This is a genomic window from Paenibacillus kyungheensis (assembly GCF_028606985.1).
GTDB lineage: Bacteria > Bacillota > Bacilli > Paenibacillales > Paenibacillaceae > Saccharibacillus > Saccharibacillus kyungheensis.
Map to the genome: position 1 here is coordinate 2277127 of NZ_CP117416.1, position 57671 is coordinate 2334797.

56 protein-coding genes and 2 riboswitches (2 of these 58 only partly in view) are annotated in these 57671 nt (G+C 38.5%); of the genes, 38 read left to right on the plus strand and 18 right to left on the minus strand.

Annotation, left to right across the window (positions count from 1 at the left end):
- On the plus strand, window positions 1-242 hold the final stretch of the coding sequence (locus PQ456_RS10055) for a hypothetical protein (protein WP_337957879.1). It extends 583 nt beyond the left edge of the window; 242 of the gene's 825 nt are visible here — the last part of the coding sequence; the start codon falls outside the window, past its left edge; it ends in the stop codon at window positions 240-242.
- Window positions 243-403: 161 nt separating this feature from the next.
- Window positions 404-2170, plus strand: coding sequence for a glycoside hydrolase family 43 protein (locus tag PQ456_RS10060; RefSeq protein WP_273615993.1), 1767 nt, complete (start codon window positions 404-406; stop codon window positions 2168-2170).
- A gap of 173 nt (window positions 2171-2343) precedes the next feature.
- Here the strand turns inward: PQ456_RS10060 and PQ456_RS10065 are convergent, their stop codons facing one another.
- The gene (locus PQ456_RS10065) at window positions 2344-3180 is read right to left on the minus strand and encodes a sugar phosphate isomerase/epimerase family protein (protein WP_273615994.1); all 837 of its coding nucleotides are present in this window, start codon (window positions 3178-3180) and stop codon (window positions 2344-2346) included.
- Between the two features lie 266 nt (window positions 3181-3446).
- On the opposite strand from PQ456_RS10065, the gene PQ456_RS10070 reads away from it, so the two are divergent.
- The 13 genes from PQ456_RS10070 (at window position 3447) to PQ456_RS10130 (ending at window position 16429) form a co-directional block, all read left to right on the plus strand.
- On the plus strand, window positions 3447-4121 hold the full coding sequence (locus PQ456_RS10070) for a phospholipase D-like domain-containing protein (RefSeq protein WP_273615995.1): 675 nt from the start codon (window positions 3447-3449) through the stop codon (window positions 4119-4121).
- Between the two features lie 214 nt (window positions 4122-4335).
- On the plus strand, window positions 4336-5565 hold the full coding sequence (locus PQ456_RS10075) for a glycoside hydrolase family 43 protein (RefSeq protein WP_273615996.1): 1230 nt from the start codon (window positions 4336-4338) through the stop codon (window positions 5563-5565).
- 112 nt (window positions 5566-5677) lie between these two features.
- Complete coding sequence (locus tag PQ456_RS10080; RefSeq protein WP_273615997.1) at window positions 5678-6178, plus strand: CBS domain-containing protein; 501 nt, start codon at window positions 5678-5680, stop codon at window positions 6176-6178.
- Window positions 6179-6340: 162 nt separating this feature from the next.
- Window positions 6341-6892: a GNAT family N-acetyltransferase gene (locus PQ456_RS10085; protein ID WP_273615998.1), complete on the plus strand. Its 552-nt coding sequence runs from the start codon at window positions 6341-6343 to the stop codon at window positions 6890-6892.
- A gap of 30 nt (window positions 6893-6922) precedes the next feature.
- Window positions 6923-7423 carry a GNAT family N-acetyltransferase gene (locus PQ456_RS10090; RefSeq protein ID WP_273615999.1) on the plus strand — a complete coding sequence of 167 codons (501 nt, stop codon included), beginning with the start codon at window positions 6923-6925 and terminating at the stop codon, window positions 7421-7423.
- Between the two features lie 18 nt (window positions 7424-7441).
- The gene (locus tag PQ456_RS10095) at window positions 7442-7978 is read left to right on the plus strand and encodes a GNAT family N-acetyltransferase (protein ID WP_273616000.1); all 537 of its coding nucleotides are present in this window, start codon (window positions 7442-7444) and stop codon (window positions 7976-7978) included.
- A 139-nt stretch (window positions 7979-8117) separates the two neighbouring features.
- A complete protein-coding gene (locus PQ456_RS10100) occupies window positions 8118-9932 on the plus strand; it encodes an AraC family transcriptional regulator (RefSeq protein WP_273616001.1) in 1815 nt (604 codons plus the stop codon).
- Window positions 9933-10032: 100 nt separating this feature from the next.
- Window positions 10033-11019 carry an ABC transporter substrate-binding protein gene (locus PQ456_RS10105; protein WP_273616002.1) on the plus strand — a complete coding sequence of 329 codons (987 nt, stop codon included), beginning with the start codon at window positions 10033-10035 and terminating at the stop codon, window positions 11017-11019.
- 207 nt (window positions 11020-11226) lie between these two features.
- Window positions 11227-11931, plus strand: coding sequence for a response regulator transcription factor (locus tag PQ456_RS10110; protein ID WP_273616003.1), 705 nt, complete (start codon window positions 11227-11229; stop codon window positions 11929-11931).
- A gap of 15 nt (window positions 11932-11946) precedes the next feature.
- A complete protein-coding gene (locus tag PQ456_RS10115) occupies window positions 11947-13407 on the plus strand; it encodes a sensor histidine kinase (protein WP_273616004.1) in 1461 nt (486 codons plus the stop codon).
- Between the two features lie 40 nt (window positions 13408-13447).
- The gene (locus PQ456_RS10120) at window positions 13448-14452 is read left to right on the plus strand and encodes a PepSY domain-containing protein (RefSeq protein WP_273616005.1); all 1005 of its coding nucleotides are present in this window, start codon (window positions 13448-13450) and stop codon (window positions 14450-14452) included.
- 138 nt (window positions 14453-14590) lie between these two features.
- A complete protein-coding gene (locus tag PQ456_RS10125; protein WP_273616006.1) occupies window positions 14591-15193 on the plus strand; it encodes a PepSY domain-containing protein in 603 nt (200 codons plus the stop codon).
- A gap of 318 nt (window positions 15194-15511) precedes the next feature.
- Window positions 15512-16429 carry a DUF7638 domain-containing protein gene (locus tag PQ456_RS10130; RefSeq protein ID WP_273616007.1) on the plus strand — a complete coding sequence of 306 codons (918 nt, stop codon included), beginning with the start codon at window positions 15512-15514 and terminating at the stop codon, window positions 16427-16429.
- Window positions 16430-16545: 116 nt separating this feature from the next.
- Here the strand turns inward: PQ456_RS10130 and PQ456_RS10135 are convergent, their stop codons facing one another.
- Window positions 16546-16725, minus strand: coding sequence for a hypothetical protein (locus PQ456_RS10135; protein WP_273616008.1), 180 nt, complete (start codon window positions 16723-16725; stop codon window positions 16546-16548).
- 363 nt (window positions 16726-17088) lie between these two features.
- Window positions 17089-18126, minus strand: coding sequence for a LacI family DNA-binding transcriptional regulator (locus PQ456_RS10140; protein WP_273616009.1), 1038 nt, complete (start codon window positions 18124-18126; stop codon window positions 17089-17091).
- A gap of 454 nt (window positions 18127-18580) precedes the next feature.
- Here PQ456_RS10140 and PQ456_RS10145 point away from each other — a divergent pair, with 454 nt between their 5' ends.
- The 5 genes from PQ456_RS10145 to PQ456_RS10165 all read left to right on the plus strand — a co-directional run bounded on the left by PQ456_RS10145 (window position 18581) and on the right by PQ456_RS10165 (window position 23555).
- On the plus strand, window positions 18581-19870 hold the full coding sequence (locus tag PQ456_RS10145) for a sugar ABC transporter substrate-binding protein (RefSeq protein WP_273616010.1): 1290 nt from the start codon (window positions 18581-18583) through the stop codon (window positions 19868-19870).
- 2 nt (window positions 19871-19872) lie between these two features.
- Complete coding sequence (locus PQ456_RS10150; protein WP_273616011.1) at window positions 19873-21222, plus strand: carbohydrate ABC transporter permease; 1350 nt, start codon at window positions 19873-19875, stop codon at window positions 21220-21222.
- Window positions 21219-22061, plus strand: coding sequence for a sugar ABC transporter permease (locus PQ456_RS10155; RefSeq protein WP_069328176.1), 843 nt, complete (start codon window positions 21219-21221; stop codon window positions 22059-22061). Before PQ456_RS10150 ends, PQ456_RS10155 begins: the two co-directional genes overlap by 4 nt.
- 221 nt (window positions 22062-22282) lie before the next feature.
- Window positions 22283-22900 carry an excalibur calcium-binding domain-containing protein gene (locus PQ456_RS10160; RefSeq protein ID WP_273616012.1) on the plus strand — a complete coding sequence of 206 codons (618 nt, stop codon included), beginning with the start codon at window positions 22283-22285 and terminating at the stop codon, window positions 22898-22900.
- 103 nt (window positions 22901-23003) lie between these two features.
- On the plus strand, window positions 23004-23555 hold the full coding sequence (locus tag PQ456_RS10165) for a hypothetical protein (protein ID WP_273616013.1): 552 nt from the start codon (window positions 23004-23006) through the stop codon (window positions 23553-23555).
- 79 nt (window positions 23556-23634) lie between these two features.
- On the opposite strand, the gene PQ456_RS10170 is transcribed toward PQ456_RS10165, so the two are convergent.
- Window positions 23635-23850, minus strand: a complete 216-nt coding sequence (locus PQ456_RS10170) for a helix-turn-helix domain-containing protein (RefSeq protein WP_273616014.1) — start codon at window positions 23848-23850, stop codon at window positions 23635-23637.
- A 131-nt stretch (window positions 23851-23981) separates the two neighbouring features.
- The gene (locus PQ456_RS10175) at window positions 23982-24191 is read right to left on the minus strand and encodes a helix-turn-helix domain-containing protein (protein ID WP_273616015.1); all 210 of its coding nucleotides are present in this window, start codon (window positions 24189-24191) and stop codon (window positions 23982-23984) included.
- A gap of 168 nt (window positions 24192-24359) precedes the next feature.
- On the opposite strand from PQ456_RS10175, the gene PQ456_RS10180 reads away from it, so the two are divergent.
- Window positions 24360-24662 (plus strand): hypothetical protein, encoded by a 303-nt coding sequence (locus PQ456_RS10180; protein WP_273616016.1) that lies wholly within the window; start codon window positions 24360-24362, stop codon window positions 24660-24662.
- Between the two features lie 101 nt (window positions 24663-24763).
- Here the strand turns inward: PQ456_RS10180 and PQ456_RS10185 are convergent, their stop codons facing one another.
- On the minus strand, window positions 24764-25678 hold the full coding sequence (locus tag PQ456_RS10185; protein ID WP_273616017.1) for an arginase family protein: 915 nt from the start codon (window positions 25676-25678) through the stop codon (window positions 24764-24766).
- Between the two features lie 106 nt (window positions 25679-25784).
- Between PQ456_RS10185 and PQ456_RS10190 the strand changes: the two genes are divergently transcribed.
- From PQ456_RS10190 to PQ456_RS10200, 3 genes are all read left to right on the plus strand, one after another.
- A complete protein-coding gene (locus tag PQ456_RS10190; RefSeq protein WP_273616018.1) occupies window positions 25785-26126 on the plus strand; it encodes a winged helix-turn-helix transcriptional regulator in 342 nt (113 codons plus the stop codon).
- Between the two features lie 166 nt (window positions 26127-26292).
- Window positions 26293-26478, plus strand: a complete 186-nt coding sequence (locus tag PQ456_RS10195; protein WP_273616019.1) for a hypothetical protein — start codon at window positions 26293-26295, stop codon at window positions 26476-26478.
- On the plus strand, window positions 26465-27097 hold the full coding sequence (locus PQ456_RS10200; RefSeq protein WP_273616020.1) for a Fic/DOC family protein: 633 nt from the start codon (window positions 26465-26467) through the stop codon (window positions 27095-27097). The genes PQ456_RS10195 and PQ456_RS10200 overlap by 14 nt, the downstream gene beginning before the upstream one ends.
- Window positions 27098-27175: 78 nt before the next feature.
- Here the strand turns inward: PQ456_RS10200 and clpP are convergent, their stop codons facing one another.
- Window positions 27176-27757 carry an ATP-dependent Clp endopeptidase proteolytic subunit ClpP gene (clpP, locus tag PQ456_RS10205; RefSeq protein ID WP_273616021.1) on the minus strand — a complete coding sequence of 194 codons (582 nt, stop codon included), beginning with the start codon at window positions 27755-27757 and terminating at the stop codon, window positions 27176-27178.
- A 15-nt stretch (window positions 27758-27772) separates the two neighbouring features.
- Window positions 27773-28585, minus strand: coding sequence for an RNA polymerase sigma factor (locus PQ456_RS10210; protein WP_273616022.1), 813 nt, complete (start codon window positions 28583-28585; stop codon window positions 27773-27775).
- Window positions 28586-28842: 257 nt separating this feature from the next.
- Between PQ456_RS10210 and PQ456_RS10215 the strand changes: the two genes are divergently transcribed.
- Window positions 28843-29325 carry a P-loop NTPase family protein gene (locus PQ456_RS10215; protein WP_273616023.1) on the plus strand — a complete coding sequence of 161 codons (483 nt, stop codon included), beginning with the start codon at window positions 28843-28845 and terminating at the stop codon, window positions 29323-29325.
- A 53-nt stretch (window positions 29326-29378) separates the two neighbouring features.
- On the opposite strand, the gene fabF is transcribed toward PQ456_RS10215, so the two are convergent.
- The gene (fabF, locus tag PQ456_RS10220; protein ID WP_273616024.1) at window positions 29379-30614 is read right to left on the minus strand and encodes a beta-ketoacyl-ACP synthase II; all 1236 of its coding nucleotides are present in this window, start codon (window positions 30612-30614) and stop codon (window positions 29379-29381) included.
- 246 nt (window positions 30615-30860) lie between these two features.
- Here fabF and PQ456_RS10225 point away from each other — a divergent pair, with 246 nt between their 5' ends.
- The 4 genes from PQ456_RS10225 (at window position 30861) to PQ456_RS10240 (ending at window position 33355) form a co-directional block, all read left to right on the plus strand.
- A complete protein-coding gene (locus tag PQ456_RS10225; protein ID WP_273616025.1) occupies window positions 30861-31721 on the plus strand; it encodes a helix-turn-helix transcriptional regulator in 861 nt (286 codons plus the stop codon).
- A 92-nt stretch (window positions 31722-31813) separates the two neighbouring features.
- Window positions 31814-32077 (plus strand): hypothetical protein, encoded by a 264-nt coding sequence (locus PQ456_RS10230; protein WP_273616026.1) that lies wholly within the window; start codon window positions 31814-31816, stop codon window positions 32075-32077.
- Window positions 32078-32147: 70 nt separating this feature from the next.
- Window positions 32148-32405 (plus strand): hypothetical protein, encoded by a 258-nt coding sequence (locus PQ456_RS10235; RefSeq protein ID WP_273616027.1) that lies wholly within the window; start codon window positions 32148-32150, stop codon window positions 32403-32405.
- 38 nt (window positions 32406-32443) lie between these two features.
- The gene (locus PQ456_RS10240; protein ID WP_273616028.1) at window positions 32444-33355 is read left to right on the plus strand and encodes a YwqG family protein; all 912 of its coding nucleotides are present in this window, start codon (window positions 32444-32446) and stop codon (window positions 33353-33355) included.
- Window positions 33356-33535: 180 nt separating this feature from the next.
- Here PQ456_RS10240 and PQ456_RS10245 read toward each other — a convergent pair whose 3' ends face one another.
- The gene (locus PQ456_RS10245) at window positions 33536-34132 is read right to left on the minus strand and encodes a histidine phosphatase family protein (protein ID WP_273616029.1); all 597 of its coding nucleotides are present in this window, start codon (window positions 34130-34132) and stop codon (window positions 33536-33538) included.
- A 233-nt stretch (window positions 34133-34365) separates the two neighbouring features.
- Between PQ456_RS10245 and PQ456_RS10250 the strand changes: the two genes are divergently transcribed.
- The 8 genes from PQ456_RS10250 to PQ456_RS10280 all read left to right on the plus strand — a co-directional run bounded on the left by PQ456_RS10250 (window position 34366) and on the right by PQ456_RS10280 (window position 45796).
- Window positions 34366-34569, plus strand: coding sequence for a DUF4177 domain-containing protein (locus PQ456_RS10250; RefSeq protein ID WP_273616030.1), 204 nt, complete (start codon window positions 34366-34368; stop codon window positions 34567-34569).
- Window positions 34570-34780: 211 nt separating this feature from the next.
- The gene (locus PQ456_RS10255; RefSeq protein ID WP_273616031.1) at window positions 34781-36331 is read left to right on the plus strand and encodes an SMI1/KNR4 family protein; all 1551 of its coding nucleotides are present in this window, start codon (window positions 34781-34783) and stop codon (window positions 36329-36331) included.
- 181 nt (window positions 36332-36512) lie between these two features.
- Window positions 36513-37874, plus strand: coding sequence for a carboxypeptidase regulatory-like domain-containing protein (locus PQ456_RS10260; protein WP_273616032.1), 1362 nt, complete (start codon window positions 36513-36515; stop codon window positions 37872-37874).
- Window positions 37875-38177: 303 nt separating this feature from the next.
- A riboswitch (cyclic di-AMP (ydaO/yuaA leader) is annotated at window positions 38178-38382 on the plus strand.
- Between the two features lie 62 nt (window positions 38383-38444).
- Window positions 38445-38626, plus strand: a riboswitch (cyclic di-AMP (ydaO/yuaA leader).
- 248 nt (window positions 38627-38874) lie between these two features.
- Entirely contained in the window at window positions 38875-38955 is an 81-nt protein-coding gene (gene kdpF / locus PQ456_RS22960; RefSeq protein WP_083243537.1) for a K(+)-transporting ATPase subunit F, read from the plus strand.
- Between the two features lie 19 nt (window positions 38956-38974).
- A complete protein-coding gene (gene kdpA, locus PQ456_RS10265; RefSeq protein ID WP_273616033.1) occupies window positions 38975-40645 on the plus strand; it encodes a potassium-transporting ATPase subunit KdpA in 1671 nt (556 codons plus the stop codon).
- Window positions 40646-40773: 128 nt separating this feature from the next.
- Window positions 40774-42801 (plus strand): potassium-transporting ATPase subunit KdpB, encoded by a 2028-nt coding sequence (gene kdpB, locus PQ456_RS10270; RefSeq protein WP_273616034.1) that lies wholly within the window; start codon window positions 40774-40776, stop codon window positions 42799-42801.
- An 80-nt stretch (window positions 42802-42881) separates the two neighbouring features.
- Entirely contained in the window at window positions 42882-43457 is a 576-nt protein-coding gene (kdpC, locus tag PQ456_RS10275; RefSeq protein ID WP_273616035.1) for a potassium-transporting ATPase subunit KdpC, read from the plus strand.
- Window positions 43454-45796, plus strand: coding sequence for a histidine kinase (locus PQ456_RS10280; RefSeq protein ID WP_273616036.1), 2343 nt, complete (start codon window positions 43454-43456; stop codon window positions 45794-45796). Before kdpC ends, PQ456_RS10280 begins: the two co-directional genes overlap by 4 nt.
- A 61-nt stretch (window positions 45797-45857) precedes the next feature.
- Here the strand turns inward: PQ456_RS10280 and PQ456_RS10285 are convergent, their stop codons facing one another.
- From PQ456_RS10285 to PQ456_RS10315, 7 genes are all read right to left on the minus strand, one after another.
- Window positions 45858-46772 (minus strand): DUF4097 family beta strand repeat-containing protein, encoded by a 915-nt coding sequence (locus PQ456_RS10285; RefSeq protein ID WP_273616037.1) that lies wholly within the window; start codon window positions 46770-46772, stop codon window positions 45858-45860.
- A 260-nt stretch (window positions 46773-47032) separates the two neighbouring features.
- Window positions 47033-48208: a family 10 glycosylhydrolase gene (locus PQ456_RS10290; protein WP_273616038.1), complete on the minus strand. Its 1176-nt coding sequence runs from the start codon at window positions 48206-48208 to the stop codon at window positions 47033-47035.
- A gap of 495 nt (window positions 48209-48703) precedes the next feature.
- On the minus strand, window positions 48704-49027 hold the full coding sequence (locus PQ456_RS10295; protein ID WP_273616039.1) for a DUF3219 family protein: 324 nt from the start codon (window positions 49025-49027) through the stop codon (window positions 48704-48706).
- A gap of 31 nt (window positions 49028-49058) precedes the next feature.
- The gene (locus tag PQ456_RS10300) at window positions 49059-49607 is read right to left on the minus strand and encodes a phage tail protein (RefSeq protein WP_273616040.1); all 549 of its coding nucleotides are present in this window, start codon (window positions 49605-49607) and stop codon (window positions 49059-49061) included.
- Between the two features lie 71 nt (window positions 49608-49678).
- Window positions 49679-50197, minus strand: a complete 519-nt coding sequence (locus tag PQ456_RS10305; RefSeq protein ID WP_273616041.1) for a phage tail protein — start codon at window positions 50195-50197, stop codon at window positions 49679-49681.
- Window positions 50198-50222: 25 nt separating this feature from the next.
- Complete coding sequence (locus tag PQ456_RS10310) at window positions 50223-50741, minus strand: phage tail protein (protein ID WP_273616042.1); 519 nt, start codon at window positions 50739-50741, stop codon at window positions 50223-50225.
- Window positions 50742-50764: 23 nt separating this feature from the next.
- Window positions 50765-51250, minus strand: a complete 486-nt coding sequence (locus PQ456_RS10315; protein WP_273616043.1) for a GNAT family N-acetyltransferase — start codon at window positions 51248-51250, stop codon at window positions 50765-50767.
- Window positions 51251-51502: 252 nt separating this feature from the next.
- Between PQ456_RS10315 and PQ456_RS10320 the strand changes: the two genes are divergently transcribed.
- Complete coding sequence (locus PQ456_RS10320; protein ID WP_273616044.1) at window positions 51503-56419, plus strand: beta strand repeat-containing protein; 4917 nt, start codon at window positions 51503-51505, stop codon at window positions 56417-56419.
- Between the two features lie 212 nt (window positions 56420-56631).
- On the opposite strand, the gene thrS is transcribed toward PQ456_RS10320, so the two are convergent.
- On the minus strand, window positions 56632-57671 hold the 3' portion of the coding sequence (gene thrS / locus PQ456_RS10325; protein WP_273616045.1) for a threonine--tRNA ligase. 877 nt of this gene lie beyond the right edge of the window; 1040 of the gene's 1917 nt are visible here — the last part of the coding sequence; its start codon lies beyond the right edge, outside the window; it ends in the stop codon at window positions 56632-56634.

Sequence of the window (57671 nt, forward strand, 5' to 3'; positions counted from 1 at the left end):
AATTAAAAGAATATACACCTACTGATAAAGACTTGCATTTTGCTAAACGGTTTATTGAATGGAATAATATCCATTGGGGTATTCAGCGAATTGATGCCTGCCGAAATGAACAAGGAGAACTCTTGCTAGTCGAATTAGAGGACTTAAATCCTTATCTGTCTTTGCTAGAGCTGTCTGAAGAAAAGCGGAATAATTTTGTAGAAGTGATGAAAGATTCTTTGCAAAAGGCTTTAAAAGGATAAAGACAAGAAGTAGTTCAATGAACTGCTTCTTTATTTTGTAATTAAAAATATATCTTTTAACTTATATTGTAAGCGTATACTTTTAATTCAATACGGAATCAGGTTATGATAGAAGGAGAAATGAACACGTTAACAAAATAGATTATAGGAGGAAGTTAAAGATGAGCTTACGTCCCAATGAATCATTTTACAACAATCCTATTATTCATGAAGATTATTCTGATCCTGATGCTATAGCAGTAGGTGATGATTTTTACATGGTTGCTTCTAGTTTTGCGCATGTTCCGGGATTACCGTTACTTCATTCTACCGATCTGGTGCATTGGAAATTGCTTCATTATATTTTGCCAGAGCTCCAATTTCTTGAAGGATCTTCTGATTATGATCTACCCAGACATGGAGAAGGCGTATGGGCACCAAGTCTTCGTTATCACAATGGGCGCTTTTGGGTATTTTTTAGCACGCCAGATGAAGGGATATTTATGTGTTCTGCCAAAGAGCCAACTGGTCCATGGACAGCACCGCATTTATTGAAAAAAGTAAAAGGGTGGATCGATCCATGTCCATTTTGGGATGAAGATGGTCAAGCGTATCTTGTTCATGCTTTTGCTCATAGTCGTACAGGGATTCGGAGTAAGTTACAAGCATTCCGTATGAGTGCAGATGGTCGTGAACTTCAAGGGGAAGGGCAGATCATTTATGATGGCGGATTAGTGCATCCAGTTATGGAAGGGCCTAAATGGTACAAACGGGAAGGCATATATTACATATTTGCTCCTGCGGGCGGTGTCAGTCATGGTTGGCAAGTCGTGTTGCGTTCGGAGCATATTTTTGGGCCTTATGAAGATCGAATCGTACTTCAGCAAGGCAATAGTCATATCAATGGCCCTCATCAAGGAAGCTGGGTAGAAACGACAGCGGGAGAATCGTGGTTTTTACATTTTCAAGATAAATACGCTTATGGACGGATTACACATCTTCAACCGATGGAGTGGAGCGATGGGTGGCCGATTATCGGGCAATATCAACAAGGTGATACAGCAGGCGAGCCGGTGGAGACATGGCGTATGCCTGTTGTTCCTCCGTCGACAGCATCTGAAGATTCCTTGAGTTCCCGTTATTCATTGTATGATGAACAGATTCAACTTATCAGTAGAGCGACTATGGCATTTGGATTACAGTGGCAATGGCAAGCTAATATTCAAGCAGACTGGTATGCTACCGATTATGAACATCAAGAAATACGATTATATGCTTGTTCATTTCCTTCTCAGTTAGCAAATATGACTGATCAAGTGTTATTGTATGAAGCACCTCAATTGTTATTGCAAAAACTACCTTCGACAGATTTTACAGCAACGACTTGTCTACATGTCTATCCTCAATCTGTTACCGAACGATTCGGAATGATGTTATTTGGACGAACATATACGTATTTAGCGATAGAGAAGAATGCAGAGCAACAATATCGATTATCGTTGATCCGAGGTTATACCCATCAAGATGAAGATGGACAAGAGCTAGAGCATCCTGTAGAACAAGAAGTGTGGCATACTATACTTGATGATCTGGAAGCCATTTCTTCACAACCCTATATGCCTAATCCTATCTATATGCGTGTATCGGTATGGTTAGAAAATGAATCAGCCCATCATTTGTCACCGATCAGTGATGCGAGGGAAGATCAGATTCCAGTCTCGATTCTGCATGCTGCTCAATCTCAGTTTAGCTATAGTCTGGACGGTACGAATTTTGTAGATATTCCATATGTAGCATCAGTTCATCCAGGGCATTGGGTTGGTGCCAAAGTAGGGATATTTGCAGTTGATCTTAACAAAGTCAGTGAAATAGTCCAATCAACAGATCAAGATCAAGGTACGATAGGATATGCGGAGTATAGCCTTTTTGTGATAGAGCAACAGAGTTAATATAACAGATTAGTGCACGTATTATAATTTGATTGTTGCACGTTCATTATAGCCATACATCAGACTTCTTAGGATAAGCATAAGAAGTCTGACGTATGGCTTATTTGTGGTCTACCTTATTTGTATATATCATCGTCTGCTATTGGTATGAAGCATTAACAATCAATATCTAATCAAAGAGTAGAGATATTGCGAAATACATGATCAAATCCACGTTGGGAACGCTCCCATAATAAACTTGTCGAATCTGATGGAGATTCTGGGGTTAGAATTTCTTGCGTGACCACGCCTGTATAGCCGATATCTTGCAAAGCTTGTAGAAAAGCAGGCAGATCAATCACACCTTCAGCAGGATATAATCGATCATTATCGAGAACTTGATCAAGTGGTACGTCTTTGGCATCATTAATATGCACATGGACAATCTGCTCTGCGCGTAATTGACGAATATCATCTGCTGTAAATTCAGTGGTATAGCAATGATAAGCATCGACCAGCAAGCCAACATTACTACGATCGATCCCATCAATCATTGTCAGTGTATCTGCAACCGTATGAATAAAGGGATGCTTCCACGCAGTACGCAAATGATGCGGGCCTACAAATTCCAGTCCCAGTCTTATACCGTAAGCATCTAAGATCGAGGCAATCTGGCGCAGACGTACAATACTTTGTGCCATGTAGGTAGCAGGCAATTCATCTGTTGCAGGTAAAATATATGTACAACAAGATTTACATCCAAGGAAAGAAGCATGATAAGCGGTGACAGCAAGTGATGTTAATTGTTCACGAAAAATAGCATCAGTCTGACGCCACTCTACAGGTAGACCGATAGAGCCTACGATAACATGGTGATCTTCCAGCAATCGACGTGTTCCTTCCAGACCATGATCAGCAATCAGTATATCTGTATTGATATCTACAGCGCCGAATCCATACTTACGAGCAGAACGTACTAATTCCTCTGTTGAAATAGAACCTAATCCAGCCTGACTTATTCCTTTAATCATTGTATGATCATCTCCAAATTGTACAGGATGGTTATACTATTCGTGTTGTAGAGAGTGAACTCCTGTATGATATCCAGATTATAGGATATATTCTGGTGCAATTTTGATTACAAAGATCATTCGTTTATAATAAAATGTATTGATTTGTTGGCAAATTGCAGTAAAAGCAGTCTCCTTGGTGCCAATCATAACAATACGCTCACAAATACAATGATAGGGATGAGCATAGAACGAATTTGTTTTACAAAGAAAGGATTTTGCAAATTATGACTATATTACGTCGCAAATTCTGTCTGATAGGTATTCTTTTGACGAGTACAATGTGGATAGTAAGCGCATGTTCCAATACGTCAAAAACGATCTCTCCTGAAGTCTATTCTGTTCCAATACATGAGAACTCCGGTTATGTCTCTTCTACAAATATGGAATCTTCTCCATCGGCTTCTACAGATGCCAAAGCAAAAGCAGGCACAACGATTGATTATGTATTTACTTCGGAAGGGCAGAAGCCCGATCAGTTGATTATAAATCTGATCAATCAATCACAAGCTACGTTGGATGTAGCGATTTATAATTTGTCACGTGAATCGATTATTCAAGCATTAGTGGAAGCGCAAAAGCGTGGTGTACAAGTGCATATTTTGACAGACAAAACAAAAGTAGAAAAAAAATCTCAGATCAAAGCGTTACAAGCCTTAGTGGATGCAGGAGCAGTGATCAAAATCAATACATTTGAAGGCAAAATGCATGAAAAAATGCTAATTGCTGATCGTAAAATAGCAACAGTAGGATCATTTAATTATACAGATGAATCGAGCGAAGAAAATGATGAAGTATTAGTAGCTATCCATGATACTAATCTAGCAGAGCAATGGGTTACCATTTTCAATAATATGTGGAATGATGATAAACGATATCAGATATGGACAGCGGATAAGTAAGATTTATCAATCGGGAACTGATTGTTAATTTATTTTAAATAGATCTATGTATGATAGTGAGTATCACCATACTATTGAAAATTTTAATATTCCTTTTATTGTATATTTGACTTAAAAAATGGTTTTTACTACAATAAGAAAATATACTTCCTGTGTGGGGAGTATATTTTTATTCATTTTTGTAAGCGTATACAAAATAAAAGGAGGTAACGTTATGAATCTATGGTCTACAAGGAAAAAATGGGTACCCCTTGTCTGCGGGTCAGTATTATTGTCTTCACTCATCATGCCTGTACAGATGTCCTCGGCGGCAACTTCTAGTACTCCATCAGAAATGAATATAGCTGCCAATACGTCATTTACGCCCGGTGCAGTCTGGAATGATACCAGCGGTGTACCTATTCAGGCACATGGTGGAGGCGTACTGTATAACCAGCAAGATCAGACTTACTACTGGTATGGAGAAGATAAAACAAATGGATATTTACCTGCTCGCGGTGTTCATGTGTATGCTTCCAAAGACCTTTACAATTGGGAGGATAAAGGGCTAGCTTTGACAGCCATTGAATCGGAAGATGATTTTACAAATGATCCATTGATTTCTAAGCTATATGCTGGACGTAAAGATACTGCTAACATACTTAACGATATTGGAACAAACCGAATTATAGAACGCCCTAAAGTAATTTATAATGAGAAAACTGGTAAATATGTAATGTGGATGCATACTGACGGGCCAAGTGCTACATCGACAGCGAACTATGCCAAAGCTCAAGCGGGGTATGCATTATCTGATTCACCTACAGGGCCTTTTGTCTATGGAGAAGGGCATCGTATGGATCGAGCTCCCAAAGATGCAGAATATAACGGACAACCGGATCAACCCGGTATGGCAAGAGATATGACTCTTTTTAAAGATGATGATGGAACAGCATATCTCGTCTATTCCAGTGAAGAGAATTTGACGATATATATTTCCAAATTAAATGATTCCTATACTGATATCACCGGCTGGCATAAAGAAGGCAACGTAGAGCGTGATCAAGAGTATCAAGCTGTATATGGTGAAGACTATGTACGTGTATTTCCGGGAGCACAACGTGAAGCACCTGCTATGTTCAAGCATAATGGCAAATATTATATGGTGACATCAGGAGCAACAGGATGGGACCCGAATGTGGCTAAGTATACAGTAGCAGATCATATTTTTGGCCCATGGGCACCTTTGAAAAATTTTGCACCTGCGAGTCAGACTACATTTGATTCTCAAAGTACACACATTCTTCCGGTAGAAGGAGCACCCAGTACATTTATTTATATGGGAGATCGCTGGAAAAAAGATAATCTCAAAGACTCACGTTATATCTGGTTACCGATAGAGATTGCTGATGATGGATCTATCGTACTCAACTGGCGTGATCAGTGGACATTAAACGATAAATAACGGTGTATAGTTAGCTATGATTTACATCTATTTCACATGATTCGTTATCGCCTTTAATCTTAGAAGAGTAGGATAAACATAAGCTCTTATTACAGAAAGAAGGCGATCAATCATGATTAGTCAGATGCTGAAGCCCTTACTGAGACAAGTTAAGAAATATGAAGTCACTCCTATGCAGACAGTTACTATGCCTGAACCGCCTCATGAACCTGAAGAGACATTGACCCTGACCGATCTTCTTCGTAGTGCTCCTCATGTTACAACCAAGCAGACATGTGAACAGACATTGAAAGTTATGTTCAGTTATCCAGAAGCTGAAAGTATTGTTGTATGCGATAAGCTACATCGTCCGGTAGGGTTGGTGATGTGCGGTCGTTTTTTCTTTCGAGTTAATGGACGTGCAGGAATGGACGGATTCTATATGCAGCGTGTAGTCAAATTAATGACTCAAAAACCTCTTATCGTGGATGTGAGAGCTACTGTAAGTGATGTGCAACAGCAAGCAGAACAACGTGCTGAATATTTCCGCAATGATAGTATTATTGTTACGGAGCAAGAACGTGTATTAGGTATTATTACAGCGACTGATCTACGCCACGGATATCGAAGTTAACAAAGAGCAGTTCTTATTATTTCATTCTTATTATAATGTTAATGAAAGCTGTCCTAAAGGGCGGTTTTTTTGTATATTATTATTCAAGATTTGGTAATCACGCTTGAAGCACATATATGGTAAAATACATATAACCTATTTCAATCAAAGGAGCAGATACATATGAAAATTGAAGATATTTTTGGAGAACTGCCTGTATTGGAAACGGAAAGAATGATTTTGCGTCCGATTACGATGGATGATGTAGAAGACATGTATGCTTATGCTTCCGATCCAGAAGTCACTCGCTATGTCACATGGCACGCTCATCAATCGATAGAAGAAACGAAACAATTTATTTCATTTTTGCTAGGGAAATATGCAGAAGGTGCTGTTTCTCAATGGGGTATTGAACATAAAGAATCCGGTCGCTTAATCGGGACAATGGGATTTATTAATTGGAACACCAAGCATTTCAAAGCAGAAGTAGGGTATGCGCTTTCCAGAGAATTTTGGAATCGCGGGTACACTTCGGAAGCGATGGAAGCCATTCTTGACTTTGGCTGGAATCAGATGAAGTTGGTACGCATTGAAGCACGTTGTATGCCTGATAATATCAATTCTGCTCGTGTGATGGAGAAGGTTGGTATGAAGTATGAAGGCTTAATGCGCAAAAACTTATATGTCAAAGGTAGATTTCACGATGCCAAAATCTATGCTATTGTTGCTGATTAATACGCTTACCTGATCAAAGGAGTTTGTTCTATGACTATTTCTACTACAGTAGAATTAACATTATATCGTCCTGAATATCTTGCAGACCTGACTCAATTTCATTTGCCAGAAGAACAACTTCAATTTACAGCTTTACCTGTCGATTCATTAGAAGAAGCGCTGACTGATCCTCAGCGTTATCCGATAGTGATTATGGCTGAACGTAAAGTGGTTGGTTTTTTTGTGTTGCATACAGGACAGGGCATTTTGGATTACGATGATTATACAGATACTCCACTTGCAGAAGTGATGCTGATTCGAGCACTATTGATCGATTCTCGATATCAAGGTAAAGGGTATGCCAGACAAGCGATGGAGTTATTACCAGCATGGGTTAGATACCATTTTCCATTTATCCATGAGTTATTACTAGCAGTCAATGAACGTAATCTCGCTGCGCAACATACTTATACGGTTGCAGGTTTTAAAGATTTGGGTCATCGTCCTATAGGATTAGCAGGCTCTCAACGAATAATGCATTATTTTTTGTAAATGGAGGCGTACGTTAATATGAGTGTCGTTCGATTTGAACCGATCGAAGAACAGCATTTGCCTGAAGTGCTGTCGATTTATAATCATTATGTAGAACATACAACAGTCTCTTTTCACACAGAGACGTTATCACTAGAACAGATGCGCGCACAGATTATGAATGTACCTGCTCATTACAAATCATATGTGATTATAGATGAATCGTCTTCAGATACCGAATCGGCGTCTTCTTTATCTAGCTCCGGTATTGCTGGATACATACTGATGACTCAACACAAAAATAAGCAAGCATATGATGTGACCGCAGAAGTTACTGTATATCTCAAGCCCGGACAGACAGGACGAGGATTAGGTGGCAAATCTCTTTCTTTTCTCGAACAAGCCGGTATCGACAGTGGATTTCATGTACTGATTGCGACAGTTTGTACCGAAAATGTAAACAGCATCGCTTTATTTGAACGTTATGGTTATGAGAAATGTGCACATTTTCGTGAAGTCGGTTATAAATTCGGTCGTCGTCTCGATATTGCAAGTTACCAGAAAATTATCGGTTGATTATAGTGGGAAAGAACAATAAAAGCATTAATTACATTTGAATAGTATAGTGATAATGAAAGTACCTGCTAGATTGAGGTACTTTTATTATACCCTGTAGTCCTTAACTTATAGTCCTAAAATGAAAGGAATGTAGATGATGTTTTTGAAAAAGCAAAACGTACACAAACAGGGGCAACAGTATACTTATTATCGTATTGTAGAATCTTATCGAGACGAACAAGGCAAAAATAAACATCGTACTGTTAAATACATAGGCAGATTGTCAGATGAAGAAGTGGTTACGATCACCCGTCAATTAAAAGAAAATGCATATCCATTTGTAGAAGGAAATAGACTATCCCATCAGGAGAACAAGCAACAGACTCATATGTTATCGAGCCAAGTATGGGTTCCTTTATCATTGACGATTATGACTTATTTACCAGCACATCTTAAAGAATGGATGGTAGCTGAACACGATACTCTTATTATTGTAAAAGAAGGACAAGCAGAAGCACAGATTCAAGGTAGTCGCTTACCGATCCATGCCAATCAAGTTTTATTTTGCCCTGCTGGAAGTGGTGTCTTTCTGTATAATGTGTCTTCTCAACCGCTGCAAGTGTTCAAATTAATATTTACATCTCATGATCCCAGTTCTTCTAGCTGGTCTACTATGCATCTACCTTCTATTATTGCGACACATTCGCCTTTGGAAATTCAGCGATTATGCAAAGAATGGTTAGAGCTGACCGAGTATTCAAAAGAAATGACTGTAGAAAAACAGATCTATAGTCAGTTATTATTTTACCAATTGCTACATCTGATATGGAACGATCAGTCAGTCGCTACTGAAGCCAGTCATCTGACACTGATCGAACAAGCTGTTCATTATGTAAAAACGCATTATCGTGAAGAGATTCGTCGTGATGTTATCGCTGCTCAATTAGGAATTACACCTGAACATTTTTCAAGAATATTTCGTAAGTATAAAGGTTGTTCTTTTACCGAGTATGTATACCGCTTACGTATGAATATAGCTAAAAAAGATTTGCAGTATTCTAGTGCAAGTATCAGTGAAATTGCCAAGCGTAATGGATACCCGGATGAGCATTATTTTAGTCGGCGGTTCAAACGATTATTTGCTTTATCACCCAAGCAGTATCAATCTGCTAAAAAGCAGTATGCTGCATGGAATTATCCTTTTACAGCCATGTTATTGCATCTGAATATCGTTCCTCAAGCAGGTTACCTTGAATCATGGAAATGGGACATTTATCATCGTAAACTTGATCTCAGTACTATGAATATTCTGCATACTGATCTAGATCAATCGATCCAGCTTATGAATATGTTACAGCCTGATCTTGTATTTGCTTATCAAGACAATGCAGGTAAAGAAATGCTTGAGGAATATGTACCTTTACAAACGATTCGAATTGACGATTATGATTGGAAGCAACAATGGCTATGGTTAGCTGAACAAGTAGGAAAAGTAGAGCAAGCAGAGCAGTGGTTGTATGATTGGAATGATCAAGTAGAGCAAGCGAAAACATATTTAGCAAGCCATATTCCATCTGATCAGACTGTAGGTATTTACAAAATTGTCTCTGAAAAAATATATGTATATGGGGATCAGCGAAGTATGGGCGGGCCCCTTATTTATCGAGAGTTAGGTCATCAGCCACCTTCAATCGTACAAGAACGTATTATCGATCAGCATATCATTTGTCAGCATATTGAAAGTTCGGAACTGAATGAGTATGCAGCCGATCATATGATTGTGATTCATTATCCGATAGAAGGGGAAACGGCTGCGCTGATCGAACCTGTCATACAATCAGCAGCATGGTCTCAATTACCAGCTGTACAGAACAAGCAAGTGTATATGATGGATCGTAATATTTTTTATGGATTTGATCCTTGTTCACTGGAAGCTCAATTACAGTTATGGTTACAACAGTTCCCATCATGATCGTCATAACAAATGATCATGTTTGTGCATAGACGCGATAAATTAAACTTGATATGATTCCAACTGATAATGATTATCAATTAAATATCAGGGGGAAATTATGAATTATTGGATAAAGATAAGAAAAAGTATGATGTCGTATACGATATTACTGCTAACCGTAGTATTGCTTGCAGCTTGTAGTAACAATAATAAGGTGTCATCTGTAGATGCTACCAACACAGCAACATCAGCTTCTACAAGAACGGTAGAGACTGCAAAAGGGCCTGTTACGATTCCAACCCATCCACAACGAGTCGTATCCACATATTATCATGGTACATTAATTGCACTTGGTATTACTCCAGTAGGTGCTAACAAAGAATGGTGGATGGGCAGTCCATTTTTGAAAGAGCAAGAAAAAGGCATAGCAGATATCGGTACACCTACATCTTTAGAAAAAGTAGTTGAGCTAAATCCGGATTTAATCATTATTAATGATTTTGATGTGGAGAAGTATGATGAATATTCCAAAATTGCGCCAACGATCTATATTCCTTATACGGCATATCACAATCCTCAAGAAGAGATTCAATTATTAGGCAAATTATTAGATAGACAACAACAAGCACAAGCATGGTTAGATCGTTATCATCAGACAGCGATGGAAGCCCGCGAACAAATCAAAGATATTGTGAAACCCGGACAAACAGCGACATTATTAAATGTACGTGGCAAGAAATTGGCTGTGTTGGGCGAAAATTATGGACGCGGTGGATATGCTATTTATGACGCGTTGCAATTAAAACCTTTAGATATCGTAAAAAAAGAAGTGATTGATAGTGATGCTCAAATTAAAGATATTTCATTAGAAGCATTACCTGAATATGCGAACTCTGATTATATTTTTATCTGTTTTAACAATGAGACCGAACAAGCTGATATCAGTTCAGTACTGGATAACTCACTCTGGAAAAACTTACCCGCAGTGAAAAAAGGTCATGTCTATACATTGCCGTATGATGTATTCTCTTATTATGATCCTGAATCTATTATCGGGCAGATTGGATTAATCAAAGATATGCTCATAGATAACAAAAAATCTTAAACTCTTCATTTTATGATTGTTATTTTCACAATAACATTACAAGATACTTGATATAGCTATAGAGAATGATTTCTCTTGCTGTATTAAGTATCTTTTTTATTGGGTTATTAGTTAGCGCAACAACTGAATTTCGTGAACATAGCATGGTCTGTTATGATAAAGGATAAGTGAAAACAGAGTAGATACAGCAACAAGGAGGAACAGAGATTGAAAGAACATATTTTAATCGTAGAAGATGAACATAAAATTTCTCGACTGCTACAGATTGAGCTTGAAGCAGAAGGGTACGATATTTCACAAGCTTATAATGGCGCGCAAGCATGGGATTTGTATCAAGAAAGTACGTATGATCTGATCTTATTAGATGTGATGCTTCCTGAAATGAATGGAATCGAAATCCTTAGACGTATTCGTGATATGGGTGGATTGACACCGGTTATTTTATTAACTGCCAAAAGTTCTGTTGAAGATAAAGTATCCGGCTTAGACTTGGGAGCTAACGATTATATTACCAAGCCTTTTCAGATTGAAGAATTATTAGCTCGTGTGCGAGCGGCTCTACGTCAGCGTCCACAGCCTTCGGCTACAACAGATCACAATGAAGATGGTACATGGTTAACAGTAGCTGACCTTAAGCTGAATGAAGGAACAAGAGAAGTGATCCGGGGCGAACAACAGATAGAACTCACTCCGCGTGAATTTGATTTACTAGCTTATCTGCTCAAAAATAAACGTCAAGTGCTTAACCGCGATCAGATTGTGACTGCTGTGTGGGGGTATGATTATTATGGAGATACCAATGTAGTCGATGTCTATATTCGTTATGTCCGCAAAAAAGTAGATCAAGATCCTGAGCGGGAACTTATTCATACAGTACGTGGAGTCGGGTATGTGATTAAGGATAACAGTTAGAAGAAAGGATAACGGATGAAGCTAAGAAGTAAAATACATTTGTATTCTTCGGTCTTATTTGCGTTGTTATTTATTTTGACCAATCTGCTCGTCTATATCGTATTTAGTCGTCTATCGATTAATGAACAATTGGTAAGAGTCGAATCGCAAACAAATAAAACAGCAGATAATATTAGACAAATTGCAGGCTCAATGACTACGGCTGAATTACTTCGAGCCTATGTGCCTGTAGATGGTATGATTCGGATCGTCACTGAAAAAGGAAATAACTCATTAGTAGTGACTTCTTCTTCAGAACAAGAACTAAGTAAACGTACGGTCACATATAGCAAAGAATTACAAGCCGAAAAGATTACGTATCAAGCCAATGGATATGTATTTGTATCGATTCCTGTTATCTGGACAGATGGTTCTGTAGTCAATGTGCAGGTAACCGAAAGCTTGCATCAGACTGAAAATTATTTACAAGTATTACGGATTGTATTGATTACTGTTACAGGAATAGCAATGATTCCGGTCATTTTATCCGGTCATATATTGGGGCGAATTATTATGCGTCCGATCGGAGCAATGACTTCAACCATGAGTGAGATTAAGCGAAGTGGACGATTCAAGCGATTAGCATTAGATCCTAAGTCGAAAGACGAATTGTTAGAAATGGGTCAAACATTTAACGCGATGATCGATTTACTGGAGACGAATTATGATAAACAAAAGCAATTTGTATCTAATGCTTCTCATGAACTCAAAACACCACTCACGATTATCGAAAGTTATGCCAGTCTATTAAAACGCAGAGGAATGGATCGCCCGGAACTGTTCTATGAATCTGTCGATGCTATTCATTCAGAAGCAGTACGGATGAAAGAAATGACCGAGCAATTACTATTATTGGCCAAGCATAAAGAACAATGGAACTTATCAATAGAACCTATTAATCTAACAGAAGAAGTCGATGAATTAGTCAAACGATTCCACAATGCGTATCAACGTCAGATCGATGTAAAGGTTGCACCTGAATTGCTATCTAAGCCTTCTTTATTGGTCATTCAAAATGATGCAGGCAAACTGAGACAATTGTTATTTATTTTGCTAGACAATGCGCGTAAATATAGTGAAGATCATATTGTGATTGAACTTGGGGAAGATTCTCCTGCTTCAGATGATTCCGGTACTGTGACGATACAGCGCCGATGTATTCGAATTATCGATCAAGGCATAGGGATTCCAGAAGCAGAGCTATCCAAAGTGTTTGACCGCTTTTACCGGGTCGATGAAGCACGTAGTCGTACCGATGTAGGTGGTTCAGGGTTAGGTCTGACATTAGCGTTAGAGATAGCAGATGCAATTGGAGCGACAATACGTCTAGAAAGTGTAGAAAAGAAAGGCACAACAGCGATCGTTTCGTTACCGACTATTTTTGTGCCGGCAACTACAGTATTCTCAGCAAATTCTAATAAAGATTCTGTACAATGACAATGCAATTAGAAATTATATTGGGGGAAGTGATCCTTAGATGCGACGCAGAGAGATGCATAGAACAGTAGCACCGTCATCTACGAATACTTTATCTGCTGTAATTAAAGATAAACGATGGTGGATAGCTGGAGCAGTCGTTATTTTATTAATTCTGATGTTTGTTATGACATTATGGTGGAAGTCTATCGCACAAGCAAGTCCAGCGCTAACATCCACACAAGCCAAAAATGTAGTGCTCAAGCAATATCCGGGTAAAGTCACAGAAACTGCATTAAATAACGGAATCTATACAGTACAATTACAATCAGATCAAGGTATGTATCAGGTTCAAGTAAACGGAAATAGTGGAGCGATTCAATCGATTCAACAGATCGGACAATCGGCAGTAGCGACAACGACAACACCAAATAGTACTACGAATACCGATTCATCTAACTCAAGTTCAACCAGTGATTCGAATTCATCAAGCTCGGCTGTAACAGAGCCTACAACGGCTACTAATCCAACAGAATCTACAAATGATAGCAGTAATAGTACTAATTCATCATCTTCAGAAGGATCGACAGACACTAATAGCAATCCGGCGCCTTCTACAGATGATTCATCCTCTGCTACAACAAGTGAAGATGATCATCGCAATGACAGCGGATCAGATAACAACCAACCGCAGGTTAATGAGCAACCGGGTGTTGTAACTCCTGATGCTACCGTACCACCGGCAGGCGCTCCTGTACCGCCTGTAGACAACCGCGAACACAAAGATGATCGTAAAGGCAAAGATAAAGACAAAAATAATGCACCCAAACCAGCACCTGTATTAATATTGAAAGAAAAAGATGCAGAAAGAATTGCTCTTACTCAAGTACCAGGTAAAGTCGATGATACCGACTATGAAGATGATGAAGATAAAGGTCAATCGTATTATTTAGTCGATATTGATACACCTGATGAGCGAGAAGCAACAGTACAGATCAACGCTGTGTCTGGAGCAGTAATGTCGGTAACATGGGACGATGCAGACGATTCAGATAACGAAAAATAACAATAGTAACAAGCATATCGCCTTTCTCATCAAATTCTAATCTTATTGTAATCGACATCTCATTTGTAAGCTTTATATTAATAACAGAGGCAAGAACAAATGAAATTCAATAACAATATTACTAGGAGGAACTATCACATGATGAACAAGAAACTAGGTATCGGTGTATTATCAGCAGCAATCGCTTTGGGAACAATGGGAACAGTTACAGCAGCTACAACGAATAATTCAAGTGACTCCAACAGTACAACAGCAACAACTAGCAAGTTAATTGGTGAAACAAAAGCGAAGCAAATCGCATTAACGAAAGTGCCTGGTGGTACTATTGACGGTGTTGATTTGGAACGTACTAATAATGGAAAATTATATTATGAAGTAGACGTGGACAAAGCGAATTCAAATAAAGATGTAGACGTTCATATTGATGCTGTAAACGGAACGGTATTAAAAGTAGTCAATGATGATAATGACGACGATGATAACAACAGCCAAGCTACCAATAATGCTAACAATAAAGTTAAAACGGCTGCACAAGCTAAAGCAATCGCTTTAAAAGCAGTTAAAGGAACTGTAACTAAAGTAGATCGTGATAGCGATGATGGTAGAGTAACTTATGAAGTAGACTTGAACATTACAGGTGGCGAAGCTACAGTTGAGATTGATGCCGCTACAGGTAAAGTACTATCTGTTGATAAAGATTATGACAACGACAATGATAGTGACGACTACGATAACGATTAATATAATATGTTATAGGTAACATCGATATGCGACGATAAGCAATATAAATATATTATCAATCAGCTCTTATTCTGCAAATGATCTTAGGATTATTTTACAGAGTAAGAGCTTTTTGCTACACTGTAATACATAATTTACTTAACTATATAAAAAATAAATAGATACTTTTATAGGATTTTATTGAAAAAAAATATAGGATCACCTAAAATTTATAACTAATAATACGTTAAACAATTACTTAATAGGTTAATAAATAGATATCTGTTATTGTAAATGAATAAAAAAGATAGTGAATATGGGAAGGAAGAAAGAGTACTCATGCATAAAATTAGAAGAGACAAAACAATAGAAGGAACGACGATTCCGGGATTTATCCGTAATGGACAATACTTTTATATCAATGTAGATATTTATGAAGATGGAATGGTGAATTGCTGGGAGTTGGCGGATCTTAAAGGAGTACGTGACAAAATCGATCTAGAATGGTTAACACCGCAGGTGCCTGATGGAGAATCAATTTCTATTTTTGGTCTGGGTGATTATAAAACAATCAGTGGTTCTTGGAACCATAATGCACATACCTACTATGACTACATAACTAACATCGTGCAGCAACTGAATCCAGGTATGGATAACATCTACGAGATTTCATTTGCCGAAAAAATGAAAAACGAGAAATACAAAATCGTTCAATCTCCATATGCACAAGACTTTTATGTAGAATCAGAAGTAGGGTACAAAGTCGTCACAGGAGAAGGCTTTTTTATTTTTATGAAATATGAAGGTGCCAATTATCTAGTGTATTTAAGCGTATACAAAGATGGAACTATAGAATGTCAAAATGCCAGCTTTCAAAAAATGTTGAAAATAGAAGAGTTAGAAGAATTATTTAGTAACGGCACTTTTTTTACAGAATTAAAAGAACCTACGGTTATTACGCTCGATCGTCTAGGTGATGTAGTGATGGTGAATGGAAGTTATATTATAGATATTACCGATAAATACAAGCAAGTACTAGATATTTATCAAAAATTGAACAAACATCCGGGATTGTTAGATATTTGTCGTAAGCGTTATTATAAATATTTAGAACATCCGACAGAAGAGCATAAAGAAGATCTTCGGATAGCTTATGAAGCGATTCCTGAACATGAGCGCATGTATCTAGGTGATATGGATAATCGAGATGAGGATTATATCCGTATTTTATATACAGAAGAGAAAAGACAAGTCTAAACATAATAAACCCCTTTTCCTATGGATATGGAAAAGGGGTTTATCTTATGAACGAATCATCGCTGTGGTGAGATCGTTCAATCGTTAGATTGAATGTATTCATAGTCCATCCTTTATTATAACGTGTGATGTTCAAGCAGATCATACCGATTGCGAAGCTCTAAGTGAAAACGGATGCTTTGCAGCAGAACTGGATTATTCTCAATCTCTGCTTGTTCAATACGTTCTTCTTTCACTGGATCGGGACTGCACAGAAATTGGGTCATCCATAGAGATAAGTTATTATCGTTATTCATCGTAAACCCTCCTCGGATGAAATAATTGGATCAAGCTGTTTATCTATCACAACAGAAACGAAGTTTGGATAGAATCGATATCGTTTCTGTATAGTTATTATATCGTGCCTAGTTTAACAAAATGTGATGCGTAGCTTAAAATAACATTAAATTCTTAAAATTATTTTATAAATTAAAAGTAAATTTGTATAATAAAACCATTTATTACCTTTTATATCCTCATGTATGACTTTCTTGTTCTATTATTCGCATCATCTAAGATTTTGGATGTATGTATCCACCAGCCTTTTTTATCAAAAAAAGCGACTAGCCCGATGAAGAACATCCGGTATAGTCGCTTTATCCATATTCATAGGATAGTACTTATTCAGCACGAGTAGGGGAAAACATAGACGATTCACGTACAATGAGACGATGAGGAACAATATGACGCTGTGAAAGTAGACTATGATCATCACCACGAATCGCTTGAATCAATGCTTGAGAAGCTGTATATCCCAGATGATAAATACCGATATCAATACTGCTTAATGGTGGAGTCGATAACTCGGACAAAGCAATATTGTTAAAACTAACGATAGAGATATCTTCAGGAACTTTATACCCCAATTCATGCAATCCGCGCAAAATCCCAAAGCTTACAATATCATCGACAACGACTAATGCAGTTGGACGTTCAGGCAAATTCATAAAAAAGGACATTGCCCGATAACCACTTTCCTGCAAAAATTCACCTTCAACGATCCAATCATCCCGTAGTGGAAGTCCGGCTTCTTTCAAAGCTTGTTGATACCCGCTCATACGATCGATCGATACAACCAATTCCGAAGGGCCACTGACAAAACCAATCCGCTGATGCCCTAATTGGATCAGATGTCGGGTAGCATCTGCTGCGGCTTCGATATTGTTAGTATCCACAGAAAGGACATTAGCATGTTGTTCACTACGTCCAATCAATACAGTAGGGAACTCTTTTTCACTAAGAAAATCAACAACAGGATCATTTTGACGAGAATAGAGCAAAATAGCACCATCAATCCGTCCGCCAAATACCAATCTTGATACCGCATCCACTTCTTCTTTTTCACTAGCACCTGAAGTTAACACTACATCGTATCCACTTCGATTGGCTTGCGTCACAATACCACGTATTAATTCCATAAAAAAAGTATTCAAAAACAACTCTTCCGCAGGCTTGGGCAAAATCACGCCCAGACTTTTGGTTGTTTTGGATACCAGACTTTTTGCCATCATATTCGGATGGTAGCCCATCTCCTCCATAATCTCTCTCACTTTTTCTGAGGTAGCATGGCTGATTCGCGGATGATTAGACAATACACGCGAAACGGTAGAAGGAGATACGCCTGCTCTTTTAGCGACATCTTTGATCGTAACCGACATGTGTACCTCCCTGGTCATGGTTTTTGGAATATAAATAACCATCACTATCTGTGTTATCTATGTTAAAACATATGCTATATAGATGTAAACTGCAAAATATACATCACATAAAAGAAAATAGGCGATATTTTATGATTTTCAGAGAAATAGATAGCATATAAGCATTTATATTTAGAAAAAGCCTGAATATGGCGTTAAATTGTTTGTGCAAACGTTTTTACAATTCCCATATTTCAGTTATGATGGATTTGCTGGATAAAGCGCTTACTTATAACATCATTTACCTTTAGTGGTGATTATTAGACTTTTATGACTGGAGTAAGGGGTATCATATGCTAATATGAACAAACGTTTGCGCAAATGATATAGTCAAAGTACATAGGCAACATAACCCTGGATAACAGTACATAATAATAGCGCTCGCCATCATACTATAGAGCGGAGGAAAAAAAGAATGATGAATCGCAAAAAGTGGGGAATCATGAGTTGCTTGTTAATCATGATGTTACTGGTATCGGCTTGTAATAGTGGGGGAGCAGGCACGACAACACCGGGAGCAGCAACCGATTCTCAAGTACCAGCAGATCAGCAAGAAATGGTTCCTGAAGAAGGCGCTAAGCTAACAGTATGGGATAGTGGCGATCAGAAAACATTTATCGAAGCAGCAGCGAAAGCATTTAAAGAAAAATATAATGTAGATGTTAGCTTTGCAGAAGTAGGACCGGACAAATCTATGGGGCAAATGGTTACAGATGGCCCTGCTGGTGTAGGTGGCGATGTATTCGCTGGTGTTCATGATCAGATCGGTCAAGGGGTATCCGCAGGGGTCGTATTGCCAAATGACTGGTTCGAAGAAGATACCAAGTCCCGTAACAGTGAAATTGCGATTAAAGCGTTAACGTATGACAATATGCTATATGGTTATCCGAAGTCTGTGGAGACTACAGCAGTGTTTTATAACAAAGATTTGATCAAAGAAGTACCGCAAGACTGGAACGGTGTTATTGATTTTGCCAAAACATTCAACGATACCAAAGCTAATAAATTTGCGATCATGTGGGAAGTCGGTAACGGCTACTATGTATTCCCATTTATCGGTGGATATGGTTCTTATGTATTCGGTAGCGATGGTACAGATGCCAAAGATATCGGTTTAAACAATCCAGCAGCAGTAGAAGCAGCAACATTTATTCAAGGATTGAACAAAATTCTACCACTGAAAACATCAGATATTAATGCAGATATCAAAAAATCACTATTCACTTCTAACAAATTAGCGATGAATATTAGCGGGCCGTGGGATACAGGTTCACTAAAAGAATCCGTTAAAAATATCGGTGTAGGTATGTATCCGAATCTGCCAAATGGTAAACCGATGACACCTTTCTCAGGCGTAAAAGCTTATTTTGTAAACGCTTATACGAAATATCCGAATGCTTCTAAATTGTTTGCAGACTTTATTACTTCTGAAGAATGGCAGACCAAGAACTTTGAGATGAATGGAGCACTTCCATCCAATACCAAAGCGGCTGCAAGTGAGCAAGTACAAAGTGATCCGATTGCAACTGTCTTCTTGAAGCAATTTGAAAATTCAGTTCCAATGCCTTCGATCCCAGCAATGGCGCAATTCTGGTCTCCGATGGAAGCAGCGATGTCTTCTATCTGGAATGACAATAAAGATCCAAAAGCAGCACTGGATAATCTAGTCAGTCAAATGAAGAGTAATATTGAGACAGGGCAATAACAATGGGAAAAGTATTAATCCATCCTGAGCGAACAACGGGCGTAGGTAGTGGGCTTATAGCAGCGATCTTATCGGCGCTGATTATGGGACTCGGGCAAATGTATAATCGCCAGTGGGCGAAAGGCATTATTTTTCTAATCGCTGAACTGGTTAGTGTATATCTGATTGTTACCAGTCTGGCGAATAATATCTGGGGGTTGATCACGCTTGGTGATCAGCCTTCCCGTATGGAAAAAGTCGGACGACTGTATCAAAATGTACCGGGAGATCATTCGATTTTTATGATGATCTATGGACTGGTAGCACTATTGTATATCGCATTATTGTTATGTTTTTATATTGCGAATATCAAAGACGCTTATCGTATCGGTAAAAAGCGAGAACGTGGCGAAGTTGGAAATACGTTCCGTCAGACATGGAAAATGATCGGTAATCAGGGATTTCCATATTTGCTTTTAACATTGCCAGCGATTGGTGTACTGGTGTTTACGATCGTGCCGATTATTTTTATGGTATTGATGGCATTTACCAATTACTCTGCACCGGATCATATCCCGGCGAAAAATCTAGTCGATTGGGTAGGCTTCCGTACCTTTACTAATCTGTTAACACTCAAATCGTGGAGTCATACCTTTATCGGTGTACTGACATGGACGATTATCTGGGCAGTTGTGGCAACAGTCACTACATATTTTGGCGGTATTCTAGTTGCTTTACTGATCGAACAAAAAGGGATTAAATTCAAAGGCATGTGGCGTACGCTCTTTATTTTGCCGTATGCGATTCCGCAATTTATTTCTTTGCTGATTATGCGTAATCTATTGAACTTCCAATTTGGCCCGATCAACCAATATTTGCGTATGATGGGTCTGGGTTCAGTGCCGTGGCTTAATGATCCGTTTTGGGCGAAAGTCACTGTTATTCTTGTGAATATGTGGATCGGTATTCCAGTGTCGATGATCCTTGTACTGGGTGTACTGACAGCAATTCCGCGTGATCTCTATGAAGCGGCAGAAGTGGATGGAGCGACAGGTTTTCAGAAGTTCCGTAATATTACGATGCCATTCGTATTGTTCCAGACCGCTCCAATCTTAATTATGCAATTTGCAGGGAATATCAATAACTTTAACGTGATTTTCTTGCTAACGAATGGATTACCAGCCAATGGAGATTATGCGTTCGCAGGTAGTACCGATCTGTTAGTGACATGGTTGTACAAGCTAACTCTGGAAAATCAACGATATAACTTTGCATCAGCGATCGGCATTATTATCTTTATTATTATTGCGGCATTCTCGCTCTATAACTATCGACGTAGCCGTTCCTTTAAAGAGGAGGATATGATCCAATGAGAAAACAACAACGTGTTAAATTGGTGTTCAGCTACATCTTGCTTGTACTGATCGCGATTGGCTGTATTTATCCGGCGCTCTGGATTATTCTATCCTCACTCAAAGAAGGCGATTCACTCTATAGTGAGACATTGATTCCGCAAAAGTTAACACTGGAACATTATATGGACTTGTTCCGTTCGCAATCGGATAAAGATTTGCCTTACTTAAAATGGTATTGGAACACACTCAAAATTGCGATCACCAGTATGATTCTAGGAACGCTATTCCAGGTACTGACAGCCTATGCGATGTCACGCTTCCGTTTTAAAGGCAGACAAACGATGATGTCACTGGTATTGATTCTAGGCATGTTCCCGGGATTTATGAGTATGATTGCAGTGTATGTTATTTTATTGCAAATGAATCTACTTAATTCCCCGTGGGCACTTGTACTGGTGTATACGTCTGGTGCGGCACTGGGTATGTTTGTTGCTAAAGGCTTTTTCGATACGATTCCAAGAGCATTGGAAGAATCGGCTCTGCTAGATGGTGCAAGTCATTTCCAAATCTTCAGTCGTATTATTCTACCATTGTCGATGCCGATTATTACGTATATTGCATTGACGACATTCGCCGGTGCATGGGTCGACTTTATCTTCGCCCGTTTGATCTTGCGTTCGCGAGAGAACTGGACATTAGCGGTAGGGTTGTATGAATTGGTCAATACGTATTCAAGCACAGAATTTACACTATTTGCCGCAGGCTCGGTGTTAGTCGCATTGCCGATTACTTTGTTGTATATGTTCTTGCAACGCTTTTTGGTACATGGGTTAACGGCAGGAGCGACGAAGGGGTAATTGGGAATAAAGAAAGACAGGCTTATCTCGGATTGTGGAGATAGGTCTGTTTTTATGTATATTTCGAGAGGGGGAAATACCAATATATTACATATAAAGATTTATTTTAATTAAAGTGAAAAATAATTAAAAAATGTTAACATCAAAGAATAAAATGCGGTTATCATAAATAGATAATAAAATAATTTTAGTACAAAATTTGTAACTCTGGGGGATTATTAATGAAAAAAGGTTTAAAGATTTTTGCTTGGATTGTTATTCCGTATATTATGATATTTTTCTACTGGAAAAGATTGAATAAACCAACACGTTATTTTGCTGTAACTTGGGCTGTACTAGCATTAATTATAGGTTCTACAGGCAATGAGACAGATACAAAAGAGCCAACAGTATCTACTCCTATCAATAACTTGAAATCAACAGAGGTGAAAACAGAGACAGCAGAAAAAGATACAGACAAAGAAGTAGCCACAGATAATGAAAAAGTAAAACCAACTCCTGTTATAACAGAAACTACTGAGCCCATGGAAGAAGTAGAAGCTGTTTCACAACCTATAGTTGTTGAAACAAATATTGAGGAATCTAAAAAAGAAGTTACTGATAAAAAAGTAGAAAAGCCAAAAAAAGCGGCAACCATTAAAAAAGAAGAGGTAGTGGTAGAAGAACCATCAGAGCCTGAAGTGGCGGATGCAGTTGAGGAAGAAGAAAGTCCTGTCACAGAAGTGTTTTATCAAAATTGTTCAGTTGCACGTGATGCTGGTGTAACTCCTCTTTACGAAGACGACCCAGGATATAGTACTAAGTTGGATAGAGATCGGGATGGAGTTGCTTGTGAATAGGATTTAATCATTTATTGATGGAAGTTAGAAATAGCTATAGAAAGTTATTGCTAACTTCCGTCAAATGATTATTTTATACTTTAAAATAAAGGAGATAACTTTAATGGAATTGTTTACGGGTTTATATTCAATAGTCGTTTGTTTTTTAATAATCGGTGTGATTTGGAAATTAGTATCAATTCCTTTATCAATTTTAGCATTAATATTTTCTGAGCAATTCACAAAAATTTATTTGTTTGTGATTAGTATGATTCCTCTTTATTTTATGGCTTCATGTACTATTTTAATTGGTTCTACTATAAAATCTGGACAACCTTCTTTAGGATTATTAATAATTGGAGGACTTACATTTGTTATTTATTCTTTTGCAGATATTGCTCAAAAAATAGGTGAAGCGCAAGACCCAAATACATATAATATTATTCATAATCAGTACTATGGACTTTTGGCCATGATTATTTTTTATATTTATTCTATTTTCAATCAAAATTTAGTTATGAATTTATGGAATCACAAATTAATAGATTTAATAAATTGGATTTATAATATTCCTATATTAGGATGGGTTATTTTAATAATAGCGATAATATATATGATTTACATACTTATTTTATTTATTAGTATAATGACAGTTATAGTGATGCCAAAACGCTAGAAAATTTTTTAGAATTTAAACTGGTAAATAAGAAAGAAGTATCCTTATTTATCGCTAAATAAAGATACTTCTTTCTTATTTAATCTGATTCAGACGATTCTTTTTTCTCTATTACCATCAGTTCGGATAGATCATCTATATCTAAAGCATCAGCAATTTTGATTAATGTTCTCAAATTAACTTGTTCACGGATGTTACGTGACATTTCAGAAATTGCAGCTTGACGCACTCCCGACATTTCCGCAAGCTTCATCTGTGTAAGACCGCGTTCAGTCATAACCTCGTTTAATTTCATTCGTATCGTTCTCATTATATGTAACCCTTCTTTCAGTAAAATTAATACCTATATACAAGCTTTAATTTGAGATTGACTTTATACTAAAATGCGTATATAGTATCTTTATACTAATAAGCGGATAAGAGTGTTTAATTATATTTATCTTCAACATATTCGATAACATCTTCAATTTTGCAATCTAGCTTCATACAGATTTGATTGATTATTTTCATAGCTACATATTCATTTTTCCACATTTTTGCTGAAGTAGAAGAGGATATAGATAATAACTCCATTAAATCCATTTTGCTCATATCTTTTTCAACTAGAGTCTTATGCAAGGGTTTAAAACTAATCATTGAATTTCCTCCAAGATCAATTAAAGTTAAAAATATTTGATAAATCAAATTAAAAATTCGATTTATCAAATATATATTAGCTTATCTCAAATCATTAGTTTGCTCAAGAAATAGTTTATGTCTTATATCAAATATAGGCTTAACTTTTAAGGAGAGATACATACAAACATGGAGAATAAACTTCGTCACAATCATATAAGGTCTGCTTTTCACCAGTTCATGTCTATACGAATGGATGAGATTGGACTAAGCCATTTATCTAGTCTGCAAGAATATCAATCATTAATGAAAGAATGCACACAACTTCTCGAACGCATTTCTAAACAAGTTCCTGCTGAAATACAAGAACTGTTCTCAACCTACGAAGAGAAAGTGACTTTAATTCAAGGATTAGCAGAGTCCACTATGTATGAGCAAGGATTAAAAGATGGAGTACAACTTCATTATATATTTGAAGATATAAAGTTATAAAATAATGTAGAATCGTAGCAAAAGACACTCTAGCCCATATAAATGCTAGAGTGTCTTTAATATAAAAAAGTTAAATGTCTATCAGCAGACTTTATGTCCTATTAGGTATTCAAAATAGGGATTTCTGCAAGTAGATTCTTCAAGTTAATTGCATCCCACGGTGTATGTTCGGTTATTCCTAAACCAACGACGTTTGTTTCTTCAGAGAGTTCTTTCAACAGGTGGAGCAATTGAGGGAATTGCATCGTGCCCGCAGGAGAAACAAGGTAAGGCTCGTAAGGCTTCGCAAATAATAGAGAACGAAACGCTTGAGGATCAAGCACATCCAGATCAATATGAATCGCTAAGTGTTTGATACCTCTTTCTTGAATCCACGTTCTAATTGCTTCTGTACTTTGTGCTAACTCTGCTGTTCCTGCTGTACGAATACCTAATCGTTCGATCATTTCAGTGTCGTATTCGTCTACACTGATACCTTGTGCTTCAAAGGCTTCAGCAATCAACTTGTTTTCCTCTTCTGTAGCAACAGCAAGCCCTGCAATAAATACATTCTCAGGTTTTAAAGGAACTTTGACATGGTTAGCAAATTCCTGATCTCCTTCGCCCAACAGGTTGCCAAGTGGGAGGGTATGCCCGTTATCGTATCCAGTATATCTGACAAGATCACTATGAGCATCGATCCAGATCAAGCCTAATTCACCATCGTATTTTTCATTTAAATAAGCAAAAGGGGCTTGTTCGACCAAGCAGTCTCCTCCAAACATAATGATACGATCAGGTTGATGCGCTTGGATAAGATGTTCAGCGGCTTCTAATTGTTGTATGAGTTGTGTTCGCCCATTCATCCCATCCTCATTTTGAAGTGGTGTACCATCATAAGGTTTAACAGGAACATGAATCAGAGGTTGATCATTGTCTGGAGCTAGCCATGCCAGTAGTTCAGCGCCGAAAGAGTAATTAGGATTATTTCCACCTTGCCATTGTGGCATTAAGAGACGTATTGTTTTGGTATTCATGTTGGATCTCCTTTACTTTTAAAGTAAGGTTAGTATAAACTGGACGCAAATATAAAAGTAGTACGCACTATTTGGATAGGTACTACCCGAAAGGATAGTGGTATACATGAGTATGGCTGAATATCATGGCAAAATTAAAAATATTCAAGATACCCCTTTTGGCTACACTTTGTCAGTCATCGGTGGGAAATGGAAGATGGTCATTATTTATCTTCTGTCTGAAAATCAAACGGTTCGCTTTAATGAGTTAAAAAGACAGATCGGTGCAATTACGTACAAAACGCTAAGTTCCCAATTAAAAGAATTGGAAGCAGATGGTATTGTAAAACGTGAAGAATATCCTCAAATTCCACCTAAAGTAGAGTATAGCCTTACAGTCAAAGGCACATCACTTTTGCCAGGCTTGGAAGAATTATGCGAGTGGGGAGTCAAGAATCAAACGATGTAGTATCAGGTTTTAATGTAAGTGGCTATATGGATGATATGCATGCAATTAAATTAAAGCAGTATTAATCCTAAAGATATTCTTTTAAATTTTAGGAATTATGAAGTTTATACTAATTATAAATGCTATAATTATGCATATAGCTACTCAAAGTAAAGGAGGATTCATGATGAGAAAATTTAATGAAGAAGAAGCAAATAGAGCGCTTGAAAATGCCAAAGCAAGTTTGGCAGTGGAGGGTATGTATCTCCCTGAGAATGAACAACAATTGATTAAAATGAAGCTGACAGGTCAGATTACAGAGTCACAATTCAAGAAAATGGCATTGGAGTTGGCAAAAGTTGTCTCGATATAATCATCAGCAATCATCTTATTGCTATCCAGGTACAGATATACTAAAAAACAAAGAAAATATTCGTGATGTCAATACATTAGAGCGTTATGAACGAATGATGAGTAGTTTGCGTAATGCTGAATTATATAAGTATCCAGTTGCTGGCCACTTTGATATCAAGCATATGCAGAATATTCATCATTATTTGTTTAGAGATATATATTCATTTGCTGGCAAATTTAGAACAGAGGATATCTCTAAAGATGGATTCGTTTTTGCACTTTCACAATATATTCCTGAACAAATCGAACAATTATTTCAACAATTGAAAGAAGAACAATATTTAATAGATAAATCAGTAGATTTTTTCGTTATTCGAGCTGCTCATTATATGGCTGAAATCAATGTTATTCATCCATTTAGAGAAGGAAATGGACGGATGCAACGAGAGTTTATTCGTTGTTTGGCTCGTTACAATGGTTATATATTGGACTGGAATCGTACTGATCCACAACAGTTACTACATGCATCTATTAGTTCCGTTATTGATATTAGTGAGCTTAGTAATCACATACATAATTGTCTGGAAAATAAAGAACATGATTTTACTATAGCTAACGAATATAAATCTCATATGTAGCAATAAACTTTAAATAAACATTCGACAGACTAATCACTAGTTTGTCGAATGTTTGTTTTTATATTCTACTACATTACCTTACACCCGCGTCACAACCTGATCCACCAACCCATAAGCAACCGCTTCCTCAGCCGTTAAAAAATAATCCCGATCAGAATCTTGCGCTACTTTTTCCAAAGGCTGACCGGTACGATCAGCAATAATTTCGTTCAATTTGGCTCGACTACGAAGCAAGCGATCGGCATACAGAATCACGTCGGAAGCCTGACCTTTGGCGCCACCGAGTGGTTGATGAATCATAATTTCACTATTGGGCAAAGCCATCCGTTTACCGATCGTGCCACCGACTAACAAAATCGCCCCAAAGCTTGCCGCCATCCCTGTACAGATTGTTGATACATCAGGCTTAATAAATTGCATCGTATCATAGATCGCAAACCCAGCAGACACCGAACCACCGGGACAATTAATATACATTTGGATATCTTTTTGCTCATCTTCGGCAGCCAGGTGAAGCAGTTGGGCGACAATCACATTTGCCATCTGATCTTCCACTTCACCGGAGACCATAATAATACGATCTTTCAATAATCTAGAATAAATATCGTAACTGCGCTCTCCGCGATCCGTCTGTTCCACGACATAAGGGATTGTTGTCATATCAAGCACTCCTTGTTAAGCAGCCTTACCTATCTGTGAGGAGGATAACTGATAAGACTTCTTGTGATATAGCGCAAAGGAATGCACAGCGTTAGAGCCGACAGGTATGAAGCTGTAACTAGAATGCTCCGTCTGAGAAGGTAACAAGTTAATTGCAACAGCATGAACATCTTGCGTCGCTTTGTTCATTCGCATCAAAGTTAACTGCACGATTTGATCTGCATCACCTGTATAGAGAGCATGCACATAATGATGCAAGACCATTAATATCTCTGCATCTTCAGCTAACTGAATAGATTCATCGTTACAATCACTGTTTTTGGCAAGTATTGTCCTTGCTCGATAGAGAGCAGCTTTTACCGCTCCTTCGGTCGTCTCTAACCGCTGTGCTGTCTCTGCCGCTGAATAGCCAAATAAATCACGCAACATAAATACCGCTTGTTGCCAGGGGGATAGTAGATCCATTAATTGCTGTACAGCCAGTTCAATATCTTGTGGACATTGTTGTGCTGGCGAATCGTTCAAGAGTAATGGATACTGTTCGATATAATTATTGAAATAATGTCTTCTGCGCATTGTATCAATCCAAGTATTGCGAGCTGTTCGAATCGTATATGCTTCTTGCTCTGAAATAGGTAAGCCTTTTTGCCGGGCAGATAGTATTTTGAGAAAAGTATCTTGCATAAGATCTTCGGCATCTGCAACATGTCCAGTCAATGACAGACAGTACTTATATAAAGACAGCATTTGTTCTTTACTATACTCATTGATTGGGTTGATAGGCTTTGCCGGACAGTCTATCTGTGGTTGAATGTGTAAAAGTGTCATGAGTGGGGCGCCCCCTTTATGATCGGAAATCATTTTGCTACAACGTTGTATATCTTGTAAACGAATAAGGTGATTCAAAAGATACGCAAACCGTCTAACCATAATAAAGAATACGAATGAATTTGAATAAGATCATACAAGAACTTGGTATTTTTTTAAAGGTTACCTCTAACGATTTATACTAAACCTATGCTAGTATAGTATGTAATACATAAGTGCGAAATGGGCGGCTATCGAGCGAATAGGAGTGAAAGTAGATGACACCAAGGAAGATACATATTATTGGCGCCCATGCAAGCGGAAAAACCCATCTGGCACGTCGATTGTCTCGCAGATTGGGTATTCCTCATTATGCACTGGAAAATCTAGTGTGGAACGGTACGGGAGAAAAGAAACGTAGAAATATACCTGCCCTGCGAGAGCAATTGTTGTTAGATATCGTCTCGCAAGACTCGTGGATTGTTGAGGGGCAGGATTATGAATGGTTAACGTTTAGCTTTGCTATGGCAGAGCAGATTATTTTTTTGACCCCGTCTCCATTAGTGCGAGATGGGCGAATGATTTTGCGTTTTATGCGTCAGAAAATAGGAACCGAAGTCGATCACGATCGCTTTTCATTTGGCACATTAATGAACATGATCGAATGGAATCACCATTTTGAACGACATACGAAAAAAAATATTATCGAAGCGTTAGAGCCTTATAAGCACAAATTGATTATTACCAAATATGTTCAATAAATGTAGCTATTAAATGTAGACATCATTTTTGTGCTTCTTTAATAGACATGTGATTATTCATACTTTTTCAAAACGATAACCGCATTATGACCGCCAAAGCCGAACGAGTTGGATAATCCAATCTGAAGATCGGCTTTTCGTGCGACATCTGGTACATAATCCAGATCACAGTCATCATCGGGCTGTTGCAAATTGATAGTAGGCGGAATGATGCCTTCACGTAACATTTGAACCAGTGCGATTGCTTCTGCACCACCAGCCGCGCCAAGCATATGCCCTAACATCGATTTATTAGCAGTAACAGGAATCTGATAAGCCTGTTCGCCGAACAATTGTTTAATCGCATAAGTCTCTGAACGATCTCCTACGCCTGTACTCGTGGCATGTGCACTGATAACATCGACTTGTTCAGGAGTAATGCCTGCATTTCGCAAAGCTGATTTCATCGCTTGATGAGCACCACGACCTTCTGGATGTGTTGCTACCATATGGTAAGCGTCTGAACTTGCTCCGTAACCAATCACCTCAGCATAAATAGTCGCTTGTCTCGCTGAAGCATGAGATAGCGATTCCAGTATGACAATCCCTGCTCCTTCTGCCATCACAAATCCATCCCGTGATTGATCGAAAGGACGACTTGCGGCGGTTGGATCATCATTGCGTGTAGACAATGCTGTCGCGTTCCCGAAGCTAGCCAACGCTACCTCATTGATCGCGGCTTCTGCTCCTCCTGCAATAATCACATCTGCATCTCCATAAGCTATCATCCGCATCGCTTCACCGATGGCTGTATTGCCAATCGAACAGGCAGTGACAGGGGAGAGTGTAGGACCCCATGTACCTAGACGGATACTGATCATCGCTGCTGCGCTATTGGCAATCATCATCGGTACAAGTGTAGGACTTACTCGTTCAGGGCCACGTTCTATTAAGATATGATCTTGATCAAGTAGTGATTGGATACCTCCTGTACCCGAACCAACATAGACGCCTATGCGTTCTCGATCACTTTCTTCCAGATTCAATCCTGAATGAGAGACTGCTTGTTCAGCCGCTGCGATAGCAAATTGAACAAAACGATCCATTCGTCTAACTTCTTTACGTCCAAATAAAGCATTACCATCAAAATCACGCACAATTCCAGCAATTTTGGCTTTTTGTCGTGATGTATCAAAAGCATCAATCGCACCAATTCCCGATTGTCCGTTAACTAAATTTCCCCAAAATGTATCTACATCATTTCCCAAAGGAGAAACAATCCCCATCCCTGTAATCACAACTCGTTCCATTCCTTTTATCCTCCTAAGCGTTTGGCACTATCCATCTATTAGTATTTGATGCGCTAAATATCGTCTTATTACATCCTTATTCTGTCATGTAAAATATCCTATTACAAGTTACCGTTTATCCTAGTATAATAAGTAACAGGTTATCGTATATTTTTTAAAATAATTATTTAAATAGAAAATAATAGAATACCAATATGTACAAAAAAGCGAGTATTAAAATCAGCTTCGCTCTAAGGAGGTTATCAAGTGAATCAACAACATCGTTTACAAGCATTATCTTCTTTTCTCAAAGCACAACGTGCAAAGATTCTACCTCAACAAGTAGGATTGATCGTAGGGATTCGGCGACGTACGCCAGGATTGCGAAGAGAAGAAGTGGCTCAATTAGCAGGAGTAAGTACAACATGGTACACATGGTTAGAACAGGGTAGAGATATTCAAGTCTCGGCTTCTGTACTCGAAAATATAGCATCAGCTTTATTGTTAACAGCCGATGAACGTAAATATTTATTTTCTTTAGCATTGGATAAAAGTCCAACAGTACTACCTTTATCTGAAGAACTGCCAGCGATTACGCCGGCTTTGTACAAAATTCTACAACAACTTCAATACTGTCCTACTATTATTTCAGATCGTCATTGCCATATTGTCGGCTGGAACGATGCGGCTAAGCATGTATTTCTTGATTTTGAAAGTATTCCTGAACCCGGGCGCAATATGATTGGTTTATTATTTTCGCGGAAAGAGTTTCGCCGTTTGGCGGTCAATTGGGATGATTTTGTAGGTGGATTTTTGGCGATTTTTCGTGCGTATTATGGGCAATATGTAGATGATGAGTGGTATGAGCAGTTTATCGCAGAGATGAGTGAGTTATATCCTGACTTTTATCATTTGTGGGAACAGAGCAAAGTCAGTTCTGCACCGGAAGTAGTGATTGAATTTAGACATGCTAAAGCAGGCAAAATGCTATTCGATCTCACTTCATTGCAAGTACAAGGCAACACCGATTTGCGCTGTAGTATTTATACTCCGTTAGAAGATTCGGCGACAGAAGTGAAGCTAAGAACATTGATGGAACGCAGTAAAGAAATTTTATCAGAACCGTAAACAACTTTTGTAATTTTCTGATCGCTATACTATAATTTCCATATATTCTATAAATGGTTGGCTAGATCGCAAGAGATGAAAGAGGTGCTATATTGCTAGAATATTTACCGTTAATTTGCTCGTCCTTAATCGTTATATTGTTGATTTTTCGTTCAGTATATCATCGTTTTCAGAAGTATAATCGTGAAAATACAGGCTTATCGCTAATGAGTATTATTGTACTGATCCCTTTTCTGACAATCGATAGACTTGCACCGTGGGAAAAAGATACGGCTTATATTTTAATTATTATCAGTGCATGTTTGTTTGTACGCTTTTTGAATTATTGGGTGGTACAACGCAAATGGAGTAAATAAAAGAAATTTTGCATAACATGATCATATGATTTTGGATACATTTTAAATATAGGATGGGGAGGTCAGTACTATGAATTCATCGCAATCACCAGAACATGAACGTGATGTGGCGTATGCTTCTTTACAAAAAAGGCTGTCCGAATGTAGTGAACAAGATGCGTTACAATTGATGCGTAGTTTTGATCGTCAGATTACTTTTTGGAATCAGGAAAAGTCAAAAAAAGAAGAGTTTCGTTCTTTTTGGAAAACGCCTTATCCTTATGTAGGCATTGGCGTAGGTATTGTAGTACCAGTGACAGGATTTGTATTACTTATGTTACTGCCTTAATGATGGACATGATTGCGATATAGAAAGGAAGGGTCAAGATGAGTTCTATGCCAAAGGCATTTCAAGGTGATTATATTCAATCGTTGCTAGCCGATAAGCAGATGTCTGCATTAGAGCCTTATTTGCAAGCATATTATCATCCTGTGATTCACTTGGAACGCGGACAACAGGGAAGTCAGCAAGTGGGTGTTTCGCGAATAGGTGGTTACCCTGATCTACCTGAACATATCAAGTGGCCGCTTACGCAAAATGGTGAATATATGACTTCAGTAGCTCAATTAAATCTAACTCAAATAGCAAACGAAGTTGGTGCCGATCGATTACCTGATTTTTTTCCGCGTCAGGGATTACTTTGCTTTTTTGTTGGCTTAGATGAACCTGCTTATCAAATTGAGCATCAGATCCTCTATATTCCTGAACAAGAGATGACATCTATAGCCTATCGGGAACCAGAAGAGACTACTATTTTGGAAGAGGATGCTGAACAGCCATTTGTACCGTATGAAGTACATGCTCAAGGTAATATTGAATTTCCTCCTTACAGTTATGTGGACTATGATCAGTTAGTGAATCATGATATAGCGGATGAGAAATATCTGGAATGGAAAGAACAATTCAACGCTGATCCTGATGAAATGATTGGCAAAATGTTCGGTTATCCAGTATCCCAACATGGAGACGATTATATTGAAGCCGCTACAGCGATCCTTACCGGTAAGCATACATATGATACAGATAAACGGCGTAACTGGTTAGTCGAGCAGTGTGCAGGCAATGAGCAACAAGCAGATCAGGAGATTGAAGAGATGCTGATGCTGTTGGAAATAGAGAGTGATGATGATATCGGGTATATGTGGTGGGATGCAGGAGTTATTCATTTTTTTATCCGCAAAGAAGATCTGATACAGTTAAACTTTGACCGAACGTATTGTTCCCTCTATTCAAGTTAAAATAGAACATTCGCTATACAGTCTACTTGAGCATAGATATAGATCGCTGAACAATAAATAAATAATAGAAAATGTATTACATGTTTAATAGACCTAACTCAACACGAGACTCAAATAGACTATGCTGTTCCTTATCATCTTACAGGAACAGCATAGTCTATATTTGTGTGATGCCAGTTATTAATCTAATTGATTATGCGTTTGTTTATTTTTGATCGGATAAGGAGACTGTACAGTGATCGCTTGAAAGACATGTAGTTTTCCATTTTCTACCTGTCGCATACGTGGGCCTTTGAATCCACGTTTGACCAATTGCTTACGCATGTACAACATTAATGCCCAGTGACTCACTACCAGAATATGCTCTTCTTCCGAAGATAAAATAACATCTAATGCTCGATTAATGCGTGCTTCTACTTCCCGAATCATGCGGCGATATCTTCGACTAAGCAATGGAGCCATTTTGAAAAGAACGCCCCAGCCGATAAAAGGAATACGTATATTCGTATTAAAACTTGGAGGTGTAAGTTCACGTAACTCGGGCATCACTGTAATCTCGCCATCATAAATCGAACGTGCTGTTTTGATCGCACGCGGTAGATCGCTTGCAAAACATTTCTCCCAATTGAATCCACGTAGATCTGTTGTACCATCGTGGATATCAGCGATATCATACTCTTCTAGCCAGGCGATCAGTTCACTCACTGTAACAAATTGGCGAAGAGGAAACTCTTTATTTACTTTAAAATGGCGGACAAGTCCGATTGTCTTCGTCATGAGTCTTGTATAATTCCTCCACAATAGTATGGTCGTACTGTTCCTGTACAAAAAATAAGTAGATAATTTAAGTTTAACATAGTCGTGCAATGAAGGGACACTATTCGCTATTTATTTTAAAATAAAAGTATACTACTGTAAGGCAACGTTTTGAAACCTGACACGTAATCGTGTATATTTAGTCGTAAGCTTATAATCTAAGATGAATTTCGGTAAAAGAAAGGAAGAATATAATGAGTCAATGGGAATATCGTACAGTCAAATTACACGCTGGAGGCTTTCTAGGTGGCAAAGTAGATGATGTAGAACTACAAGAGCAATTAAACGCCTATGGATTTGATGGATGGGAGCTTGTATCGACATTTGATACCAGTCTTGCACAGGGTGGTTCACGAGAAATCATTTTAATTTTTAAACGAAGCGCTTTGCTCGATTAATGTTGTTGTTAGAGCTATATCTAAAGTACATACTGGTCTAGCCCTTTTTGATAAATGATGATCTTTACCTTTAATATCGGTTCATACTTGTTATATTTTAGGTGATATTATCTTTGCGAAATTAGGTATACGGAATAAGGAACGGTATACTTTAACATAGAACGATGATCATGAGCACAAAGAAAGCCTCATGGAACAGGAGGAAACAACAATGATCGGAACATGGTTAGAAGAAATCAAATCCATATTACGACCAGAATTGAACAGTCTTGAAGAATCATTAAAAGCTTCGGCTGGAGATGAAGAAATAGAGCAGGCTGAACATACTATAGGTGTCTCTTTCCCGGATGATCTTAAAGAACTGTATCATATACACAATGGGGAGTCTCGTAGTGGTCCGGGATTCTTTTTTGGTTTGCAATTTTTGAGTCTGGAAGAAATGATTAGCGAGTGGAAAATATGGTCTGAGCTAGAGCCTGAGTATCAGACGATGGGAGATCATTATTCGATTCCATCCGGTTGGATCAAAGAGCAGTATATTAACCGCAACTGGATTCCGTTTTGCCATGATGGCGGAGGGAATCATCTAGGGATCGATTTGGCTCCAGCAGAACATGGAGTAGTCGGACAGGTGATTAACTTTGGACGTGATGAAGAAATGAAGTATGTGATTGCCCGTAGTCTGGGTGAATTTATTCATTTTATGCGCGATACGGTGCGTCATGGAAATTACACTGTCGAAGAAGATGATGGATTCAAGTATTGGATGTACGGTCGCAACGAACAATCACGTATGCTCAAAGATGCACAGGCATATGCTTTAGCCGATCTACCCAAAACCAATACACCTTCTGATGAGCCTGAGATGCCGTTACAAGAATGGTTCCAACAATTAGATCAAGACTGGCAAGAGCGTATTATCAACAAATCAAATACGGTCGAAGAGTTTATCCATGCTCATCAAATCTTTTTGATTCGTGAACAGCTTACAGATATTACACCACTTGAACGTTGTCATGAAGTACGTGAATTAATTTTAAGTGTAAATGAGATTCAAGATATTCGACCGCTTGCAAATTGTCGAGAACTCAAAAAATTATATCTTGTTCGCAATCCGATTCGTGATCTTACGCCATTACGTGGATTGCCTTATTTGCAAATTGTTAATTTAGAAGGGACGTTGATTGAAGATTTAGATCCTTTAGCCACGTTACCGCATCTATGTAATCTGGATTGTACCGATACACGTATTCAAGATTATGCGCCTTTGGCGAAGATGCAACAGTTAACGACTCTGGCTCTTTCTTCACCTTCCCGGGAAGCTATAGAAGCTTTATCTTCTATTTCAGGACTACGGGAATTGAAAGTTTGTTCGCCTGGTGCATGGACAGCGGAAGATTGGCAACAGATCAGTCAGTCTTTATCTTTGCGCAAACTGCATATTGAAGATGCTTATTTTGCCGATATGAGTTGTCTACAAGCATGTGAACAGTTAGAAATGTTAACGATTCATGATACTCGTATTTCCGATATTTCAGCGATTGCCGATCTACCTAATCTGAAGCAATTGGAATTGAATAGTGGCTGTCAAATTAGCAATATTGAAACGATCTCCAAATCGGTGTCTTTAGAGCAATTTAGCGGGTCATTTGCTCAATTTCAATTACTCAAAAACTCTTTCGCTCAATATGTAAAATTCCACAAAATTGTAGGCGAAATGACAGATGAAGAAGAAGAAATCTGGCACAGTCATATACGTTAATACGATACTTTACTTATATCTAATCAGTCCCAAAGACTCTGTATAGCTCAAAAGCGACAGAGTCTTTTTTTGTTTTTTTATTATTTTTTACCTAAAATGATAAAAATGTAGTTGACTATCAATTTTCTAATTAGGTATAATTTACTAATAAATAACATATATTTGAAAAAGGAGTGGTATTTTGAAAACAAAAGTAATAGGTATTACGGCGTTGCTTGTGACATTAGGCATAAGTTGGGGTGGTATCCATACTCAGGCGCAGACTTTAACAGTACATAAAGAATTGGGTAACCCTACCCCTTTGGTTCAGTCTGTTGCGCCAAACAAGGAATTGACCAGCTCTAAAGATTATTTTGCTACAAAGAAAAAGGAATTGCCTCAGTCTATTACTTTGCCATCTTCTACTATTCAGCGGAGTACAATAGCAGCAGATACGTATGGAACAAACACAACACCTGATCAAGCATTATTGATTCAGACAGGACAAGCGTATCAAGGTTATATCGCTACAGAAGGGGAGAGTCGTTGGTTTTATACACAAGTGACGAGTCCTGCCAAATTAACTTCTTTTTTAAGTGTAGTCAATTCTGCCGCTATTGATTATGATCTTTCACTGTATTACTTAAATGAAGACACATCCCAGGTTCAACAAGTAGCTTTTTCTACCAAAGGGCCCACTCAATATGAACAGCTTAGTCATATTGCCAAAGCAGGCTATTATTTTATTAGAGTAAGTTCTTATCAAGGGGCAGATACAACTAATCCATTTACAGTATTTGCTGTAACATCGGATACGTATGATGCTAATGAACCTGATGATAATCCATGGTTAGCCAAAGATCGCGGAGCTGCTCCTTTTGTCAGTACACAGAATATTGATAACAGCTTTGATGAAGATTGGACAAAAGTCACTTTGACAGCTCAGTCTAAGATGAATTTGCGTTTAGACAACACATCGACGTATGGAACATATCAGTTACAGCTATTTAATGCTAATCTAGTGAGTCAAGGAACACTTGCCCAGAATACCAATGGTCAAGTTACATTACCTGCGGGCACTTATTATATTCAAGTATTAGCACCTTCGACATTCGATCTCACTAAACCATACAAATTATCTGTTAATTATCAGACAGCAGATGTCTCAAGAGTGACTGTTAGTGATATCACTACAGATGGTGGTCTCTATGGATTTATTGATTATGGACAAGGTAAAAAGTGGCGTGTGAAAAGCAATATTGTGATTACCGGTCGTGCATTTGATGCAACAGGTACTCCTGTAGGGAATGCCATAGTAACTACCAATATCACGACTATTTTAAATGGCAAAGTGATTTCTGGAACAGCTACTACGGATGGGTATGGTAATTTTACAATGCCTGTTTATATTAATAACCCGGGTGTAGGACAATATACATTCCAATCATCTCGGTACAGACATTACTATGATGTAGTCAGAATCCAATTTTTCAACAATGGAAAACAACTTAATTCAGACATCAGCACGTTGTACCATTTTGCTTATGAGATTTATACAGGTTGACATAACAAGGCAAAATGATAGGATATTGCGTAACAAATGACATAATCGTTTTCAGAATTTACTGCAAAACAATGATCAATATCATGTAACTAAAATAAAAAAGTAGATAAACGATGAAAAAGAGAGAAAATAGGAGCCTGAGACAGATAACTTTTCAATAGTTATCTGAAAATGAAAGCTGTGATGATTCACAGCTTTTTTTGCGTCTTTTCTCAGCTTTACAGTTGACAAGGACAGGCGTATTATTCATTGCAGGCAGTTGATGAATACGATTCAGCAACTGATATAAATGAAGTTTCCAATGTTTGTTGATCGCTGAGTTTTCGGTATTAACCGAAAAACGGGGGAACCAAATTGCGATTTCACAAAACGGTGTGAGAGCCGGAATGTGAATCGTTGGGGTGAATCTGCATACTGACTTAACCATGGTATAGTCAGACAATGCAGTAGGGCGACTCTCACCGCCCGAATCCGACAGCTAACCTCGTAAGCGTGGATTAGGAGAGAAGTGTGAAGCTTGTGCCGATCTGACACAGTGTAATACGACTCTGTGTTTTTTGATATGTTAACAATGTCACAACGCTTAATTTTCATATGCATATGAAAAGCGGGGGAACCAACCGTTGATGAAGATAACTGATACGAAGAGTCAGTTACTACACAACATGGGGTGAATTCCGGTATCTACCGGAACGGGCGATCTTCCAGCCCGAATCCGACAGCTAACTCCGTAAGCGTATAGGGGAGAACTCCTAACCAGCAACTCGGCAGGTACACGATAAGTGTGCGTGTTTGTAGAGGCCTGGGGAAAAGTTCTGCTTTTCTCCAGGCTTCTTTTTTTATGCCTTTTTTAGCAAATGATTACTTACAAAATGAATGCAGGGAGTCTTACACACATGATGGATATACTGATGATTGGTTTAATGGTGATCATGACTTTAGGGTTGAGCGGGTTGCTGCAATGGGCATCTGTAGCTATCGGAGAAAGAAGGAATGAGCGATGACTTGGCTGCTGTGGATTATTATTGGTGGATTAACAATCTATCTATGTTATGCATTGATTTATCCAGAAAAATTCTAATGGGTCAGGGGAGAACATCGTGAGTATCTTTTCATATATCGGAATTGCAGTCACTATTATCATCGCTATACTTATTGCTCGGCCAACCGGACATTATATTGCTTATGCTTTTGAAAATAAACCCAATCGCTTGGATCGTTGGTTTTATCCGATAGAGAAATGGATTTACAGGTTCGGCGGTATCAAAAATGAAAATCAAACATGGAAGCAGTATGCAGGAGCGGTTCTGATCAGTAATTCAGTGATCTTGCTGATTACGTACATGATCTTTCGTTTCCAACATATTTTACCAATGAATCCAGCAGGAATTACCAATATGAGTCCTGATCTGGCATTTAATACAGCGATTAGTTTTATTACAAATACCAATTTACAGCATTATAGCGGAGAAAGCGGATTGTCTTTATTCTCACAGATGACAGCGATCATCTTTATGATGTTTGTATCGCCGGCGACAGGGATTGCAGTCGCTATTGCATTTATTAGAGGGATCACAGGTAAGCCACTTGGCAATTTCTTTACAGATCTCGTACGAGCAATCACACGAATCTTGTTACCATTAGCATTTGTGATGGCAATTGTATTTGTAGGATTAGGTGTACCGCAGACATTGCATACTTTAATCACTGCGCAGACGTTACAAGGAACAGAGCAACAGATTGGTACCGGCCCTATAGGATCATTTCTAGCGATCAAAGAATTAGGTAACAATGGTGGCGGATATTTTGGAGCCAACTCTGCTCATCCTTTTGAAAATCCGGGCGGATTCAGTAATATGTTACAGATGTTAATGATGTTACTTGTGCCGATGTCACTTCCATTTACGTATGGTAAAATGGTCGGCAACTCCAAACAAGGTAGAGTATTATTTGTATCAATGGTGATGATGTTTGTCGTCATGCTTAGTGTATCTCTTGTCAGTGAATCTCAAGGGAACCCATTGATTAATCAATTAGGTATTCAACATCAGTCTGGATCGATGGAAGGGAAAGAAGTACGGTTAGGCGAAGCACAATCTTCATTCTACTCTGTCGTCACAACCGCTTCAGAGACAGGTGCTGTCAATAACATGCATGACACGTTAACACCTATTGGCGGATTGATTTCACTTGGGAATATGATGCTTAATACGGTATTTGGCGGTTCTGGTGTAGGGTTATTAAATATTCTAATGTATGCCATTATTGCTGTGTTCTTATCCGGTCTAATGGTTGGACGAACACCTGAATTTCTCGGTCGCAAAATTGAAGGTAAAGAAATGAAGCTGATTGCAGTCACCTTGCTGATTCAACCTTTATTGGTATTAGCGCCGACAGCAATAGCTGTGATGACACAATCCGATACGATTTCTAATCCGGGTTATCATGGATTAACACAAGCGCTGTATGAATTTACTTCATCAGCTGCGAATAACGGATCAGGATTTGAAGGATTAGGCGATAATACACCGTTTTGGAATATTATGACCGGTGTTGTGATGTTTATCAGTCGTTATTTCTCAATGGTAACGTTGTTAGCTGTTGCAGGGTCATTAATGGCGAAAAAACCTGTTCCAGAAACAAGCGGAACATTGCGTACAGATCAAGCATTGTTCGGCGGTATGTTTATTATTTCTGTTATTTTAGTCGGTGCGCTTACGTTTTTCCCGGCAGTTGTACTTGGGCCGATTGCAGAAATGCTAACGTTGTAAAAAGAAACAGATACACTCATCTCATGATGTAAGATGAGAAAAATAAATGATTGTTACACAATGAGTTATAGATAGAATTCGAATATATAGCATTTATACAGATAAGTGCTAAGTGGAGGAACAATGTAATGAAAAGTAAATCATCAATGATGAGCCGGGACTTGATCTCCAAAGCGTTACAACAATCTGTGATCAAATTAAATCCTAAACTGATGGCACGCAATCCAGTAATGTTTGTAGTTGAAGTCGGTTTAATTATCAGTTTATTACTCATTTTTGTACCGAATGCTTTTGGCGAATCGGTTTCAACAGGATTCAATATAGCAGTAGCCATTATTTTATTATTCACGATACTTTTTGCGAACTTTGCTGAAGCATTAGCAGAAGGTCGAGGCAAAGCACAAGCAGACTCGATGAAAAATACGCAAAAAGAAATTATTGCAAATCGAATCGAAGGTGAGCAAGTAGTAGCTGTATCGTCTACACAGCTTCGTAAAGGTGATGTTGTCAAAGTCGTACAGGGTGAAATGATTCCCGGAGATGGTGAAGTAATTAAAGGTCTTGCTTCCGTCGATGAATCTGCGATTACAGGTGAATCTGCTCCAGTTATTAAAGAAGCTGGTGGAGACTTTAGTTCTGTAACGGGTGGAACGATGGTAATTAGTGATGAGATCATTGTTCGTATTACAAGCGATCCAGGTGAATCATTTATGGATCGAATGATTAGTCTGGTCGAAGGAGCAGAACGTCAAAAGACACCTAATGAAATTGCGTTAAACACAGTATTGATAAGCTTAACAATCATCTTTTTGATGGTTGTAGTAACACTTCCTTTTATGGCAAGCTATTTAAATATTGTTCTTTCAGTTCCGGTATTGATTGCTTTGCTAGTCTGCTTGATCCCAACAACAATCGGTGGATTGTTGTCTGCTATCGGGATCGCCGGGATGGATCGGGTAACACGTTTTAATGTGTTGGCGATGTCTGGTAAAGCGGTTGAAGCTTCAGGTGATATCAATACGATTATTTTAGATAAAACAGGTACGATCACGTATGGTAACCGGATGGCTAGTGAGTTTGTACCTACAGAAGGTCATTCACCACAAGAAGTCGGCGAATGGGCAGCAGTTAGTTCTGCTTTTGACGAGACACCTGAAGGACGTTCTGTTTTAGAATTGATGAAAAAGCAAAATTGGGAATATTCTCAATCATTAAGTGAAGGTGCTGAAATTATAGAGTTTCGCGCCGAGACACGTATGAGTGGATTGGATCTGGCAGATGGACGTAAAGTGCGTAAAGGTGCTGTCGATGCGATAAAAAAATGGGTCAGTTCTCAAGGTGGAAATATTCCTAGTAATCTGCAAGCGAATAACGATGCTATTGCTTCTGCCGGAGGAACCCCGCTTGCTGTTGCTGTAGATCAGGAAATCTATGGATTGATTTACCTCAAAGATACGGTCAAAGCCGGGATGAAAGAACGGTTTGAACAAATGCGTAGTATGGGTATCAAAACGATTATGTGTACAGGTGATAATCCATTAACAGCAGCAACCATCGCCAAAGAAGCTGGAGTAGATGATTATATTGCTGAAAGTACACCGGAAGATAAAATAGCTGTTATTCGCCGCGAACAAGCAGAAGGTAAATTGGTTGCGATGACAGGAGATGGTACCAATGATGCTCCTGCACTTGCACAAGCGGATGTAGGGATTGCGATGAATAGTGGTACAGTAGCTGCCAAAGAAGCAGCCAATATGATCGATCTGGATTCTGACCCTTCCAAAATTATCGAAGTAGTCGCGATTGGTAAACAGCTATTGATGACACGGGGTAGCTTAACAACATTCAGTATCGCTAACGATATTGCTAAATATTTTGCAATCATTCCAGCGATGTTTATGGTAGCTATTCCGCAGATGCAAGTGCTGAATATTATGAATCTACATTCACCAATGTCTGCTATTTTATCTGCGCTGATCTTTAATGCAATTATTATTCCGATTCTGATTCCATTAGCGATGAAAGGTGTCGCTTATAAACCAATGAGCTCGACCAAATTATTACGTCGTAATTTGTTTATCTATGGATTCGGCGGTGTGGCGGTTCCGTTTGTCGGTATTAAATGTATTGATTTGATTATGCAGACTTTTTTATAAGCATGATTGTATACAGATGAAATGATGGCTTCTATCAATACCAATACGTTACTACTTAGAACCGAAGGGAAAGAACAGGTATGAAAACGGTATGGATCACTTTACGAACAAGCGTTATTTTATTTCTGCTCTGTTGTGTTGTCTATCAATTAGCAGTAACAGGAATTGCGCAAGCATTTATGTCCAAGCAAGCGGATGGCAGTCTTATTTATAATAGTAACAATCAAGTGGTGGGTTCAGCATTGGTCGGACAAGCATTTACTGAACCTCAATATTTTCAAGGACGGATATCAAGTATAGATTACAATGCAAATGGATCAGGATCGCCGAACTTTGCACCGTCTAATCCAGAATTACTGAAACGTCTCCAAGAATCTGTCAGCACATGGCAAAAGCAAAATCCAGATGTTCCGGTATCTTCATTACCTGTTGATCTGATTACCAATTCAGGGTCAGGACTAGATCCTGATATCAGCCCTGAATCAGCGACTGCTCAGATACCAAGAATCAGTAATCTAACTGGGGTGTCCACAGATCAGCTCCAAACATTAGTTCAACAAAATACGATGTCCAGACAGTTGGGGATATTCGGCGAACCTGCTGTTAATGTACTAAAACTGAATATGGCTCTTCAACAAGAGTTGTCTAAATCATGAGTACTTTTCGCCGCAAAACACCTGAAGAATTGTTACAAATGATCACCAAATTAAAGCAAGGACGTTTGAAGGTATATATCGGAGCCGTAAGTGGCTCCGGTAAAACGTACCATATGTTACGTGATGGTCAGATGCTTCGTCATGAAGGAATAGATGTTGTGATATGTGCAGTATCTACATTACAGCGTCCGGAAACGATGCAACAATTAGGCGATCTAGAACGCATTCCAAGTATTCATTGGATCAAAGAAGATAAGCAAGGACAGACATGGGAACAAAAAGATTTGAATCTGGAAAAAATTATTGAGCGCAATCCAGAAGTGGTATTAGTGGATCATCTGGCTCATATGAATCGACCTGAAGCAGAGCATCGGACACGGTGGGAAGATATTCGTTATTTATTAGAACATGGAATTAGTGTGATGGTTACCGTCAATGTCTATGAGCTGGAAGGTTCTGCTCAATTGGCACAACAGTATATAGGTCGTGAAGTCGAATGTACTGTACCGTCAGATACACTACATCAAGCAGACGAAGTTCGCTTAATCGATGTTACCCCAGAAGTCATTTTGCAACGGTATTCTGCTGGTCTTTTGGATAACAGCAGTGATCGTGCTTTTTTTGAACGTGGAAATCTAGCAGTACTGCGTGAATTGGCATTACGTACTGTTGCTGAAGGGGTCGGTGGAACACTGGAAAAGCATCGTGCAGAACAGGGACTGACCGGCCCGACAGGAACAGCAGAGCGTATTATGGTGTCTGTACAATATCACTGGAATGGATCGATTTATATTCGGCGTGGGCAACAGATTGCCCGTCGTTTGAGTGGAGATTTGTTAGTGGTTTCTTTTCAAAATAAAGCACGCAAACTCAATCGTGAAGAAGAGACATTCAAGCGTTCGATTCGTGAGTTATCTACGCAAGTCGGAGGGGTATTTGAAGAAGTTGCAATGATCTCCAAACGAAGACTGCCAAGACAGGTGGTTCGTTATGCCAAAGAGCATCAGGTTACACGCATTGTATTAGGACATTCACGTCAAAATCGCTGGCAAGAATGGATCAATCGCTCTGTTATTAATGGAGTCTTGTTAATGACACGTGATATTGATATTTTTTTGATGGCAGATCGTGCCGAGCAAGAAGGCGAACGTATTTTACCTGCTAAAACAACCAAATTACCTGCTATCAAAAAAGAAGATTCGTATCGCCGTTTACCTTCAGAAGAAATCGCCCGTCAAATCGATCATATTCGGCGCGGAACATTCAAAGTCTATGTAGGCGCTGCACCAGGGGTCGGCAAAACATATACTATGTTACGTGAAGGCAATGAATTACGTCGGCAAGGGATCGATGTAGTGATCGGATTACTTGAAACGCATGGACGGCAGGAGACCGCAGACCAAGCAGCATCTTTGCCTTTACTTTCCAGACAAATTATCAAATATGGTGATCATCATTTAGAAGAGTTAGATGTGGAGCAAATCATTGCACGCAATCCAGAAGTGGTGTTAGTGGATGAACTTGCTCATACGAATGTGCCAGGTAGTCGTAATAGCAAACGGTATGAAGATATTACAGAATTGCTAGCAGCAGGCATTTCCGTCATTTCTACTGTTAATATTCAACATCTAGAAAGTTTGAACGATGCTGTTGAACAAATCACAGGGATTCGTGTACGGGAGACGGTACCGGATTCGATTTTGCATTTGGCAGATGAAGTGGAGTTAATCGATGTAACACCACAGACGTTACGCCAGCGATTACAAGAAGGCAAAATCTATGCGTCATCCAAAGTCGAACAAGCACTGAGTAACTTTTTTAAAATGGGAAATCTGATTGCTTTGCGTGAATTGGCATTGCGAGAAGTAGCCGATGATGTAGATGAACGATTAGAATCGTGGGAACGCAAAGATTCATTACGTGGACCGTGGCAAAGAGAAGAAATTATTTTTGTAGGTGTCAAATTAGATCATGAAGCAGAGCGTCTTATTCGGCGAGGATTCCGTATTGCTTATCGGCTCAAAGCCAAATTGATTGTGTCGTATATTCATATCGGTAGCGAATTTTCGCTGGCAGGCGCTATAGCGGATAAAGCAGATAAATTACACCATTTAACAGTACGTCTAGGTGGAGAATTTGAGATTCAATATCAACCGCTACGTCAACGTCTAGCACAATCTATCGTAGAAGAAGCACAATCTCATCATGCAACACAGATGATTCTTGGACAGACAAGTACCCCACCTTGGAAAAGATGGGGCAGAGATTCATTATTAAAAAAAGTATTACGACATGCACGCAATATGGATATTCTGGTGGTAGCCGATCGAGAAAGTTAGTAGCAATCGATGCAGATATAACTAATTTGCAAATAGTTTATCTATTATATAATACTTGCTGTTACTCGATCTCAATATCACCAGACGAAGTATTTGCTTTGATCGTATAGGGGCTGTTAGTGCTATTCGGTGGAACTTCAACATCACCTGAATTGGTATGTGCTTCATAGGAACCTTCAAATTGATGATTGGTATGAATCTCAATATCACCCGATTGAGCAGAAGCTTCTACATTGCGTGCTCCTTTTTGCAGAGTGATCAATATATCACCAGATTGTGAATTGATATGCCCTTCGCCACCTAATTGTTGAATTTCAATATCGCCTGAGCTGGCTGTAGTCGTTACATCTCCATCTAAGCGTTGTGCATAAATTTCACCAGAACCTGATGACAGTTGCAAAGTAGAACCTTGCCAGTGTTCTAAGCGAATATCGCCAGAGGACGTACTTAATTGAGTTGTTCCTTTTAAATCATAAGCTTTCACATCACCTGAACTGGTCTGGAGTTGTATATTAGTAGCTTCTACATTTTTGAGTGTCGTATGAGCAGAAGATACGTCCATAGTAAATTGTTGTAATTGAGCCGGATCGGTTAAAGCCACAGTGATATGTTGAATAGCAGGTGTAATATCAAAGTGAAAAAAGTTAAATCCAGAAGTTACTTCTTCTAAAGAAAGTTGTAACGTATCATTCTGAATAGTAGTCTGTTGTAATTGTTTCAAAATCGGGCGATCCAGCTTACCTTCAAATTGAACGGTATCTTTACCATTTGTACTTGCTACAAAATCCACCTGAACATCATAAGCCGAGTTAATATGTAATGTTTTCAATTGACCTACAGGCAATTCCCACATCTGTTTATGTACGATTGAATCTGGTTTACCACCTAAACCTAGATTATTAGCGCTTAAGCCAATAATACCAGCGATAATACAGATAAGACCAATAACGACACGTTTTTTGGTTCTTGTTTTCATATTTGTTTCCTCCAGATTCTTTGTATTCTTTCCAGTGCGTATAATAATTGTTAGGGAAATGAATAACAATTATTTATAGTTAAACAATTACTTTCCATATTGATCCGATCATACAAATAGTACAGTACTCTTTATAGAACAGTCAAAGATTATACCTGTAAAAGATAAATATAACAAAAGAGCAGAAAAAAACTCCCTATCCGTAGAAGGGAGTTCATTTTCATGTATATGATTGTAGTTATAGTATTTAAAAATGTAACTTAGTACGTATTACGAACACCAACATTACTGAACATAGCGTCAGTCCATTGACCTTTTACTGCATAGTTGACAGAAGTAACAGTTGGAGTGTTTGTACGCATACCATTGTAGATATTTTGTACATCAGCTGTATTTAATTCAATATTTAATGAAGGAATCACTGTTATTGCTGTTTTTTCTTCAGTAGTTGTTTTAGCATTTGGTGTTGTTGTTGCTAATTTAGCTTCTGTTGCTTTGAGGATACCGTTGTTGCTGTATACCCAATCCGCAGAGTAACCTAAAGTTTGAAAATCAGCGATAGGAAGAATAAAGTCTACACTATCTTTGAATAATGAAATATCTTGGCTTGTACCTGTTAATGTAGGAGAAACAGTGAATACACCAAGTGCTAGATCAGGTTTGATCGTTGCAATATCTTCATTAACATTTTGTACATAAGCTGCTAATTGTTCTGCTTTCCAAGTATTCCAAGTATTTAATTTGTTACTATTGCTTTTGGTAAAATCAATCGTATCTGGATCAAATCCATTATCAGATTGGAAAGCATTACGAGTAGAATTGTTCATATCAACACGATCCGTATCAAAATCTAAACCGCTTAATACTACACCATCTACATTGTAATTAGTCACAACTTCTTTAATAATCGAACGTTCATAGGTTTGCACATCTGGCTCAAAAGGATTTACATAGTACGTACTTCCGTTATTACCAGTGTAAGCTGAAAATCTACCTTTATCATTGATCGTACGCATTTGCCAAGATGAGTTTTTATCAATAGCTGCTTTATCCTGGAACTGTGGTACAACAGCATTGACTTTGATGCCGTATTGGTGAGCTTCTTCAATCACATCAGCCAGTGCATCAAATTCAGTAAAACCAGTAGCTTCTTTAACTAATTCGCTGTTATAGAAAGCATAACCAGATGATCCATTAACATCACTATCTTGTTTGACAGTCATATTGATTACAGATACATGGTTACGTACTGCTTGTTTGATAAAAGTATCAACTGTTGCTGCATTTGTGAAGTTAGCTTCAGTTTGTACAGTAATTTCAGTTGTAAAAGGAGTCACAGGAGCGACAGCTTCTTCAGCACTAGCTGTAGATGCTTGCCAAGGGATAATTGTAAGAGCTAATAAAGCAGCAGATAAAGAATAAGTAAGTTTTTTCATAATAATTTAGATCCTCTCTGAAATACATGTGTATTTTTGCTGAAAGTAAGTTATTGTCAGTTATAAATAATGAATAGCTTCTCAATTCAATTATTTTCCTATACGCTCTTATCTTTCGTAACTATACCATTATAATATGAATAACCGATGAACGACACCATGAGAAGTCTATGTCAATTGTCGCATTTAGACGAAAAACAGACATAAAGGTGAAAAACATTCTTTGTTTTCCATGAGAATAATGAATTTTAGCCAAAATTGAAACAATTTGATTAGGTATACTATATAATACGTAACCTACAGGTAAAAAGTTTCACATTTTAATGATATTTTCAAAATAATTTTAAAAATGGTTACATTAGATTACAATAAGTTAGTTTGTACATATAAAAGAGAACATAAAGTACGCGCAAAAAAACCTTTATAAGTTGATCGAAGTCTATAAGCACTTCAATCCTTATAAAGGTTTTTGATAGTGAGACGATAGAACAACGCTTATTCTTGAATCTCGATCAGTTCCAAATGCACATTAACCGTATCTTCTTCTGTTGCAAGCTTAGGTACAGAAGTCGAATAGTTATGAATACTTCCTTTGAAATGAAGATCGTGAGAAGGCACTTTAACATCAAACGTCTGTCCGTATAAATGTGAAGTCACATCATGATACTCTTGATTACCCGTAATTACAAAATCAAAAGCGATCAGATGGTGGGTCTTATCTTGAATAGAATGACTCACTTGCTCATATCGAAACTGCGAAGCGTTCAATTGCAAAGTGTCTAAATAGACAGGAATCGTTTCTGTAGAACGAATAGTCATGGTGTACCAATTCCTTTCTAATTTTTAAAAATTAAGGTTTAATAGGATATTCTCCATTACAACAGATAATAAAGTTGAGTGCTAAAAAAGGTTGCATATTATTGTGAGGTTGATTGCCACCTGTATATTGTACCATAAGTGGATCCATAGGAACTGTAGAATTAGGTACACCGTACAGATTGATTTGTGTCTGAGAAGGACCTGCTTTTGGAGATTGCGACCAAAGAGCATTACTTGGAGAATTAGTATTGCCTGGAATAGCTTTGGCTTGTGGGATATGAATATGTGCAGGTATTTGCGGCGCTGTTAATGTGACTTTTTCTGTGCCTGCTGTGCTTGCAATAGGATGGGGAGTTAAGGCTGGATTAGTACCTGTACCTTGGTGCATAGGCACATTACCTTGTAGATTAGGTAATTTGAATGTATTCGAGCTTGTTCCTGCACCATAAGTAGTTCCGATAACACTAAAAAGTAGATTATAATTCATTACATTCAATTCTTGTCCTTGACAAAAAAGCCAGTCTTGGGGTGCAAAATTTCCAGCAAACATTCGAATTTCGCCTACAAATGGATCAGCCATAAGAGATACCTCCATTAATAATATAATGATTGCTTGTATTACACCTATAGATATGAAACGTTCTATACCTATTAAGGACGAGGTGGATAAAGGCCGGTAGTGGCAATACAGATGGTCAGTGCCAAATAAGGTTGCATATTGTTATGACCTGCACCTGTACCTGCATCACTAAGAGCATTAGGCGCTAATGTTACGGGTGTTGCACCTGTAGAAGGCTTGTAAGTATTTGGTGCTGGTGTTGACCAAGCATTATTTGTTGGTGTTTTGGAAGAGGCAGTTGCAGAAGATGCTTTTATATTATGATTATGTTGAGGCATTTCAGTAACAGTAAGTGGATGATTGGCTTCTCCAGCTTTTTGACCTAATGCATAGGTTGTTCCAGATGCAGCAACTCCTGTTCCAAGTGGAACTTGTCCCTGTAAATTAGGTAGAGCAAATGTCGTCCTTCCATCTCCGCCATATGTTTGTCCCAATAATGAAAATAGAGCAGCATTCTGATTGATAGGTAATATTTGTCCATTACAAGCTAGCCATCCTTTAGGAATAAAACCATAAGGAAATATTCGAAGTTCACCTACAAATGGTTCCATAGCATAATCCTCCTCAAATCGTGAATTAGGGTCTTGGTGGATATATTCCAACTAAACTGATAATGAATGAAATAGTGAGGGAAGGCATCATATTATTATGTGCTTGACCGCCAATGTTACTAGAAATGGCTGTTGAATCCATAGACGTTAAATCAGTTGTCGTGACATTAGAGTAGAGATTACTTGCTGTTGAAGCCCATGTATTATTAGCAGGTGTATTGACTGTAGCCGTATCGGATGTGGCTTTGACGAGGTGAGTATGTGCGGGTAATTCACTCGTTTGTAAAGTATTTGTTTCTGAACCTGATTTTTGCCCTAAAGTATAAGCAATACCCGAATTTGTCCCAATATGAATAGGTAGACGACCACGTAAATCAGGCACAGCAAAATTAGTCTGTCCATCTCCACCATAAGTAGTTCCTAATAATGAAAATAACGTTTGATACTCACTGATACTAAGTAATTGTCCATCACAAAAAGCCCAATCTTCAGGTGCATAATTGCCAGCAAACATTCTTATTTCTCCTACAAAAGCTTCACTCATTGTATTCACTCCTAGCATTTAGATTAGGAAGATAGAGTTGATTGAAAAGAGGACGGCATCCATTCCATAGATACATACACTTGATCGGATTGATACGTTTTGAATTCTAACCGTTCGTATAAACGTTGTGCGGGATTACCGATAGCTACTTGTAAACGAAGAGGAATTTTTTGTTGTTGTGCTTCTAGTTGTAATTGTTTGAAAAGAAGTGTGCCTATACCTAGATTGCGGAAGTTTGAGGAGATAAGAATATCAATAATGTGTATTTCTTGAGGTGTGTAATCGATCATACAAGAACCTACAGCTTGTTCTTCATAACAGATAACAAATGTGTTCAGGTTAGGAAAGCTATGAAGATAACTTTGATTTTTGGAATTCCACTGCATAGTAATAATACTGTTTTTAAAATGAGAATCTACATTTTCTAAGCCTAATTCTGCTGTTTTCTGTGCTTCAAATAATTCAAACAAAAAGCTCGCATCCTGCTCAGTTGCGGCTTTTAAAAGCATACGTTGATCGCTCCTTTCTCAAATATATCCTCATTCTAATCAATATTTCAATAATATTCCACTAAATACAAAATATATTTATTGTTTTCGATGAAAAACTATTCTTTTTTTCTCAGAAATAAACTATGTTATATGTAATATTATTTATTTTATTCTATTTATACCATTAGTCCTTAAAATTTACAGATAGAAGGGGGTAAAACTTTGATAAAATCTATTTATTTTAACAGGTATAAAAGATTTGTCTGTATAATGTTATCCTTCATTTTAGTACTAACCTCTACAGGATGGTCAGGTCATAATGTAGCTTCTGCTGCTACGACATGGACAACAGCAACATCTAATACAACTCAACCGATTTATAAAGTAGCCTATGGAAATGGAATGTGGGTAGGTGCGGCTGAAGGTGGTAAAGTGGTAACTTCTACTGACGGATCTACCTGGGCAGAACGGACAGTAGATACTGCTACAACCCCATATGCTCAATCTTTCTTAAATGTTACGTACGGAGGAGGAAAATGGGTAGTTGTTGGGAATGAAGGTCATGTTTTCACTTCAAGTGACGGGATAAATTGGACAAACAACAGTATTAATACAGCTAATAATTTGAGCGCAGTCGTATATGCTAATTCAACATATGTTATTGGTGCTAATAGCGGGAATATTTATTATTCTTCGGACGCTGTCACATGGACGAATACCAAGCCTGCTTCAGATGATTTTTTAGGAGTAGCTTATGGTAATAGCATTTTTGTAGCAGTAGGTGCTAATGGAATAGCGTATAGTTCACCAGATGGTACGACTTGGACAAATAGAGGACCTATTGCAGGAAGTAGCTCTGTATATTCTGTCAGATTTTTAAACGGTACTTTTTACGCAACATCAGATGGAAAAATAGTAACTTCTACGAACGGTACAAGTTGGAATACTCCTCAAACGATTTCTGGAGCATCTGGAACTGTTTTATATGATATTACTTATAGTACTGGTAAATACGTAATTGTTGGAGACCTAGATGGGAATTTTACCAACGGAGTTATTTTGACTTCAACTGATGCTACATCATGGACTACGGAAACGCCAAATTCAACGCCCGTTTTGTATGGAGTTGCATCAACTAGCAATCAATTTACAGCAGTAGGTGATTCGGGAGCTATTAGAACACAGTCTATTGCAGCTGCAAGTACGAATGCGAATCTAAGCGCATTGTCATTAAGTGCAGGAACACTATCCCCAGCATTCGCCTCAGGAACAACCAATTACACCGCTAGTGTGGGTAATGCAACAACAAGTCTTACCGTAACTCCAACAGTAGCAGATGGTACGGCAAGTGTGAAAGTTAACGGAGTCACCGTAACCAGTGGAAATGCGTCGGGAGCGATTGCGCTGGCTGTAGGATCTAATACCATCACTACTGTAGTTACTGCTCAGGATGGAACAACGACTAAAACGTATACCATTACTGTTACTCGAGCAGGCAGCAGTAATGCAGATCTAAGCGCATTGTCATTAAGTGCAGGAACACTGTCTCCTGCTTTTGCTTCAGGAACAACCAATTACACCGCTAGTGTGGGTAATGCAACAACAAGTCTTACCGTAACTCCAACAGTAGCAGATAGTACGGCAAGTGTGAAAGTTAATGGAGTCACCGTAACCAGTGGAAATGCGTCGGGAGCGATTCCACTAAACGTAGGATCTAATACCATCACAACAGTTGTAACAGCGCAAAACAATACAACTAAAACATACACAATTACTGTTACTCGATCAGCAAGTAGTAATGCAAATTTGAGTGGATTGTCATTAAGTGCAGGAACACTATCTCCAACATTCGCCTCAGGAACAACGAGTTATACAGCAAGTGTGGGTAATGCAACAACAAGTCTTACGGTAACTCCAACAATAGCAGATAGCACAGCAAGTGTGACAGTTAATGGAGTTGCAGTAACTAGTGGAAATGCGTCGGGAGCAATTGCACTGGCTGTAGGATCTAATACCATTACTACTGTAGTTACTGCTCAGGATGGGACAACAACTAGAACGTATACTATTACTGTTACTCGAGCAGGCAGCAGTAATGCAGATCTAAGCGCATTGTCATTAAGTGCAGGAACACTGTCTCCAACATTTGCCTCAGGAACAACGAGTTACACAGCAAGTGTCTCTAATGCAACAACAAGTCTTACCGTAACTCCAACGGTAGCAGATAGCACAGCAAGTGTGACAGTTAATGGAGTTGCAGTAACTAGTGGCAATGCGTCGGGAGCAATTGCGCTGGCTGTAGGATCTAATACCATTACTACTGTAGTTACTGCTCAGGATGGAACAACTCGCACATATACACTTACAGTCACTAGAAAAGCTGCAACGAATAATGCTAATCTAGCGAATATCTTAATTAGTGCAGGAACACTTTCTCCAGCATTTGATACTACTATTACTGCGTATAATGCTTCTGTTACTGCAACAACAAGTAGTATAGATATCACGCCAACGACACAAGACATCAATGCTACAGTAAAAATCAATGGAAATAATGTTTCGAGTGGAAATACATCGTCAGTAAATCTTGCTGTGGGAGTGAATACAGTAGCGATTGAAGTGACTGCACAAGACGGTTCGATCAAAACTTATAGGATCGATATTCAACGTCCACAAAATGCTAACTTGAGCAATTTAACGATTAGTGAAGGAACATTAAACCCTGTATTTAATACAAATACAAAATCATATACCGCCACAGTCAATTATTCATCTTCGACGATACAAGTGACACCAACAGCTATCTCTACACCTCAAGCAATCACTGTAGCAGGTATAGAAGCAACTAGCGCAAGTCCAACTACTGTTGCATTAGCTGTAGGAAGCAATACGGTTCCTATAGTTATTACAATGGGAGATGGATCAACTCAAACGTATACAATTACAATTACACGTAACAATATTAGTGATGATGATGCTGTTGATGAAGCGTACAATGCTTTGGTGATTGGTTATGCAGCAGGAGATAGTGCTAGTTCAGTGACTCAAAATCTGACTCTGGCTTTAACAGGAACGAATGGAACGATCATCAATTGGAATAGTAGCAATCCAAGTATTATACAAAACAACGGAACAGTAACACGTCCATCTTATCCTAATCCAGATACTACTATTACTCTAAATGCTGTGATTCAGAAAAATACAGCTTTGTCGATTAAAACGTTTACTGTAGTCGTCAAAGCACTTCCTATTACTGATGCACAAGCAGTTGCAGCAGATATACAAACACTACAAGTGCAGTATGCCAGTGGAGATAACGCAAATTCAGTAACCCAAAATGTTGGACTTGCTCAAGCAGGAAGCAACAATACGGTGATTACTTGGGAATCAAGCAATCCACAACGAGTGAGTTCAGCAGGTACAGTGACACGTAGCACATATAGTGAAGGCGATCAGACTATTCGCTTAACTGCTCAAGTAACACGTGGAATCGTTACAGATACCAAAACGTTTGATCTGATCATCAAAGCCAAATCTGCTTCAAGCGGAAGCAATCTCAAAGGGCTCACTGTCAATGGACTTGTATTGAGTCCAGCATTTAATCCAGAGATCAATAATTATAATATGAGTGTAAATAACTCTACGAGCACAGTGACAGTAACAGCATCGGTGTATGATCCAGAGGCAACGATAACTGTAAATGGTAAAGCACTTGCAGATGCTGGGACATCGGATCCAATCGCTTTGTCTGTAGGAGATAATGTCATTACCATTATCGTCACTGCTCAAAATGGTGCTACACAAACGTATACAATTACAATCAAACGTGATAAAAAATCTGACTCTGGTTCAGGTGGCGGTGGATCAGGCAATAATGATGATCCTAGTACCCCGGGTACAACGCCAGGCACGACAGAGCCGACTACACCAAGTACACCTGCAACAGACGGGTTTGAGATTATCGTCAATGGACGACAAATCGAACAAATTGCTACAGGTGTATTGGAACAACAAAATGGTCAAGCTGTTTTTACAGCAACAGTGGATACAGACAAATTAGGTAATCTATTGGCAAATGAAGGCAATGCTCCACAGGTTATTATTCCAGTCAAAGCAAGTGCAGACAAAGTGAATACAGTACTAACCGGAGAAGCTGTACAGATTCTTGCAGGTGCACAAGCAACGTTACGAATTGAGACCGTTCTAGGTAATTACACATTACCTTCAACTCAATTACGTATTCAACAATTAGCAGGAGAGCTAGGCAATAATGCTTCTTCAGCACAGTTGCAAGTGAATGTCACAATTACGCGTAGTACCGATGCTATCCTAACAGCGTTGAATAATCGTGCAAGTCGGGATGGATTCACAGTGGCGATGGCTCCAGTAGATTTCAATATCACAGCTTCTTACAATAATCAGGTTTCAACTGTCAATGAATTTACCACTTATGTCAAACGCGAATTACCAATTCCAGCCGATTATGATCCGAATCGAATTACAACCGCAGTTGTTGTAGATGCACAAGGAAATATACACCATGTGCCTACTGCTGTCGCTCAACAAGGTAATGCTTATTATGCAGTTGTAAACAGCTTGACCAATAGTAATTACGGTCTGATCTGGAATCCGAAAGAATTCCCTGACGTAGCTAATCACTGGTCGAAATCAGCTGTAAACGATATGGCTTCACGTTTGGTCGTGAACGGAGTCGATTCAACACACTTTAATCCAAATAGTAATGTGAACAGAGCAGAATTTGCAGCTATTCTAGTACGTGCTCTGGGTCTGTCCGACACAGGTACATCTTCCAAATTCTCAGATGTATCGACATCCGATTGGTATATGGGAGCTGTAACGGTAGCCAATAAATACAATTTGATCGATGGATATGAAAATGGTACATTCCGTCCTAATCAAACGATTTCTCGTCAGGAAGCGTTTGTGATTCTGAATCGTGCAATAGCGATCGTCAAATTGCAACAAGCGACAGGCAGTACTACTACATTGAGCAGTTATTCTGATCAACGTAAAGTGGCTACCTGGGCGCAGACTGCAACACAAGCAGTCTTGTCATCTGGCGTCGTTCAAGGTAATGGAAAATTGCTGAATCCAACTGGTCAAATGAGTAGAGCAGAGACAGCTACAGTGATGCAACGCCTACTGAAATTAGCCAAATTGATCTAAATAGTATAGGCAATCAGGAAGTAAATGCACTACCATAGATACCAAAAAGAATCCTTTAGGCGATATGCCAAAGGATTCTTTTTGTAACCATATATAGATAAGATGAATGAAAAGAGTCAATAGAAACTTATACGGTGTTGGTACTAACAGAACTTAATTTACAAGTATACAATAATCTTTAATATCTCTTGATATGGATATCCTATCTTAGTTTACGAAGACTTAGCACTGTTTTGCTCAGCAACTTTTGAAATAATTTCTTCTATAGAAAGAACACCTAGATCTGCACCACCATGCTGACGAACAGAAGCACTATGAGCATTTTTCTCATTTTCACCAACAACTAAGATGTAAGGTACTTTTTCCATTTGCGCTTCACGCATTTTGTATCCTAACTTTTCGTTACGGATATCGATCTGCACACGAATCCCGACTTGCATTAATTGTTGCTTCACCTGTAATGCATAATCAATGTAATGTTCAGATACAGGTAACAACTTGATCTGTACAGGAGCTAACCAGACAGGGAAAGCACCGGAATAGTGCTCTGTTAGAATACCTAGAAAACGATCGATCGAACCGTAGATCGCACGGTGAATCACGACCGGACGATGCTTGAGATTGTCTTCACCTATATAAGTAAGATCGAATTTTTCAGGCATTTGAAAATCAAGCTGGATTGTACCGCATTGCCAGCTACGCTTGAGCGCATCTAGGATATGAAAATCAATTTTAGGACCGTAAAAAGCACCATCACCTTCATTAAGTGTATACTCAATTCCTCGATGATCCAGAACATTACTTAATGCTTGTTCCGCCTGATCCCACAACTCATCTGCACCCATATAATCTGCTGGACGAGTCGATAATTCGATTTTGTATTCAAATCCAAATACGTTATACATATCATCGAGAAGTGTCATCGCCTGATTGATCTCATCTTCAATCTGATGAGGCATAGCATAGATATGAGCATCATCCTGACAGAAAGTGCGTACACGCATCATACCGTTAAGCGCACCAGAGAACTCGTGCCGATGCACCTGACCGAACTCCATCATGCGAATAGGCAGTTCACGATAAGAATGAAGATCGTTTTTATAGATCAACATATGTCCGGGACAGTTCATCGGTTTGAGTGCAAAAGCTTCAGCATCAACAGGAGCAAAATACATATTATCTTTGTAATGATCCCAGTGACCGGATTGTTCCCAAAGTCGTTGATTCATCATGAGCGGTGTACGCACTTCTT

Excerpts from the sequence above, each read along its gene's own strand:
- PQ456_RS10060 (WP_273615993.1), top strand. The coding sequence starts at position 404 with ATGAGCTTACGTCCCAATGAATCATTTTACAACAATCCTATTATTCAT.
- PQ456_RS10065 (WP_273615994.1), bottom strand. The coding sequence starts at position 3,180 with ATGATTAAAGGAATAAGTCAGGCTGGATTAGGTTCTATTTCAACAGAG.
- PQ456_RS10070 (WP_273615995.1), top strand. The coding sequence starts at position 3,447 with ATGACTATATTACGTCGCAAATTCTGTCTGATAGGTATTCTTTTGACG.
- PQ456_RS10075 (WP_273615996.1), top strand. The coding sequence starts at position 4,336 with ATGAATCTATGGTCTACAAGGAAAAAATGGGTACCCCTTGTCTGCGGG.
- PQ456_RS10080 (WP_273615997.1), top strand. The coding sequence starts at position 5,678 with ATGATTAGTCAGATGCTGAAGCCCTTACTGAGACAAGTTAAGAAATAT.
- PQ456_RS10085 (WP_273615998.1), top strand. The coding sequence starts at position 6,341 with ATGAAAATTGAAGATATTTTTGGAGAACTGCCTGTATTGGAAACGGAA.
- PQ456_RS10090 (WP_273615999.1), top strand. The coding sequence starts at position 6,923 with ATGACTATTTCTACTACAGTAGAATTAACATTATATCGTCCTGAATAT.
- PQ456_RS10095 (WP_273616000.1), top strand. The coding sequence starts at position 7,442 with ATGAGTGTCGTTCGATTTGAACCGATCGAAGAACAGCATTTGCCTGAA.
- PQ456_RS10100 (WP_273616001.1), top strand. The coding sequence starts at position 8,118 with ATGTTTTTGAAAAAGCAAAACGTACACAAACAGGGGCAACAGTATACT.
- PQ456_RS10105 (WP_273616002.1), top strand. The coding sequence starts at position 10,033 with ATGAATTATTGGATAAAGATAAGAAAAAGTATGATGTCGTATACGATA.
- PQ456_RS10115 (WP_273616004.1), top strand. The coding sequence starts at position 11,947 with ATGAAGCTAAGAAGTAAAATACATTTGTATTCTTCGGTCTTATTTGCG.
- PQ456_RS10120 (WP_273616005.1), top strand. The coding sequence starts at position 13,448 with ATGCGACGCAGAGAGATGCATAGAACAGTAGCACCGTCATCTACGAAT.
- PQ456_RS10125 (WP_273616006.1), top strand. The coding sequence starts at position 14,591 with ATGATGAACAAGAAACTAGGTATCGGTGTATTATCAGCAGCAATCGCT.
- PQ456_RS10130 (WP_273616007.1), top strand. The coding sequence starts at position 15,512 with ATGCATAAAATTAGAAGAGACAAAACAATAGAAGGAACGACGATTCCG.
- PQ456_RS10135 (WP_273616008.1), bottom strand. The coding sequence starts at position 16,725 with ATGAATAACGATAATAACTTATCTCTATGGATGACCCAATTTCTGTGC.
- PQ456_RS10140 (WP_273616009.1), bottom strand. The coding sequence starts at position 18,126 with ATGTCGGTTACGATCAAAGATGTCGCTAAAAGAGCAGGCGTATCTCCT.
- PQ456_RS10145 (WP_273616010.1), top strand. The coding sequence starts at position 18,581 with ATGATGAATCGCAAAAAGTGGGGAATCATGAGTTGCTTGTTAATCATG.
- PQ456_RS10150 (WP_273616011.1), top strand. The coding sequence starts at position 19,873 with ATGGGAAAAGTATTAATCCATCCTGAGCGAACAACGGGCGTAGGTAGT.
- PQ456_RS10155 (WP_069328176.1), top strand. The coding sequence starts at position 21,219 with ATGAGAAAACAACAACGTGTTAAATTGGTGTTCAGCTACATCTTGCTT.
- PQ456_RS10160 (WP_273616012.1), top strand. The coding sequence starts at position 22,283 with ATGAAAAAAGGTTTAAAGATTTTTGCTTGGATTGTTATTCCGTATATT.
- PQ456_RS10165 (WP_273616013.1), top strand. The coding sequence starts at position 23,004 with ATGGAATTGTTTACGGGTTTATATTCAATAGTCGTTTGTTTTTTAATA.
- PQ456_RS10170 (WP_273616014.1), bottom strand. The coding sequence starts at position 23,850 with ATGAAATTAAACGAGGTTATGACTGAACGCGGTCTTACACAGATGAAG.
- PQ456_RS10175 (WP_273616015.1), bottom strand. The coding sequence starts at position 24,191 with ATGATTAGTTTTAAACCCTTGCATAAGACTCTAGTTGAAAAAGATATG.
- PQ456_RS10180 (WP_273616016.1), top strand. The coding sequence starts at position 24,360 with ATGGAGAATAAACTTCGTCACAATCATATAAGGTCTGCTTTTCACCAG.
- PQ456_RS10185 (WP_273616017.1), bottom strand. The coding sequence starts at position 25,678 with ATGAATACCAAAACAATACGTCTCTTAATGCCACAATGGCAAGGTGGA.
- PQ456_RS10190 (WP_273616018.1), top strand. The coding sequence starts at position 25,785 with ATGAGTATGGCTGAATATCATGGCAAAATTAAAAATATTCAAGATACC.
- PQ456_RS10195 (WP_273616019.1), top strand. The coding sequence starts at position 26,293 with ATGAGAAAATTTAATGAAGAAGAAGCAAATAGAGCGCTTGAAAATGCC.
- clpP (WP_273616021.1), bottom strand. The coding sequence starts at position 27,757 with ATGACAACAATCCCTTATGTCGTGGAACAGACGGATCGCGGAGAGCGC.
- PQ456_RS10210 (WP_273616022.1), bottom strand. The coding sequence starts at position 28,585 with ATGACACTTTTACACATTCAACCACAGATAGACTGTCCGGCAAAGCCT.
- PQ456_RS10215 (WP_273616023.1), top strand. The coding sequence starts at position 28,843 with ATGACACCAAGGAAGATACATATTATTGGCGCCCATGCAAGCGGAAAA.
- fabF (WP_273616024.1), bottom strand. The coding sequence starts at position 30,614 with ATGGAACGAGTTGTGATTACAGGGATGGGGATTGTTTCTCCTTTGGGA.
- PQ456_RS10235 (WP_273616027.1), top strand. The coding sequence starts at position 32,148 with ATGAATTCATCGCAATCACCAGAACATGAACGTGATGTGGCGTATGCT.
- PQ456_RS10240 (WP_273616028.1), top strand. The coding sequence starts at position 32,444 with ATGAGTTCTATGCCAAAGGCATTTCAAGGTGATTATATTCAATCGTTG.
- PQ456_RS10245 (WP_273616029.1), bottom strand. The coding sequence starts at position 34,132 with ATGACGAAGACAATCGGACTTGTCCGCCATTTTAAAGTAAATAAAGAG.
- PQ456_RS10250 (WP_273616030.1), top strand. The coding sequence starts at position 34,366 with ATGAGTCAATGGGAATATCGTACAGTCAAATTACACGCTGGAGGCTTT.
- PQ456_RS10255 (WP_273616031.1), top strand. The coding sequence starts at position 34,781 with ATGATCGGAACATGGTTAGAAGAAATCAAATCCATATTACGACCAGAA.
- kdpF (WP_083243537.1), top strand. The coding sequence starts at position 38,875 with ATGACTTGGCTGCTGTGGATTATTATTGGTGGATTAACAATCTATCTA.
- kdpB (WP_273616034.1), top strand. The coding sequence starts at position 40,774 with ATGAAAAGTAAATCATCAATGATGAGCCGGGACTTGATCTCCAAAGCG.
- kdpC (WP_273616035.1), top strand. The coding sequence starts at position 42,882 with ATGAAAACGGTATGGATCACTTTACGAACAAGCGTTATTTTATTTCTG.
- PQ456_RS10280 (WP_273616036.1), top strand. The coding sequence starts at position 43,454 with ATGAGTACTTTTCGCCGCAAAACACCTGAAGAATTGTTACAAATGATC.
- PQ456_RS10285 (WP_273616037.1), bottom strand. The coding sequence starts at position 46,772 with ATGAAAACAAGAACCAAAAAACGTGTCGTTATTGGTCTTATCTGTATT.
- PQ456_RS10290 (WP_273616038.1), bottom strand. The coding sequence starts at position 48,208 with ATGAAAAAACTTACTTATTCTTTATCTGCTGCTTTATTAGCTCTTACA.
- PQ456_RS10295 (WP_273616039.1), bottom strand. The coding sequence starts at position 49,027 with ATGACTATTCGTTCTACAGAAACGATTCCTGTCTATTTAGACACTTTG.
- PQ456_RS10300 (WP_273616040.1), bottom strand. The coding sequence starts at position 49,607 with ATGGCTGATCCATTTGTAGGCGAAATTCGAATGTTTGCTGGAAATTTT.
- PQ456_RS10305 (WP_273616041.1), bottom strand. The coding sequence starts at position 50,197 with ATGGAACCATTTGTAGGTGAACTTCGAATATTTCCTTATGGTTTTATT.
- PQ456_RS10310 (WP_273616042.1), bottom strand. The coding sequence starts at position 50,741 with ATGAGTGAAGCTTTTGTAGGAGAAATAAGAATGTTTGCTGGCAATTAT.
- PQ456_RS10315 (WP_273616043.1), bottom strand. The coding sequence starts at position 51,250 with ATGCTTTTAAAAGCCGCAACTGAGCAGGATGCGAGCTTTTTGTTTGAA.
- PQ456_RS10320 (WP_273616044.1), top strand. The coding sequence starts at position 51,503 with ATGTTATCCTTCATTTTAGTACTAACCTCTACAGGATGGTCAGGTCAT.